53 protein-coding genes and 2 pseudogenes (2 of these 55 cut by a window edge) are annotated in these 55,495 nt (G+C 65.1%); 29 read left to right on the top strand and 26 right to left on the bottom strand.

Translation table 11 applies throughout. From position 1 onward, the window contains the following. On the top strand, window positions 1-151 hold the 3' portion of the coding sequence (locus tag CLV01_RS29320) for a 3'-5' exonuclease (protein WP_218968186.1). 356 nt of this gene lie to the left of the window's left edge; only the last 151 of its 507 coding nucleotides appear in the window; its start codon lies beyond the left edge, outside the window; its stop codon occupies window positions 149-151. Between the two features lie 696 nt (window positions 152-847). On the opposite strand, the gene CLV01_RS28860 is transcribed toward CLV01_RS29320, so the two are convergent. Both CLV01_RS28860 and CLV01_RS28855 read right to left on the bottom strand, forming a co-directional pair. Further along, window positions 848-1,195 carry a hypothetical protein gene (locus CLV01_RS28860; RefSeq protein WP_143290031.1) on the bottom strand — a complete coding sequence of 116 codons (348 nt, stop codon included), beginning with the start codon at window positions 1,193-1,195 and terminating at the stop codon, window positions 848-850. After that, window positions 1,192-1,884 (bottom strand): DUF2778 domain-containing protein, encoded by a 693-nt coding sequence (locus CLV01_RS28855; RefSeq protein WP_143290032.1) that lies wholly within the window; start codon window positions 1,882-1,884, stop codon window positions 1,192-1,194. The genes CLV01_RS28860 and CLV01_RS28855 overlap by 4 nt, the downstream gene beginning before the upstream one ends. Window positions 1,885-2,446: 562 nt before the next feature. On the opposite strand from CLV01_RS28855, the gene CLV01_RS29650 reads away from it, so the two are divergent. Further along, window positions 2,447-2,812, top strand: a complete 366-nt coding sequence (locus CLV01_RS29650; protein ID WP_257221359.1) for a hypothetical protein — start codon at window positions 2,447-2,449, stop codon at window positions 2,810-2,812. Between the two features lie 245 nt (window positions 2,813-3,057). On the opposite strand, the gene CLV01_RS17455 is transcribed toward CLV01_RS29650, so the two are convergent. Together CLV01_RS17455 and CLV01_RS17450 are read right to left on the bottom strand one after the other, a co-directional pair. Then, window positions 3,058-4,638 carry an esterase-like activity of phytase family protein gene (locus tag CLV01_RS17455; RefSeq protein ID WP_099733677.1) on the bottom strand — a complete coding sequence of 527 codons (1,581 nt, stop codon included), beginning with the start codon at window positions 4,636-4,638 and terminating at the stop codon, window positions 3,058-3,060. 114 nt (window positions 4,639-4,752) lie between these two features. Next, a complete protein-coding gene (locus tag CLV01_RS17450) occupies window positions 4,753-5,853 on the bottom strand; it encodes a porin (protein ID WP_099733678.1) in 1,101 nt (366 codons plus the stop codon). 132 nt (window positions 5,854-5,985) lie between these two features. On the opposite strand from CLV01_RS17450, the gene CLV01_RS28850 reads away from it, so the two are divergent. The 4 genes from CLV01_RS28850 (at window position 5,986) to CLV01_RS17435 (ending at window position 10,624) form a co-directional block, all read left to right on the top strand. Continuing rightward, window positions 5,986-6,216, top strand: coding sequence for a hypothetical protein (locus CLV01_RS28850; RefSeq protein WP_143344291.1), 231 nt, complete (start codon window positions 5,986-5,988; stop codon window positions 6,214-6,216). 236 nt (window positions 6,217-6,452) lie between these two features. After that, a complete protein-coding gene (locus tag CLV01_RS17445) occupies window positions 6,453-8,945 on the top strand; it encodes a hybrid sensor histidine kinase/response regulator (RefSeq protein ID WP_099733679.1) in 2,493 nt (830 codons plus the stop codon). Window positions 8,946-9,374: 429 nt separating this feature from the next. Continuing rightward, window positions 9,375-10,106, top strand: coding sequence for a hypothetical protein (locus tag CLV01_RS17440; RefSeq protein ID WP_099733680.1), 732 nt, complete (start codon window positions 9,375-9,377; stop codon window positions 10,104-10,106). Between the two features lie 185 nt (window positions 10,107-10,291). Beyond that, window positions 10,292-10,624 carry a hypothetical protein gene (locus tag CLV01_RS17435; RefSeq protein ID WP_099733681.1) on the top strand — a complete coding sequence of 111 codons (333 nt, stop codon included), beginning with the start codon at window positions 10,292-10,294 and terminating at the stop codon, window positions 10,622-10,624. On the opposite strand, the gene CLV01_RS17430 is transcribed toward CLV01_RS17435, so the two are convergent. The 5 genes from CLV01_RS17430 to CLV01_RS17410 form a co-directional block, all read right to left on the bottom strand. Then, on the bottom strand, window positions 10,605-11,558 hold the full coding sequence (locus CLV01_RS17430) for a LysR substrate-binding domain-containing protein (protein WP_099733682.1): 954 nt from the start codon (window positions 11,556-11,558) through the stop codon (window positions 10,605-10,607). The two genes, CLV01_RS17435 and CLV01_RS17430, sit on opposite strands and share 20 nt — an antisense overlap. A 167-nt stretch (window positions 11,559-11,725) precedes the next feature. Beyond that, window positions 11,726-12,889: an acyl-CoA dehydrogenase family protein gene (locus tag CLV01_RS17425; RefSeq protein ID WP_012205503.1), complete on the bottom strand. Its 1,164-nt coding sequence runs from the start codon at window positions 12,887-12,889 to the stop codon at window positions 11,726-11,728. 57 nt (window positions 12,890-12,946) lie between these two features. After that, the gene (locus CLV01_RS17420) at window positions 12,947-13,342 is read right to left on the bottom strand and encodes a cupin domain-containing protein (protein WP_012205502.1); all 396 of its coding nucleotides are present in this window, start codon (window positions 13,340-13,342) and stop codon (window positions 12,947-12,949) included. Then, window positions 13,327-14,565 carry a CaiB/BaiF CoA transferase family protein gene (locus tag CLV01_RS17415; RefSeq protein ID WP_257221590.1) on the bottom strand — a complete coding sequence of 413 codons (1,239 nt, stop codon included), beginning with the start codon at window positions 14,563-14,565 and terminating at the stop codon, window positions 13,327-13,329. Before CLV01_RS17415 ends, CLV01_RS17420 begins: the two co-directional genes overlap by 16 nt. A gap of 86 nt (window positions 14,566-14,651) precedes the next feature. Further along, window positions 14,652-15,635 carry a Bug family tripartite tricarboxylate transporter substrate binding protein gene (locus CLV01_RS17410; RefSeq protein ID WP_071955793.1) on the bottom strand — a complete coding sequence of 328 codons (984 nt, stop codon included), beginning with the start codon at window positions 15,633-15,635 and terminating at the stop codon, window positions 14,652-14,654. A gap of 234 nt (window positions 15,636-15,869) precedes the next feature. Here CLV01_RS17410 and CLV01_RS17405 point away from each other — a divergent pair, with 234 nt between their 5' ends. The 5 genes from CLV01_RS17405 (at window position 15,870) to CLV01_RS17385 (ending at window position 21,099) form a co-directional block, all read left to right on the top strand. Next, window positions 15,870-16,322 carry an SRPBCC family protein gene (locus CLV01_RS17405; RefSeq protein ID WP_012205499.1) on the top strand — a complete coding sequence of 151 codons (453 nt, stop codon included), beginning with the start codon at window positions 15,870-15,872 and terminating at the stop codon, window positions 16,320-16,322. Window positions 16,323-16,422: 100 nt separating this feature from the next. Next, the gene (locus tag CLV01_RS17400) at window positions 16,423-16,752 is read left to right on the top strand and encodes a cupin domain-containing protein (protein ID WP_013802496.1); all 330 of its coding nucleotides are present in this window, start codon (window positions 16,423-16,425) and stop codon (window positions 16,750-16,752) included. A 200-nt stretch (window positions 16,753-16,952) separates the two neighbouring features. Continuing rightward, on the top strand, window positions 16,953-17,483 hold the full coding sequence (locus CLV01_RS17395) for a sigma-70 family RNA polymerase sigma factor (RefSeq protein ID WP_099733684.1): 531 nt from the start codon (window positions 16,953-16,955) through the stop codon (window positions 17,481-17,483). After that, on the top strand, window positions 17,480-18,472 hold the full coding sequence (locus CLV01_RS17390) for a FecR domain-containing protein (RefSeq protein WP_099733685.1): 993 nt from the start codon (window positions 17,480-17,482) through the stop codon (window positions 18,470-18,472). The genes CLV01_RS17395 and CLV01_RS17390 overlap by 4 nt, the downstream gene beginning before the upstream one ends. A 191-nt stretch (window positions 18,473-18,663) precedes the next feature. Next, window positions 18,664-21,099, top strand: coding sequence for a TonB-dependent siderophore receptor (locus CLV01_RS17385; protein WP_257221357.1), 2,436 nt, complete (start codon window positions 18,664-18,666; stop codon window positions 21,097-21,099). Between the two features lie 9 nt (window positions 21,100-21,108). On the opposite strand, the gene CLV01_RS17380 is transcribed toward CLV01_RS17385, so the two are convergent. Both CLV01_RS17380 and CLV01_RS17375 read right to left on the bottom strand, forming a co-directional pair. Further along, complete coding sequence (locus CLV01_RS17380; RefSeq protein ID WP_373681058.1) at window positions 21,109-21,906, bottom strand: hypothetical protein; 798 nt, start codon at window positions 21,904-21,906, stop codon at window positions 21,109-21,111. A gap of 120 nt (window positions 21,907-22,026) precedes the next feature. Continuing rightward, window positions 22,027-23,555, bottom strand: a pseudogene (locus CLV01_RS17375) (aminotransferase-like domain-containing protein). A 141-nt stretch (window positions 23,556-23,696) separates the two neighbouring features. Here CLV01_RS17375 and CLV01_RS17370 point away from each other — a divergent pair. Then, window positions 23,697-24,317, top strand: coding sequence for a LysE family translocator (locus CLV01_RS17370; protein WP_257221356.1), 621 nt, complete (start codon window positions 23,697-23,699; stop codon window positions 24,315-24,317). 27 nt (window positions 24,318-24,344) lie between these two features. Here CLV01_RS17370 and mnmH read toward each other — a convergent pair whose 3' ends face one another. From mnmH to CLV01_RS17355, 3 genes are all read right to left on the bottom strand, one after another. Beyond that, on the bottom strand, window positions 24,345-25,409 hold the full coding sequence (gene mnmH / locus CLV01_RS17365; RefSeq protein ID WP_180288420.1) for a tRNA 2-selenouridine(34) synthase MnmH: 1,065 nt from the start codon (window positions 25,407-25,409) through the stop codon (window positions 24,345-24,347). Window positions 25,410-25,649: 240 nt separating this feature from the next. Then, window positions 25,650-26,762, bottom strand: a complete 1,113-nt coding sequence (locus CLV01_RS17360) for a serine hydrolase domain-containing protein (RefSeq protein ID WP_099733688.1) — start codon at window positions 26,760-26,762, stop codon at window positions 25,650-25,652. Window positions 26,763-26,813: 51 nt separating this feature from the next. Beyond that, a complete protein-coding gene (locus CLV01_RS17355) occupies window positions 26,814-27,410 on the bottom strand; it encodes a retropepsin-like aspartic protease family protein (RefSeq protein WP_257221355.1) in 597 nt (198 codons plus the stop codon). A 137-nt stretch (window positions 27,411-27,547) separates the two neighbouring features. On the opposite strand from CLV01_RS17355, the gene CLV01_RS17350 reads away from it, so the two are divergent. Next, a complete protein-coding gene (locus CLV01_RS17350) occupies window positions 27,548-28,315 on the top strand; it encodes a DsbA family protein (RefSeq protein ID WP_099733690.1) in 768 nt (255 codons plus the stop codon). Window positions 28,316-28,381: 66 nt separating this feature from the next. Here CLV01_RS17350 and icd read toward each other — a convergent pair whose 3' ends face one another. After that, window positions 28,382-29,644, bottom strand: a complete 1,263-nt coding sequence (gene icd, locus CLV01_RS17345; RefSeq protein ID WP_012205489.1) for an NADP-dependent isocitrate dehydrogenase — start codon at window positions 29,642-29,644, stop codon at window positions 28,382-28,384. Window positions 29,645-29,854: 210 nt separating this feature from the next. Between icd and CLV01_RS17340 the strand changes: the two genes are divergently transcribed. From CLV01_RS17340 to CLV01_RS17310, 7 genes are all read left to right on the top strand, one after another. Beyond that, window positions 29,855-30,076: a hypothetical protein gene (locus tag CLV01_RS17340; RefSeq protein WP_012205488.1), complete on the top strand. Its 222-nt coding sequence runs from the start codon at window positions 29,855-29,857 to the stop codon at window positions 30,074-30,076. A gap of 214 nt (window positions 30,077-30,290) precedes the next feature. Continuing rightward, window positions 30,291-30,743, top strand: coding sequence for a DUF192 domain-containing protein (locus CLV01_RS17335; RefSeq protein ID WP_099733691.1), 453 nt, complete (start codon window positions 30,291-30,293; stop codon window positions 30,741-30,743). A 9-nt stretch (window positions 30,744-30,752) separates the two neighbouring features. Then, a complete protein-coding gene (locus CLV01_RS17330; protein WP_034393346.1) occupies window positions 30,753-31,124 on the top strand; it encodes a DUF2946 family protein in 372 nt (123 codons plus the stop codon). Window positions 31,125-31,246: 122 nt separating this feature from the next. Beyond that, window positions 31,247-33,454, top strand: a complete 2,208-nt coding sequence (locus tag CLV01_RS17325) for a TonB-dependent receptor (protein WP_099733692.1) — start codon at window positions 31,247-31,249, stop codon at window positions 33,452-33,454. Between the two features lie 14 nt (window positions 33,455-33,468). Then, window positions 33,469-35,001 (top strand): PepSY domain-containing protein, encoded by a 1,533-nt coding sequence (locus CLV01_RS17320; protein WP_099733693.1) that lies wholly within the window; start codon window positions 33,469-33,471, stop codon window positions 34,999-35,001. 23 nt (window positions 35,002-35,024) lie between these two features. Next, a complete protein-coding gene (locus CLV01_RS17315; RefSeq protein ID WP_012205483.1) occupies window positions 35,025-35,516 on the top strand; it encodes a MarR family winged helix-turn-helix transcriptional regulator in 492 nt (163 codons plus the stop codon). Further along, a complete protein-coding gene (locus CLV01_RS17310; protein WP_099733694.1) occupies window positions 35,513-36,298 on the top strand; it encodes a DNA alkylation repair protein in 786 nt (261 codons plus the stop codon). Before CLV01_RS17315 ends, CLV01_RS17310 begins: the two co-directional genes overlap by 4 nt. Here the strand turns inward: CLV01_RS17310 and fur are convergent. The 6 genes from fur to CLV01_RS17280 all read right to left on the bottom strand — a co-directional run bounded on the left by fur (window position 36,285) and on the right by CLV01_RS17280 (window position 40,125). After that, window positions 36,285-36,734 carry a ferric iron uptake transcriptional regulator gene (fur, locus tag CLV01_RS17305; RefSeq protein WP_043821801.1) on the bottom strand — a complete coding sequence of 150 codons (450 nt, stop codon included), beginning with the start codon at window positions 36,732-36,734 and terminating at the stop codon, window positions 36,285-36,287. The two genes, CLV01_RS17310 and fur, sit on opposite strands and share 14 nt — an antisense overlap. Before the next feature lie 17 nt (window positions 36,735-36,751). After that, a complete protein-coding gene (locus tag CLV01_RS17300) occupies window positions 36,752-37,312 on the bottom strand; it encodes a gamma carbonic anhydrase family protein (protein WP_013802514.1) in 561 nt (186 codons plus the stop codon). Then, window positions 37,309-37,458, bottom strand: coding sequence for a type B 50S ribosomal protein L36 (gene ykgO, locus CLV01_RS17295; protein ID WP_013802515.1), 150 nt, complete (start codon window positions 37,456-37,458; stop codon window positions 37,309-37,311). Before ykgO ends, CLV01_RS17300 begins: the two co-directional genes overlap by 4 nt. Window positions 37,459-37,502: 44 nt before the next feature. Beyond that, window positions 37,503-38,393 (bottom strand): GTP cyclohydrolase FolE2, encoded by an 891-nt coding sequence (folE2, locus tag CLV01_RS17290; protein WP_099733695.1) that lies wholly within the window; start codon window positions 38,391-38,393, stop codon window positions 37,503-37,505. A gap of 46 nt (window positions 38,394-38,439) precedes the next feature. Then, the gene (gene zigA, locus CLV01_RS17285; protein WP_099733696.1) at window positions 38,440-39,660 is read right to left on the bottom strand and encodes a zinc metallochaperone GTPase ZigA; all 1,221 of its coding nucleotides are present in this window, start codon (window positions 39,658-39,660) and stop codon (window positions 38,440-38,442) included. Between the two features lie 66 nt (window positions 39,661-39,726). Further along, a complete protein-coding gene (locus tag CLV01_RS17280) occupies window positions 39,727-40,125 on the bottom strand; it encodes a Fur family transcriptional regulator (protein WP_013802518.1) in 399 nt (132 codons plus the stop codon). Window positions 40,126-40,477: 352 nt separating this feature from the next. Here CLV01_RS17280 and CLV01_RS17275 point away from each other — a divergent pair, with 352 nt between their 5' ends. After that, window positions 40,478-40,687 (top strand): hypothetical protein, encoded by a 210-nt coding sequence (locus tag CLV01_RS17275; RefSeq protein WP_012205475.1) that lies wholly within the window; start codon window positions 40,478-40,480, stop codon window positions 40,685-40,687. A gap of 121 nt (window positions 40,688-40,808) precedes the next feature. After that, window positions 40,809-41,156 (top strand): RNA recognition motif domain-containing protein, encoded by a 348-nt coding sequence (locus tag CLV01_RS17270; RefSeq protein ID WP_012205474.1) that lies wholly within the window; start codon window positions 40,809-40,811, stop codon window positions 41,154-41,156. 154 nt (window positions 41,157-41,310) lie between these two features. Here the strand turns inward: CLV01_RS17270 and CLV01_RS17265 are convergent, their stop codons facing one another. Continuing rightward, window positions 41,311-43,545: an NADP-dependent isocitrate dehydrogenase gene (locus tag CLV01_RS17265; protein WP_013802520.1), complete on the bottom strand. Its 2,235-nt coding sequence runs from the start codon at window positions 43,543-43,545 to the stop codon at window positions 41,311-41,313. Between the two features lie 338 nt (window positions 43,546-43,883). After that, window positions 43,884-44,828 carry a helix-turn-helix domain-containing protein gene (locus CLV01_RS17260; RefSeq protein WP_099735118.1) on the bottom strand — a complete coding sequence of 315 codons (945 nt, stop codon included), beginning with the start codon at window positions 44,826-44,828 and terminating at the stop codon, window positions 43,884-43,886. 291 nt (window positions 44,829-45,119) lie between these two features. On the opposite strand from CLV01_RS17260, the pseudogene CLV01_RS17255 reads away from it, so the two are divergent. The 7 genes and pseudogenes from CLV01_RS17255 to CLV01_RS17225 all read left to right on the top strand — a co-directional run bounded on the left by CLV01_RS17255 (window position 45,120) and on the right by CLV01_RS17225 (window position 53,893). After that, a pseudogene (locus CLV01_RS17255) lies at window positions 45,120-46,429 on the top strand (cytochrome P450). A 112-nt stretch (window positions 46,430-46,541) separates the two neighbouring features. Next, entirely contained in the window at window positions 46,542-47,951 is a 1,410-nt protein-coding gene (locus CLV01_RS17250; protein WP_099733697.1) for a GntP family permease, read from the top strand. Between the two features lie 304 nt (window positions 47,952-48,255). After that, complete coding sequence (locus CLV01_RS17245) at window positions 48,256-49,293, top strand: aliphatic amidase (RefSeq protein ID WP_012205469.1); 1,038 nt, start codon at window positions 48,256-48,258, stop codon at window positions 49,291-49,293. Window positions 49,294-49,365: 72 nt separating this feature from the next. Continuing rightward, the gene (locus tag CLV01_RS17240) at window positions 49,366-50,223 is read left to right on the top strand and encodes a CbbQ/NirQ/NorQ/GpvN family protein (RefSeq protein ID WP_099733698.1); all 858 of its coding nucleotides are present in this window, start codon (window positions 49,366-49,368) and stop codon (window positions 50,221-50,223) included. Between the two features lie 12 nt (window positions 50,224-50,235). After that, window positions 50,236-51,972, top strand: coding sequence for a nitric oxide reductase activation protein NorD (locus CLV01_RS17235; protein WP_099733699.1), 1,737 nt, complete (start codon window positions 50,236-50,238; stop codon window positions 51,970-51,972). A gap of 80 nt (window positions 51,973-52,052) precedes the next feature. Next, a complete protein-coding gene (locus tag CLV01_RS17230) occupies window positions 52,053-53,201 on the top strand; it encodes a transporter substrate-binding domain-containing protein (RefSeq protein WP_099733700.1) in 1,149 nt (382 codons plus the stop codon). 2 nt (window positions 53,202-53,203) lie between these two features. After that, window positions 53,204-53,893: an ANTAR domain-containing response regulator gene (locus CLV01_RS17225; RefSeq protein WP_088164841.1), complete on the top strand. Its 690-nt coding sequence runs from the start codon at window positions 53,204-53,206 to the stop codon at window positions 53,891-53,893. Window positions 53,894-54,662: 769 nt separating this feature from the next. Here CLV01_RS17225 and CLV01_RS29645 read toward each other — a convergent pair. The 3 genes in view from CLV01_RS29645 to CLV01_RS29635 are tightly spaced (at most 20 nt apart) and all read right to left on the bottom strand, a layout consistent with a single transcriptional unit that may run on beyond the window. Further along, complete coding sequence (locus CLV01_RS29645; protein ID WP_257221589.1) at window positions 54,663-55,004, bottom strand: HD-GYP domain-containing protein; 342 nt, start codon at window positions 55,002-55,004, stop codon at window positions 54,663-54,665. Continuing rightward, complete coding sequence (locus tag CLV01_RS29640) at window positions 54,989-55,165, bottom strand: hypothetical protein (protein ID WP_257221354.1); 177 nt, start codon at window positions 55,163-55,165, stop codon at window positions 54,989-54,991. The genes CLV01_RS29645 and CLV01_RS29640 overlap by 16 nt, the downstream gene beginning before the upstream one ends. 20 nt (window positions 55,166-55,185) lie before the next feature. Continuing rightward, a protein-coding gene (locus CLV01_RS29635; protein ID WP_257221353.1) for a response regulator crosses the window boundary here: on the bottom strand, window positions 55,186-55,495 show its 3' portion. It continues 326 nt past the right edge of the window; 310 of the gene's 636 nt are visible here — the last part of the coding sequence; its start codon lies off the right edge, out of view — the gene reads right to left on this strand; its stop codon occupies window positions 55,186-55,188.

Genomic DNA, 55,495 nt, shown 5'->3' with positions numbered 1-55,495 from the left:
CGACGGGATCGCAACATTTTTTGTGGCGCTATCTCGGGCCAAGCAGCGTGCCATCTTCCTGTTCTGCGAGCATCGTGGTTCGCGGAACAAAGTTTCAGAACTTTATGAAATACTGACGCGTGCCGGCGTAGAAGAGATTCTTGTTACTTAACTAGATCCACTAGGTCTAACCGACTCTTCGCATCTTCCTTAATGCACTCAAACTATATCGGTATTTATGTCTGCACCACGATTGAGCATGGGTCAGAACATACTCTACCTACGCCGCAGTCATGACTGCGAATTACCGGCGAGCGTGGTGTTGGCTACCAATCATTGCAGCAGGCACAGGCTTGCACCACAACGGTAGCGCTGCTTTGTGTAAATTCCGCAGGAAGCCGCGCTGGGGTCTCTTGGGATCGCCCTTATTAGCCAGAAAGTCACAGCTATGATCCCCGAGCTGCAATCGAAGGCGATTTGCTTATCTGATACCCGAAGCCGCTTACCCACTATGCTCCAGGATTCAGAAGATATTGCCCTGCTTCGGAGAAAAAACGCCAGGCTGCGAGCGCAGCTGGCGATTACCATGACCGAACAAGCTAGCGCCGTGCAAGGCACAGCTATCTCTGACAAGGCCCCATTCGACACGCAGGCGGCAGACAAAAAGATGCAGAGCACAGACTTCAGCAAGCTTCATCAAGTATCTGCATATAGGCCCGAGCTTGGCAGGCGATATAGAGGCTAGACGCAGCGATTTAATCCGCTGCCGACGACAGCATGAGTTCGCAGGAGCCGACCGCAGTGAGAGATGATGCAGCCTAAAGAGGTAGCCTATTTATTCTGCAAATAGGCAATCCTAAACTCCACCTCAATTCTTGGGCGTGATTGGCCCTGCAACGGGCACCAGAACATGCCACCCTTTTTTGTTGTGCGATGTCGATTTGCAGACGACTTGAACACTTTTTCTGGCTAGTCCTCCATCCAATGGAGCCCAATCTGATTTAAGTGAAGTAGCGCATTGCTCGACTATTATCTTTGGATTGACACGCACAGTAGTGAATTCCGTTTTTTGGCGTTTGTTTTCTTCTTTCAAAAACTCATCTGCTGATCTCTTTATTTCTTGCAAATCTTGAATTGGCGGCAAAGTATTTTCACCAGCAAACGTGATACAGGGAATCATCGATCCGATGAATATAAATATAAGTTTCATCATCATTTTTGCACCGTCAATTTACCCACATAGCGCCCATCTGGTGTCCGATGGCCAATCAAAGCTTTGTAGATCGCGTTCCACTTATTCAAATCCATGACCGTAACACAACCTTCGGATATGTTTCCAAGGTGGATGAATCTGCTGTTATCCCCAAACTCGATCGGAAACCATACCTGATCTGAGCGCAGACTGGGTTCGACCTGTGTTCTATAGAATTCGGTCATATTCTTGTCGTGTGGGTTTGGCGGCACAAGAATCTTGTAGATTCCAGGGGGAATTGGTGTGAAGCCGCCCTCAATCGTAACTGCGCCAAGATCCGTGTTCAGTGTCACTAAAGCGCTGATGCCGTCAACAATCAAGGTACCAATTTGCTGTTTGTATTTCTCACCTCTAGCTCTGGAATACACCTCATCAATGGCCCCATATTTAACTATGACCTGATCACCAGCTTGATTTGGCGCATTTGATCCGAGATATTCTTTCGCGTTATTTTCACCAAGGCTGGCTATTTTATTCTTCTGCCCTCCATCCAGAATCTGGAAATAAACGCGGTTATGAGAAATTTCTGTGATTTTAAGTTTTGTATATTCCAACAGTGGCACCCAGGCGCCAGATGATTTCAATGCAACTGATAGCCAACCAGATGCAGGTACCTTATTGACGTAGAAAAATTTCCCAATGGTAAAAGCCATACTTCCTCCCTCATGATTCGTTTTCGCAAAAATTCTGAGATTGCCTTGCTCATCGCAGCATTGACTCTTTTTTCTGTAGTCTAGTTTGCCGCAGTGACCGCGCCAAATAATGATTCAATTTTTTACATTTCCGCATGAATGATCAGCAGTTCGCTGATGCAGTGCCCTATGGAGTGATCTTGACTAGCATCCAAAGGGTCACCGACTCGGTTCCGAGTCACTTCATATCGAATCCCGTCATTCGACATGAATGATGCCAGTGGCCTGCTCGCTTTGAGTAGCTGCATTTGACTATTCAGATAGGCGCTACCGTCCATTGCTCGAAATGCTGTCTTCCATCTGCGTGCCCCAAGCTCTACCTGAAGCCAAGGCTTTGAACGACTGCTTGGAATTGCTTCCGCATTTGCTCCAAATCCTAGTGCTCCTACGCCTTGAGCGTGGACTCTTGGATGGTCGGAGCTGTGGCTGAACTTGGGTGCAGCCTTCAAGCGCCTCGCCATGCAATCGTCCGGCGACAGATCCCGTAGAAGTGTTGCTCCGTGCAAAGGACCGAGAGAGCAGCATGAGCACCTCTCGAAACCACCTCCCACGAACCAGGCTGACCAGCCACTCACAGCTATGGTCCCCAGACCAAAATCGCCGCCCCGCCAGCGGCGATCTGCCACCCTCGTCCACCCGAAGCCGCGCCCCATCCCCCATTACAAAAGAGTCTGAAGAGATTGCCCTGCTCCGGGAGGAAAACGCCAAGCTGCGGGCGCAGCTGGCGATTGCCGCGGCTGGCCATGCCAGCGCTGCGCAGGCCGCAAGCGCCAGCGATCAAGACCCTTTCTATGCGCAGGTCGCGGATCAGAAAACGCTGTTCTCGGATTTCATCGAGCATCTGCCGATAGGTCTGTGCCTGGTGAGCCGTAGTGTGGGCAGGTGCTGATATCCAATCCGGCCTAGCGCAATTTCCTGCCGGAAAGCCCTCCACCATCGCTTGTGGCGCCCGAGGAAAACCGGGGGTGCTGGCGCAGTTGGGACCAGGAAGGCAAGCCGATCCCCAGGGACCGGTTTGTGGGCGCCAGGGCTGCACGTGGCGAGCTGGTTCGGCGCGGCGACTATCCATCTGGACGAACCGCCCTGAAACACGGTGGCCCCGTTGTCTTGCCTATGCCATGCAGTCGCAGTCGCTCAGGGAGCGCCGTATTCGCTCAGCTTCTTGCTGAACCCAAAGGTCCACAGTCGCTGCGTGCGATCGTTGACGTCATTGGTGGTAAAGCGCAGGCTCGCCGCGCCTTTGGCGCATTGGCCGTCGTTCACGATCTTGCCTTCGGCGTCCACCATGCATTTGGTGACGTCCGAGCCTTCGATTTCCTTGCCGCTGGCGTCCAGCACTGCCAGCGAAACACCGAAGTCGGTGTCGTTGGTCAGCGCCAGCGTGTAGTCATCGACCAGTGCCAGGCCTTCGGCCTTCTCGGCCACCCAGCCGGTGGCGTTCAGGTTGAAGAGCCGGGTCTTCTTGAGCGTCACGACCTTGGAATAGTCCGAGCCATTGACCGGCTTGCCAGTCAGGCTGCTCTTTTCCAGGTCGGAGCCCAGCGCGGTGATGTCGGTGGCGTTGGCCGGAAACTCGATCAGAACCAGGTCGTTGAAGACTTTCTTGTCCTTGCCCGTGCCTTGCTCGATGGCGATGAATTTCCCCTTGCCCAGTGAGACCATATCACCCAGCTTGGCATTGCCGGTCTTGCCTTGGTTGTACCAGCGGCTGTCTACGGGCAAGGCAAACAGGCGGGTTTTCTCGGTGGTCGGGTCAAACTCCACCCAGCGCACAAAGCGAGCGTAGTCGCGCACGTTCTCCGACTTGCCTGTGGCGTCGGGAACGGCAGCGGTGGTGTAGTCGGCCTTGCCGTCGTCCAGAGGGCTTTGCAGGAAACCGTGCAGCTTGCCGCTGGCCGCATCGATGCTCAGCCCCTCCATTCCACGGTTGGCGCGGCGCTTGGCGAGAATGGCCGGCAGATCGGCCGCGCCAGTGCCGGGCCCGTATTTCTTCTGGATGATGCCGGTCGCCGGGTCGATCTTCACGATGAAGGGTCCGTATTCGTCGGACACCCACAGCACATTGCGTGCGGCATCCACCACCACGGATTCTGTGTCCAGGCCGAATTCGCTGTAGCCCTTGGCCTTGCCGGGATAGGTGAAGGAGTCGTCCAGGACTTGCTCGCCCGTGTTGCCTGTGATGCCCCGTGGCTGCACGCGGCCGTTGGCATTCTGTGTGGCGCTGAATCTGAGCGGCCGGGTAGAGACGAGCCTGGCTCCGTCTTTTCCGAGGGCGATCACGCCGATGGACGGAGTGAAGTTGGGCGAGGGAAACACCGTGGAACTGGCAAAGCCCGCGGGATTGGAGCCGTCGGTGATCTGCGTGACCGGGCCGGTGGTCGCGTTCGGGCCGCGATCGGTGATGGCGTAGAACTCCAGCGTGCCGTCGGCACGCCTGCCCTTCAAGGCCAGGCCTGAACCGTAGGCTGGCAGAAAGCCCTTGGGGAAATCGGCCTTGGTGGCGGGGTGTTGGCCTTCGTAGGGGAAATAGAACCTGTCGTCGAACTGGACGTCCTGGCGCGTGACGATGGCGCGAATGCTGCCGACGCCGGTGGTCTGCGTCACCGTCTCGAAGCCGGCGACTTGGAGCGGGCGGGTGTCGGCGCAGGCGCTCAGCAAGGCAGCCGCGGCGGCGATCACTGCCATCAGGCAGGAAGAAGAAGTGGGGGGTCGCATAGCGCGTAGGTCTTGAGAAGAAGAGGCAAGCCTGATAGGTAGATAGGCAGGCCCTGCGTGGCAAGGGCCTGCCCAGCCTTGAAGGCTTCGTTTCTGAAAAAGGCGCTGTGCCGCTCAGAACGAGTGGCTGATGCCCAGATCCACACCGGTCGAGCCGGCGTTGGCCACACCCGCAGGACCGCCGATCAGGCCGACGCTGGCGCCGTTCTTGTTGTTGACACGCGCCAGCCCTGCGTACAGAGAGGTGCGCTTGGAGAAGTCGTAGACATATCCGATCGAATACTTGTCGGCCTTGCCGCCGCTGCGCGTGAGGGCAGAGGCGTTGCCGCTGAACTTGGCGCTGGCGTACTTGACGCGCAAGCTGCCTGGCCCCATGGGGACGGTTGCGCCCAGGTAGAAACCGTCCACCTTCCCGGAGGTTGCGCCGTTGACGGGCTCCCACTTCAGGCTGTTGTATCCGCCATTGAGCAGGAAACTGCCGAAGTTGTACGAGGCGCCCAGCACCAGGTCTTCGAGATCGCTGGTTGCGGCGATGGCGCTGGGCGAAGCCACGGCTGCGGTGCCGTCGATCCTGCCGTAGCCGATACCCACGTTCAGCGGGCCCGAGCGATAGCCCAGGTTGCCGCCTATGTACCTGCGGGCCTTGCTTGCGCCAGAGCCGGAGGCGTTCTCGTCGCCAAAGGAAACCGAGAACTGGCCATAGACACCGCCCAAGTCGCTCGGCAGGAAGTAGCCCACGGCGTTGCTGATGCGCGTGCGGTCGACCACGCCGCTTTGGCTGGCGGCGTTATAGGCAGTCTGGCGGATCGTCTGGAACAGATTGGCCTGCACACCGGTGGTGGTGTCGGGGCCCGCGAAAGCGGTAAAGATGTTGTAGCTGGGGGTGTAGTCGCGACCCAGCCGGATTTCACCCCAGGAATTGTTGCTCAGCCCGATCGTGGAGCGGCGCTCGAAGCCAAGGGAGCCGCTGCTGCCGCCAGTGCCGACATCGGGGTTGAGGCCGCCTTCAAGCCAGAGCTGAGCTCTGTTGCCGCCGCCGAGGTCCTCCGTGCCACGCAAGCCAAGCAAGCTGGTCTTGCCTTGGCTGGAGTTCAGTGCATTGAGCCTGTTGCTGCCGGACTTGGCAATGGTGACACCGACGTCCACCACACCAAAAATGGTGACGGAGGATTGGGCCAAGGCCAAGCTGGAAGAAGAGGCGAAGAATGTGCCCATCGCGAGTCCCAGAATGCGCGAGCACGTTTTTTGATTTTTCATTGGCGAGATACGAACTGAACTTATTAATGAGAATGACGGTAGCCTCCTGCCACCGCTGCGGGAACTCTAGGCAACACATAAGTATTCTTCGTGACAGCTGTGCTGTGTGACATGAAAGTCACAGCAGCGGCGGTGGCTGCGGCACGTTTCCTGCTGGGAAGCCCTCTCGCCTCCACCCTTCAGCCATGGTCTGCACGACAGGGCAGATCATTCATTGCCGATTTATTTGATTCATATTCGAGAAATTGGCGAAAATATGCATCCTTTTGCCATTTTCCCAATAAGGTTCTCGACTTCCATATTTTCAATGGCACATTTTGAGCGTTCGTCGACCGATTCATCGGTCATTGGGGACCCAAATTCAGCCCATTGCACGGCCAGTTCAACCCCATAGTCCCTGGGAAGGCGAAGTCCCACAAGAATTGCCGCACCGAGGACTGCAGCCTCAACATCGGTCGCACCAGCAGTCACAGCTATGATCCCCAGGCAGCATCGCCGTCCCCGCCAGCGGCGAGCTGCCCCCTCTCCTCCACCCAACGCCCCGCCCCATCCCCCCCATGATCCAAGAGTCCGAAGAGATTGCCCTGCTTCGCGAGGAAAACGCCCGGCTGCGGGCGCAGCTGGCGATTGCCACGGCGGGCCATGCCAGCGCCGTACAGGGCGCGGGCGCCAGCGATCAGGACCCGTTCGATGCACAGGTGGCGGACCAAAAGACGCTGTTTTCGGATTTCATCGAGCATCTGCCGATAGGCCTGTGCCTGGTGGGCAAGGGTGGCAAGGTGCTGATGTCCAACCCGGCCTACCGCCATTTCCTGCCGGACACCCCCATCCCTTCGCTGCTGTCGGCCGAGGAAGACCGGGGGCGCTGGCGCAGTTGGGACAAGGACGGCAAGCCCGTCCCCCGCGACCAGTTTGTGGCCGCCCGCGCGTTCCGCGGGGAGCTGGTGGTGCCGGGTGTTGACTGCGTCTATGACACGCCCCAGGGGCTCGAGGTGTGGACGCGCGTGTTCGGGGTGCCGCTGCGCAATGCAGACAAGGAAGTCGTGGCCACGGCCATCGCCATTCTGGACATCGATGCGGAACGGCGGGCGCTGGACATGTTGCGCCAGAGCGAGGAACGGCTGGATGCGCTGGTGCGCTCCTCCTCGGAAGTGCGCTACTCCATCAGTGCGGACTGGAGCGAGCTGCACCAGCTGGCAGGCGGCGGGTTCATCCCTGACACGCAGGCGTCCAACACGAACTGGCTGGAAGACTACATCCCCCCGGAGGACCGCGACCTGGTGCGCGCGGAGATCGCGCGGGCCATCCGCACGAAGACCGACTATGTGATCGAGCACCGGGTGAACCGGGTCGATGGCAGCGTGGGCTGGGCGTTCTCGCGCGCCGTGCCGCTGTTCGATGCCGCAGGCGCCATCACCGGCTGGCTGGGAGCGGCCTCCGACATCACCGAGCGCAAGCAGGCCCAGGCCGCGCTGGAGCGCTTGAATGCCACGCTGGAGGAACAGGTGGCAGAGCGCACGGCCGACCGCAACGCGCTGTGGCAGCTGTCTTCCGACATCATGATGCGCTGCACGTTCGAGGGCATCATCACTGCGGTCAACCCTGCCTGGACCGAGGTATTGGGCTGGCGTGAAGACGAGCTGCTGGGCACGACGCTTTTTCATCTCATCCATCCGGAGGATCTGGCGCGCACCATCCAGGACACGCAGGAGCTGGCCACAGGCATGGCGCATGCCCGGTTTGACAACCGGTATCGCCATCGGGACGGGAGCTACCGCTGGATCTCCTGGTCCACCCGTTCGGCGGCAGGCCGCATCAACGCGGTGGGCCGCGACATCACCTCCGAAATGGCCAAGGCCGAAGCGCTGGCCAAGGTGCAGGAGCAACTGCGCCAGTCGCAGAAGATGGAGGCCGTGGGCCAGTTGACGGGCGGCCTTGCGCACGACTTCAACAACCTGCTGGCGGCCGTCATGGGCAATCTGGAGCTGCTGCAGCGGATGCTGGCACGCGGCCAGGTGGACAACCTCACGCGCTTCATCCATGGAGCGCAGGGGGCGGTGCGGCGCGCCGCCACGCTCACGCAGCGGCTGCTTGCGTTCTCGCGCCGGCAGATCCTGGACTCCAAGCCCACCGATATGGCCGCGCTCCTGGCCGATTGGGAGGACCTGCTGCGCAGGACGGTGGGCGCCAGCGTGGACATCGACATCGTGCCGGCAGCCCATCTGTGGCATGCGCAAATCGATGGAACGCAGCTGGAGAACGCCATCCTGAACCTGTGCATCAACGCCCGCGATGCCATGCCCGAAGGCGGCCGGCTGACCATCAGGACAGCCAATATCGAGCTTGAAGAGGCGGCAGCCCGGGAGTGGGATCTTCCGACGGGCGGCTATGTGTCGCTGTGCGTCACCGATACGGGCACCGGCATGTCGGAGCAGACCATTGCGCGCGCCTTCGAGCCGTTCTACACCACCAAGCCGGTGGGCCATGGAACCGGGTTGGGGCTGTCGATGATCTACGGCTTCGCGCGGCAATCGGGAGGAGCGGTCAGGATCTTCTCCCAGCCGGGCCAGGGCACCACGGTCTGCCTGTATCTGCCCAGGTGCGACGCCGCGCCCGTTGCAGAACGCGCGGTCGATGCGGCAAGGCAGGTGGTCGTTCCTGCCCAAAGGACCTTGCTGGTCGTGGATGACGAAGCCCCGATCCGCCATCTCATCGACGAGGCGCTTGTCGATCTGGGCTACACGGTGCTTGCCGTGGCCGATGCAGCCGCCGCGCTGCAGGTACTGCGCGCCGGAACCCGGGTGGACATGCTGATCACGGACATGAGGCTTCGCGGCGGAATGAACGGCAAGCAGCTGGCCGACGAGGCACGCCTGGCCCGGTCCAACCTGCCGGTGCTCTTCATCACCGGATTCACCGAGGCATCTCCGCTCAGCCAGGAAAACCTGCACCCCGGAACGCAGCTTCTGACCAAGCCGTTCACATTGGATGCGCTGGCGCTCAAGGTGGCGGAGATTCTGGGCAGTACAGACGCTGTGCCATCGGACTGAGTTGCGCGGCTGGCGCCGTGGTGACCCGCAGATTCCGGGCGCCTGTCTCGCAGCTCAAACCCTGCCATATCGCATCTCCCTCGGCCCTCGTAGTGGCCATGTGGGCAGACTCGATCGCCGACGACAGAGGGGCACTGCCAAAGCGGCAAGAGCACTCGGATGCACGGCACCAGGAACTTACGGATTCATCAAGCCTGCGAACCAGCAAAAGCCTTGCTCATCATGAATCCGAATGCATGTGTTTAGACCGCTGATCGTCAATTCACGTCAATTCACGTCAATTCCTAGGAAGTATCTTATTTTTCAGAACAAACAGAAAACGACAGCAGTCTCCACTTGATCTGAAAATTCGAAAGAACTTAGACTGATAGCGCCACTCACTGCCATGTGGCAGCAAAGGCCTATTAACATTTCAGCACAGAGGGAACTATGCTAAGTAAAATTCTCACCGGATCCATACTTGTTCTCGGTTCAATATCTGCAATGGCCCAAGATTTTTTGATAGGGAATGAGGAGATTGAAAAGAACGGCATGCCAATGGTCGCCAGAAGTATTTCTGGCAGCATGGCTGGAATGAATGGTACTGTGACCATAAATCTAGTCAAGCTATCAAATGGATCGTATCTCTACGAAACCACCAATCAAAATGATGAAGCAATTGAATTCAACAAGAGGTTGTGTGAAATGTACGGAGACAAAAATCCAGAATCTCCTGGAAAAATGGTAATTGGTAGCGATGAAAGGAATATACCCCTTCATTGTGAACCGGCTTCCCTTCAAAAGGAAATGTCATTTAAGCATCATTCCAACTACTATTACATGCCTGGTGGCCAATGGGACTACAGACCTGTTCCATCTCTAAGCTACGACCCTTACCCACGTGCTGGTTCATATACAAGAGTATCTGCAAGTGCAGGAGTTGACTTTTCTGTCGCGAGAGGTGGCGATCTTTCACTCGCCGTTGGAGTTCGAGGAATTCCAAATTGCTATAACAATGGTTTCACCATGGCTGGTAGCATTCCAGTAGCAAATTTGCAAGTCGCAGTTCTGTGCTACATGTACCCCCATTTGGCCGGCACAGGGGGAAAGGCCGTTTCTGCTCGAGCAGTTTCGGAAAGCAAATACTCGGCCAGTGAGAATGGGATAATGGAAATCTATTGAAGCAATAATAAACCAAGTGTATGACACCAGGAAGCCATGGTGCCTTCTTCAGCCTAAAACAGAAGAAAGTACCATGGCAACCCGTCTTTGATGATGGTGCCCGCACAACGCCGCACATCCGCGCATAACTCCAGCCAGTATCCGGCCATCAACGGCTTTGGCCAATTACTTCACAGGCCGCTGATATGAAAAAACCATGTCAAGATACAGTTTTTTTGCGCAGTTTGTTGGCTGGTTCAGCCTTGCTGATCACCGCATGCGGGGACGCAAAAAACGCAACCGCTTGCGAAAACCATGACCTTAATCTGGTTCGGACGAATGTACTGAAAAAACTGAAAGAGAAGTTTCCTCTGTACGCATTCGATATCACCAAGGTGACGTTTTCTCCGGGAGAAAAAGTGCCTTTTTGGCACGTGGAGGCCATCACCCAATCGAATGGTAAGGAGCTGGTGGTTTTCGCCATGCACTACTGCGAAGGGTCTGTAGAGGTGACAGCCCTCAACCCCTACCACCCTTGACGGCGGTGGATGCCATCGCCCTCACCCTCTCAATGAAAGCCTCCAGCACCGCCGCAGGCTGGTCCGCCCGCCAGGCCATGACAGCGGGCGTCATAGCCTGCTGCGGCCCGCGGGTGGGCACGAACACCACGCCGTTCATGCCCACGCGCTGCATGCAGCTGGGCACCAGGGCCACGCCCTGCTCCGCCGAGACCAGGGCCATGACGGTGAGCCACTGGCGCGCCGCGTGGCGTGTGTGGGGGTGGATGCCGGCCTGCTGCAGGCAGGCGATGACGTTGTCGTAATTGGCCGGAGCCACTTCGCGGGCAAACATGACGAAGGTGTCGCGGGCCAGTTCGCGCAGGTCGATGGCGGGCTGCTGCGCCAGCGCATGCGTGGCGGGCAGGCAGCAGACAAAGGGTTCCTCGCCAATCGACAGGGTCTGCAGGCCGTCTGGCGGGGTGGCTATGTTGAGAAAGCCGCAGTCGATCTGGCCGCTGGCAATGGCCTGCAGTTGCTCGCGCGTGGACATTTCATGCAGGCAGACTTCGACCAGGGGGCGCTCGGCGCGGAAGGCGCGGCAAAAGTCGGGCACCTGGCGGTAGACCATGGAGCCGGTGATGCCCACGTCCAGCCGGCCCTGCATGCCCTCGGCCACGCCACGCACCACGTCGGCCGCATGCTGCAGTTGGGCGAGCACCTTGCGTGCCTCGACCAGGAAGGCCTCGCCCGCAGGGGTGAGGCGCACGTTCTTGGCGTCGCGGTCCATGAGGCTGGCGCCCAGGTCCTGCTCCAGGGTCTTGAGCGCCATGCTCAGCGGCGGCTGGGTGATGCACAGGCGCTGGGCCGCGCGGCCGAAGTGGCGTTCCTCGGCCAGGGCGACGAAATAGCGCAGCAGGTGGGTCTTCATGAGAGGCGGCGGATGAGGAGCAAGCGAGATGGCATCTTGCACCATGGCTACCTCTGAAATACAGATTGATAAATCATGGGACTTCAGATGGTTCGCAGCCACAAAACCCGCGCACCTCAACTTTGAGACACCGAGGAAGGGCCGCCCCGCACCGAGGGTGTCGTCCCCCTCCGCGCAGCGAGAAGGGGGAAGGCGCGAAGCGACTCAGGGGGTCAATACGATTTAGGCAAGCCCAATACCTTTTCGGCGATGAAGCACATGATGAGCTGCGGGCTGACGGGCGCCAGGCGCGGGATCCAGGATTCGCGCATGTAGCGCTCCACGTGGTATTCCTTGGCGTAGCCCATGCCGCCGTGCGTGAAGATGGCGGTTTCGCAGGCCTTGGCGCAGGCTTCGGCCGCCAGGTACTTGGCGGCGTTGGCCTCGGCGCCGCAGGGCAGGCCCCTGTCGTAGAGGAAGGCGGCCTTTTGCACCATGAGGTGGGCCGCCTCAAGCCCCATCCAGGCCTGGGCGAGCGGGTGCTGTATGCCCTGGTTCTGGCCGATGGGGCGGTCGAAGACCACGCGCTCCTTGGCGTACTGGGTGGCGCGCGCCAGAGCGGCGCGGCCCAGGCCCACGGCCTCGGCGGCGATGAGGATGCGCTCGGGGTTGAGGCCGTGCAGGATGTACGAGAAGCCCTTGCCCTCTTCGCCGATGCGGTCCTCGGCGGGGATGCGCAGGCCGTCGATGAACAGCTGATTGGTGTCCACGCATTTGCGGCCCAGCTTGTCGATCTCGCGCACCTCGATGCGTTCGCGGTCCAGGTCGGTGTAGAACAGGCTCAGGCCTTCCGTGCCCTTGCACTCTTCCACGGGCTTGGTGCGCACCAGCAGCAGGATCTTGTTGGCAACCTGGGCGGTGGAGATGAAGACTTTCTGGCCATGGACCACGTAGACGTCGCCATCGCGCACGGCGCGGGTCTGCAGCTTGAGGGTGTTGAGGCCCGCATTGGGCTCGGTGACGCCGAAGCAGGCCTTGTCCGTGCCCGCGATCAGCGGGGGCAGCCAGCGGCGTTTTTGCTCGTCCGTGCCGAAGACGACGACGGGGTGCAGGCCGAAGATGTTCATGTGCACGGCCGAGGCGCCCGACAGGCCTGCGCCCGTGGCCGAGATGGTGTGCATCATCAGCGCCGCCTCGCTGATGCCCAGGCCCGCGCCGCCGAATTCTTCGGGCATGGCAATGCCCAGCCAGCCCGCGTCGGCCAGGGCCTTGTGGAAGTCGTGCGGGAAGCCGCCTTCGTGGTCCTTGCGCAGCCAGTAGTCGGCGTCAAAGGGGGCGCAGGCGCGCTCGACGGCGTCGCGTATCTGTTCCTGTTCTTCGTTCCACAGAAAGTCCATGGTGTGTTCTCCGTTGCTTGTTGCTGTTCGCTTGTCGTGTCTGTGGGGTGACGGCGCTCAGGCTGCCGGCCGGCGCACGCGCTCGGGGTTCTCGCCGTAGGGCGGGCTGTAGAAGACCAGCAGGCGCACGGGCTCGGCGCTGGTCACGCGGAAGATGTGCATGCAGTCCTCGGGGAAGAAGCAGGTGTCGCCGGGCTGCATGGCAAAGCGTTCCTTGCCGTCCGGGGTGTCGATTTCCACCTCGGCCGTTCCGGCCAGCAGGTAGCAGGCCTGCTCCATGCCGGGGTGGGCATGGGGCAGCGCGCCGCCGCCCTGCTCCAGCGTGCCCAGCACCAGCTCCATGTGGCGCGCGCCCACGTTGGCGGCGCTGACCAGGCGCCGGTTGACGGTGCCGTGGTGGTTGGCGGGGCTGTAGCCGGGCACGTCTTGTTCGCGGATCAGGTAGCGGGGCATGGGCGGTTTCCTTCGGTTTGTGCCTGTGCTTGTGTTTGTGGTGGGGCGTCTTGCAGCGCGGCAGCCTGGCTGCAGGCGCGGCTGGCCTGCAGGGCGGCCAGTTCGGCCTCGGTCAGGCCCGCGTCGCGCAGCACCTGCAGGGTGTGTTCGCCCAGGCGTGGCGCGGGGGCGGCGCGTTCTGCGGGCGGCGTGGCGCTCCAGCGCGTGGGGCTGGCCGTGGTGCGCAGCCGGCCTTCGCTGGGGTGGTCTATCTCATGCACGAAGCCGGTGGCCTGGTGCTGGGGGTCGGCGATCAGGTCCTCGGGCGAGGCCATGGGCATGTTGGGCACATCGGCCGCGTCAAGCAGCGTGCGCCATTCGGCGGTGGTGCGCCCGGCCATCAGCCGCGAGACTTCGGCATAGACGGCATCGATGTGCAGCGCGCGCTGGCTGTGGGTGGCGAAGATGGGCTCGGCCATGCGCTCGGGCTGGCCTATGGCGTTGAAGAAGCTGTGCCAGTGCTTGTCGTTGTAGATGAGAACGCACAGGTGGCCGTCGCTGGTGCGATAGGGCCTGCGGTGGGACGTGAGCAGGCGCGCATAGCCGGGGCCGCCCAGCTGCGGCTCGAACGACAGGCCCGCCATGTGGTCGCCCAGGATGAACTGGGTCATGGCCTCGAACATGGGCACGACCACGGCCTGGCCCCTGCCGGTCTTCTCGCGCGCATAGAGGGCGGCCGTGACGGCGTAGACCGCGTGCAGGCCGGTGACGCGGTCGCCCAGGGTCATGGGGGCATAGGCCGGCTCGCCGCCTCCGTATTGCTGCGCCAGCCAGGGCACGCCGGTGGCGCCCTGGATGAGGTCGTCATAGGCGGGCCGGGCCGCGTAGGGGCCGCGCTGGTCGAAGCCGCAGCAGCTCACGTGGATGATGCGCGGGTTGCGCGCCGCCACGTCCTCGTAGGCCAGGCCCAGGCGCGCCATGGCCTGGGGCCGCACGTTGCTGACCAGCACGTCGCAGCCTTCGGCCAGGCGCAGCAGGGCCTCGCGCGCGGCGCCCTGCTTGAGGTCCAGCACCACGGAGCGCTTGCCCTGGTTGGCCTGCAGGAAGATGTGGCCCATGGCGGGGTTGCGCATGGGGCCGACGTGGCGCATGTTGTCGCCCTCGGGCGATTCGACCTTGATCACCTCGGCCCCCAGGCCCGCAAGGATCTGGGTGGCAAAGGGGCCCATGACCACCGAGGTCATGTCCAGCACCTTCACCCCGGCAAGAGGGCCTTGCTGTCCCTGCTGCTCCTGCTGTCCCTGCTGCGCTTCTTGCATGCCGGTCTCCCTCACTGCGCCTCGATGCCGGCCTGCTTGACCAGTTGTCCCCAGCGGGCCATCTGGTCCTTCACATAGGTGGCGAACTCGGCAGGCGTGGCCGTGGGCCAGACCTCGAAGCCGACCTGGGCCAGCTGCTCCTGCACGGCCTTGTCCTTGAGGATGGCCTGCAGCTCGGTGTTCAGCCGCTCGGTGATCTCGGCCGGCATGCCGGCCGGGCCGAAGATGCCGTTCCACGAGGTGATGTCGAAGCCCGGCAGCGTCTTGCCGATGGCCGGCACATTGGGCAGCAGGGTGGAACCCTTGGCCGCCGTCACGGCCAGGGTGCGAACGCGGTCGGTCTTGATCGTGCCCCAGGCCGAGCCCAGGTCGGCCACATAGACCTGGATCTGGTTGCCCATGAGGTCGGTCAGCGCCTGCGGGCTGGACTTGTAGGGCACGGAGGTGATCTGGGCGTGCGTGACGTACTTGAAGGTTTCCGAGGCGACCAGCGAGGTGCTGTTGGGCGTGCCGTAGGACAGTCGGTCGGGATTGGCCTTGGCGTAGTCGATGAGTTCCTGCACGGTCTTGGCCGGAACGGAGGGGTGGACCAGCAGCGCGAACGGCAGCTCGCCCACGCGCGCCACGGGGGTGAAATCCTTGACGGGGTCGTACTTCAGGCCCTTGACCAGCCAGGGGTTGGCCGAGTGCGAGGTGTTGGTGGTCATGAACAGCGTGTAGCCGTCCGGCTTGGCCTTGGCCACATGGTTGGCGGCAATCTGGGCATTGGCGCCGGCCTTGTTGTCCACGATCACGGGCTGCTTGAGCCGCTCGCCCAGCCGGGTAGCCACCAGTCGCGCCACGGCATCGGTTCCACTGCCGGCCGCGAACGGCACGACCAGGGTGATGGGGTTGGAGGGATAGCTGCCCTGGGCCTGCGCAGCGGGCGCTGCAACGACGGCCATGGCACTGAGAGCGCCAAGGGCCAGGGCCCTGCGCAACGGGGAATGCTTCATTTGCTTGTCTCCTGTTTCCTATCCTGTTTTCCTATGGAAAGCGGCGCTGTGTGTCCAGCGCTCGCCGCCATGGTGCGGGCGTCAATGATTCAAGTCCAATTCTTTAAAACCAAGCAAGGATTCGATTTATGAATCATTGAATCCTGCGTCAGGCTCCATGTCCCGCCTCTTGCGCAAGGACTGCATCGGTGCGAGGCTGGCAGCCTTGCACGACACCATGCCAAGGAGTTCCGCATGTCACACACCGTCCACACCATCCGGCTGCACCGCGTCCTCAAGGCGCCGCCGCAGCGCGTGTACCAGGCCTTCACCACGGCCGCAGCCCTGGCCAAATGGCTGCCGCCCCACGGCTACATCTGCGAGGTGCCCGAGTTCGACGCCCGGGTCGGCGGACGCTACCGCATGGCCTTCGTCAATCTGTCCACGGGCGGGCGCAGCGGCTTCGGCGGGGAGTTCCTGGACCTGGAGCCTGGCCGGCTGGTACGCCATACCGACCGCTTCGACGACCCGCAACTGCCCGGCGAGATGATCACCACCATCACGCTGCGCGAGGTGTTCTGCGGCACTGAAATGGATGTGACCCAGGAAGGCGTGCCCGCCGTCATTCCCGCCGAGGCCTGTCACCTGGGCTGGCAGGAGTCGCTGCAGTTGCTGACCCTGCTGGTGGAGGCCAGCGTGCCGGGCTGAGACCCTGCACAAGCCCCTGCTGTCACACAGCTGCGGTTGATGGATTGCCGTGCTTCGGAGGACAATGGCAGTATTGCCCGCCAACGCCCGGAGGTCCGCCATGGCCACCCCCTTTGCACTGACCGCTCAAGCCATCGATGTCCTGCCGTTTGGTGCGCGGCTGGCGGGCGCCCGGACCTGCGCCCTGTTCAAGTCCCAGGACATGGAAGTCATCCGCGTGGTGCTGCGCGCCAGCCAGTCGCTGCCGCCGCACAAGGTGCCTGGCAGCGTCAGCCTGCACTGCCTGGAAGGCGAGCTGGAGGTGATGCTCGGCGAAAGCCGCCAGTCCCTGCAGGCCGGCCAGCTGATGCACCTGCCGGCCAACATGGCGCATGCGGTACGCGCCATCGAAGACACCTCTGCTCTGGTCACCATCGTTCTGTGCAGCTGAACGGCTGACGCGGATCATGCAGCCTCTCGCGCGGCCTGCCCGCGTGCGAATGGTTGTGCCCGCGCCTCATTTGCGATTCATTCTCATTAGCAAATCTATAATCACGCCTTTCTCGTTAGCTCACGCCATGGACGCAGCCGCCGCCAGCCCTTCGCAATGCATGACGAGCCCCGTGATTGCATTCGTTGAATGGACGCTCCATGGACGCGCAGATTTCCCAGTCCGCCAAGGCGACAACCAGCGTGGAAAGCCTGTACCACAGCCACCAGAACTGGCTGCAGGGCTGGTTGCGGCGCCGGTTGGACGACTCCTTCGACGCGGCCGACATGGCGCAGGACGTGTTCATGCGCCTGCTCACCCGCCAACCCGGCCCTGACGCAACCGGCCTGCGCCAGCCCCGCGCCTACCTGAGCACCATTGCCCATGGCCTGCTGGTGGACCACTGGCGCCGCCGCGAGCTGGAACGTGCCTGGCTGGAAACCCTGGCCCTCATGCCCGAGGCGCAGGCCCCCTCGCCGGAAAGCCGGCTGATCTTCCTGGAAACCCTGGTCGCCATAGACCGCATGCTGGATGCCTTGAACCCCCGCGTGCGCAGCGCCTTTCTGTGGGCGCAGCTGGAAGGACTCACCTGCCCGCAGATCGCCGAACGACTGGGCGTGTCCCTGGCCACGGCCGAGCGCTACATCGCCACGGCCCTGCGCCACTGCTACGCACTGCGCTTCGGGGCATGAGCAGCGATCTTTCGCCCGGCCTGATCGACGAAGCCATCCAGTGGTCCGTACGGCTGGACTTCAACACGCCCAGCCCCGCCACACGGCAGGCCTTCGAGCAATGGCTGCATGCGCAGCCCGCCCACGCCCTGGCCTGGGATCGGGTGCAATCACTGAGGACCGACTTTGACCGCATGCCGCAACGCCTGGCACTGGACACGCTGGATGCAGCGCAGCGCCTGCGCCAGTCCCGCAGCGTCTCGCGCCGCCGCGCCCTCAAGCTGCTGTCCTTGTCCGGAATCGCCACGGCAACGGGCTGGATGGCCTACAGCCACACGCCTTGGCAGCGCCTGCTGGCCAGCGCCAGCACCTCGGTGGGCGAGCAGCGCACCGTCAGGCTGGACGATGGCAGCACCATCGTGCTCAACACGGACACGGCCATCCGCACGGAGCTGGACCCGCAGCAGCGACTGGTGGTGCTCAGCAGTGGGGAAATCCTGGTGACCACGGGCGCCGACGAGACTGCACCCGGCCACCGGCCCTTCAGGGTGCGCACGCCGTTCGGCGATCTGCAGGCCCTGGGCACGCGCTTTGTGGTCAGGCTGCACAAGCATCGGGCCCTTGTCAGCGTGCAGGAAGGCGCCGTACGGCTGATGCCTGCAAAGGCCGCCGACAGCGCCGCACGGCAAACCGCGATGCCCGGCTCGCCGTGGTGGCTGTCGGCCGATGCCAGTACCCCGGCACCTCCCCCCGACTTTGGTGCGGACGACTGGGCAGATGGCGTGATGGCAGGCCGGGCCATCCGCCTGGGTGACCTTCTGGCGGAACTGGGGCGCTACCGCCATGGGCACATCAGTTGCGACGAGCGCGTGGCAGGCCTGCGCCTGTCGGGCACCTTCCATGTGCGCCAGACCGAGCAGGTGCTGCAGCTCATCGCGCAGACGCAGCCCGTGAGCATCAGCCGGCGCACGCGCTGGTGGGTTCATGTGGGGCCGGCATCCGGCCAGTGATTTCCACTTTTTTTCAGAAAAAGTGAGGGGATCCGGATTTTCGTACGGCCTGGGAATGAGTCCTTCAATCCTTTCCCGTATTGCATCCAGGAGAACCCAGCATGTCCCGTCATCACCCGCCCAGGCCCGGTAGCCAACCACAGTGGCGTCCCCGGCCGCTTGTCACCCTTGTGCAAGCCGCCGTCATCGGCATGGCGATGTCGACCCTCGTGCCTTCAGGCGCAGCATGGGCGCAGACGGCCACAGGCCAGGCCGGAGGGCTCACGCGCGATTTCAGCATTGCAGCAGGTCCGCTCGATGCGGCACTGGATCGCTTCTCCCGCGCAGCGGGCGTCAGCCTGTCCTATGACCCGGCACTGGTGGCGGGCCTGCGCACGGGCGGGCTGACCGGCAGCCACGGCGTGTCGGCCGGGTTGCAGCAACTGCTGGCGGGCAGCGGCGTGGCAGCCGTGCAGCAGCCTGGCGGAGGCTTTTCACTGAAGGCTGCCGCGCCCTTGCCTGCTGCGGCAGGCCCCACCCCACCGTCTTCCGCCAGCACGCTGCAGACCGTCAATGTGACGGCCGATGCGGAGCGCAGCAGCGCCACGGAAGGTACGGGCTCATACACCACGCCCAGCATGGCCAGCGCCACCGGGCTGAACCTGTCGCAGCGCCAGACGCCGCAGTCCGTGAGCGTGGTGACGCGCCAGCAAATGGATGACTTCCACCTGAGCACCCTGCAGGACATTGCCAAGGTCACGCCCGGGCTGTACGCCAAGAACCCGGCCGTGACCGATTCGGAGTCCACCTTCTACGCGCGCGGCTTTGCGCTGGAGCATGTGAATGTGGACGGCCTGCCGCTGGACGTGACGGGCTTCAATTCGCGCAATGTCTCGGCCGACCTGCTGATGTATGACCGCGTGGAGGTGGTGCGCGGCGCCACGGGCCTGATGGATGGCGTGGGCGCGCCTTCGGGTTCGGTCAACCTGGTGCGCAAGCGTCCCACGGCCCAGCCGCTGCTCAATGCCACGCTGGGCCTGGGCAGCTGGAACAACCGCCAGGCCTCGCTGGACGCAAGCCGTGCGCTCAATGCCAGCGGCAGCGTGCGCGCTCGCGTGGTGGGCGGCTGGCGTGACAGCGACAGCTTTGTCGATGTCACCAACACCCGCAATGCCAGCCTGTACGGCATCGTGGAAGCGGACCTCACGCCCGACACCACGCTGGGCCTGGGCGCCTACCGCCAGCGCACGCGCACCAAAGGCGTGTTCACGGGCCTACCCACCCTGCCCGATGGCGGCCATATGGACCTGCCGCGCTCCACTTTCCTCAACAACGCGGAGTCTTTCCAGAACCGCGACAACGATGGCGTGTTCGTTGATCTGGAGCAGCGCCTGCGCAACGGCTGGACGGTCAAGCTGGGCATCAACCATGTCGAGGCCGATTCCGACATCCGAAACACCACCAACAGCCGTGTCGCGGGATCGACCACACAGCTGGAGCAGTCCGAGACGGGCTGGCGCTACGGCACACGCCAGACCGTGGCCGACCTGCGCGCCCGGGGCCCGGTCGAGTGGTTCGGGCGCACGCACGAGATCGCCGTGGGCGCCAGCTACCGCAATGACAGCTCCCGTGCGGCCGAGACCTGGGGGTCGTCGGCCTCGCGCATCATCGACATTGCGAACTGGAATCCCTACTCCGCGCCCTGGACCGGCTCAGTGCCTGCCAATGGCGACCTGTGGGGCCGCAAGACGCGCGAAAAAGCCATCTACGCCAGCGGCAACTTCAGCCTGGCCGATCCGCTGCACCTGATTCTGGGCGGGCGTCTGGGCTGGTACGAGCAGGACACGACGGGCTGGTACACCGGCACGCCCAACTGGAAGCGCAGCCTGGACGAGAGCGCCAGGTTCGTTCCCTATGCGGGCCTGGTCTATGACGTTGATGACAGGCATTCGGTCTATGCCAGCCTGACACAGAGCTACCAGCCCCAAAGCTCGATGGACGTGCGGGGCAACACCCTGGACCCGATGACAGGCACCAACTACGAGCTGGGCGCCAAGGGCGAGTACTTTGCCGGGCGACTCCATGCCAGCGCCTCGGTGTTCCGCATCACGCAGCGCAACCGTGCCGTGCGTGACGATGCCAATTGCCCCACCAGCGGCGCCATCAGTTGCTTTCGCGCGGCCGGCGAGATCCAAAGCGATGGCCTGGAGTTGCAGCTGTCTGGACTGCTGCAGCCCGGCTGGCAGGTTTCGGCCGGCTACACCTACGTGCGGGCGCGCTACACCAAGGACCGGATTGCCACCAACATCGGCCAGCGCGTGAGCACCGACGAGCCCCAGCACCTCCTCAAGCTCTACACAAGCTATCGCCTGCCCGGCGAGTACGGGCGCTGGAGCCTGTACGGATCGCTGCATGCGCAAAGCAAGATGTTCCGCCGCGAAACCGGCTTCGAGACCACGCAGCGCAGCTACGCCCTGCTGGGCCTGGGCGTGGGCTACCAGGTCAATGCCAATGCCCATGTGCAGCTGAGCGTGGACAACCTGCTGGACCGTCGCTACTACCAGGATCTTGGCTATTCATGGTCGGGGGGCCTGGCGCGCTACGGGGCACCGCGCTCGGTGTCCGTGACGCTCAGCTACAGGCTCTGAGACCGCGCCTCAGCGCACGGGCAGGAACTGCATGAAGGGCCCCGCCACCAGTCCCTGCCCGTAGCCGATGAAGGAGCGCCTGTAGCGCTCGGTGGTGTAGTTGGCGATCAGGTCCAGCCGGCCGATGATCTTGCCCATCTCACGCTCGAAGCTCAGGTTGCGCGCGTCGTCGCCCAGGTGGTTGGACAGCAGCAGCGGCCCGCCTGCGGCATTGCGCCGTGAGTTGAGTATCCAGTTGGCCACTTCCACGTTGCGTGCGGCGTTGTAGATCAGCTGCGGGTCCAGCCCATGGACCAGGGTGAAGCTGGTGCGCCCGCCGTGGGCGGTGATGATGGTGTCGGCCAGCGCATGGACGAAGGCGGCCACGCGGTCGCCCTTGAAGTCGGGCTGCAGCGCCAGCGAGAGCGCGGCCACGTCCTGGGCGCCGCGCAGGTCGGCCCAGGGCTGGCGCTCGGTGATGGCGATGCGCACGTAGGCGGATGCGGCCTCGCGGCTTTCGGCGGTTTTCTTCCATTCGGCGGGGTTGCGCAGGTACAGCTTGTCCATGATGCGCATCAGGCTGTCCAGGTTCTCCTTCATGGCCAGCGTGGCCATGCGGTTGCTGTCGGACTGCACGATTTCGCTGGGCTCGAACGAGGCGCCCTCCACCTTGCCGCGCGGCGCGGGCGTGTCGGCACAGCCCGCTGTCAGCAGCAGCGCCAGCACCGGCGCCAGGCGGCGCGCCGCGCCGCCTCCCGGTCGGGGCTGGCTGTCGTTCACCCCGGCTCTGCGGCCGGCCTCCCCTGGCAAGACAAGCTCAATAGTCATCCCGGAACGATAGCAGCGCACTACCGGGGCGCCGAGGCCCGATGCCCTGTCTTACATACCCTGGCGCCGGCAGCGTCAACCTCCCGTCAGGCAGCGTTGCTGCACCATTCAGTCATCCACTCATCCACCACCGCCCCGGTGCTGCGCCAGCAGGTGGCCGAGGATCTTCCAGGTCTGGGGCTGCTCCACCATGGGCACGGGAATGCGCAGCATGCTGCCCGCGGCCTGCCTGGGCGAAAACAGCAGGCCCGGCGCCAGCAGCAGGCCCTGCGGCGCGGCATGGCGGGCCAGCACCTCCGAGTCCACGCCGCAGTCCACCCAGGCGAACATGCCGGCCTGCGGTTCGTGCGGGGCGCGGCAGTCCAGGGCTTCGAGCATGCGCAGGCAGCGGTTGCGCGCGCGGTCCACGCGCTCGCGCAGGCGGTCCACATGCTTGCGGTACTGGCCATCGGCCAGCACGCGGTGCACCACCTGCTCGCCCGGCAGCGCCGTGGTCAGCCCGCCCAGCAGCTTGAGGTCGGTCAGCCGCCGTATCAGGTCGGTGTGCGCCGCCACATAGCCCACGCGCAGGCTGCCGGCCAGGGTCTTGGAGTAGCCACCCACCAGGAGCACGCGCTGCAGCCGGTCCATGGCGGCCAGGCGCACGGGCACGCCGGGCAGGAAGTCGGAGTAGGTGTCGTCCTCGGCCAGGTAGAAGTCGTGGCGCTCGGCAATGCGCAGCACCTCGTGGGCCACGCCGGCCGACAGGGTCTGGCCCGTGGGGTTGTGCACGGCCGTGTTCAGGATGAAAAGCCGGGGCTGGTGCTGGCGCGCCAGCCGCTCCAGCGCCTCCACATCGGGGCCGCCGGGCAGGCGGGGCACGCCGACCACGTTCACGCCCAGGGCGTTGAGCCGGCCGAAGATGAGGAACCAGCCCGGGTCTTCCACCAGCACCGTATCGCCGGGCCGCACCAGGCTGCGCACGATGAGGTCCAGGCCCTGGGTGACACCGGCCACGGTCATCAGGTGGGCCTCGGGGTGGGCGGGCACGTCCTGGGCCTGCAGCACCGAGGCGATCTGCTGGCGCAGCGGCAGGTAGCCCTGGGGCACGCCGTAGGTCAGCAGGCTCGGACCCGTGCTGCGGCCCACGGCGCGCAGGGCCGAGGCCAGCATTTCCTGGTCCAGCCATTCCGGCGGCAGCATGCCCGCGCCCCCGAATGCTCCATGCCCTCGCGGAACATGCTGCGCAGCAAAAAGGCGGTATCGAAGGCGGCGCCCTGCTCCAGCGTAGGCAGGGCATCGCTGGCGCGGGGCGCCGCCTGGGCCGCGCGCCGGGCGCTGACGAAGACGCCCGAGCCGCGCCGCGAATGCACCAGGCCCTGGGCGGCCAGCCGGTCATAGGCCTGCACCACGGTGTCGCGGCTCACGGCCGCCTCTTGCGCCAGCGCACGCACGGAAGGCAGGCGCGATCCCGCGCGCAGGCCGTGGTGGCGGATCAGGCCGCCGTAGTGGTCCACCAGCTGGTCCACCAGCGAGAGGTCGGAAGACCGCAGCGGGCGCCAGGGCGCAGCGGCCTGGAAAGCCGTATCGGAGGATGCGCGCGGTGCCTGCGGTGTCTGCTGTGCCTGCGCTTGCTTCGGCGTGGCTGCGGGATCAAGTGTCAGGGTCATGTAGGCAGGCCAGTTGGCAAATTGTTCTGGCAAAGTGTACTGCTACTGTACCGAACACTGCCATTAGCATGGCCTGACGGCGCCGCGGCCTGCGGCATGCGCAGACAGGGCGCCGGATTCCCTGTCCTGCCTGTTGCCACCATGCCCTTCGATACCGCCCACACCTCGTTCCTGCTGCCGCTGGCCATGTTCTCCTTCGTCAGCTCCGTCACGCCCGGCCCCAACAATGTGATGCTGACGGCTTCGGGCGCCAGCTTCGGCTACCGCCGCACGGTGCCCCACATGCTGGGCATCACCCTGGGCGTGGTGGTCATGGTGCTGCTGGTGGGCGCGGGCCTGGGCGCGGTGTTCGAGCGGCTGCCGGTGATCTACACCGCGCTCAAGTATCTGGGCGCGGCCTACCTGGTCTGGCTGGCCTGGAAGATTGCGGGCAGCGGCGGCATTGACGGCGGCAACGCGGGAGCCCGGCCGTTCGGGTTCTGGCAGGCGGCGGCCTTCCAGTGGGTCAATCCCAAGGCCTGGATCATGGCCATCGGCGTGATTGCCACCTACACGCCGCGCGAGGATTTCTTCATCAACCTGGTGCTGGCCGCCCTGGTGCTGGGCATCGTGAACTATCCCAGCGTCAGCGTCTGGACGCTGTTCGGCAGCGCCGTGGGGCGCGCGCTGCGCTCGCCGCAGGCACTGCGCCGCTTCAACTGGGGCATGGCCGCCCTGCTGCTGCTGTCGCTGTACCCGGTGCTGGCAGATTCACACGCCTGATTCAAACGCCTGATCCACGCGGCTGCTTCATGCGGCCGATGCCCCATCCAGCGCCAGTATCTGGTGCGCCAGCGCGGCGATGCCGGCCTCGCTGAGGTCGTCGGCCTGCACCCCGCGGCGCGTGCGCCACTGCGTGAAATGCCGCTCCTGCGAGCGCTCGTAGTGCGGGTCGTAGTGCTGGGCCATGAGCTCGGAGAAAAGCGGCGAGAGGCTGCGCTCATGCGCCCAGGCCTGCCAGCGCGAGATGGTCTCCTTGCCCTGCAGCTCCTTGAGCCAGCCCAGCTTGTCGGCCAGCATCTGCGGATCGTCGCCCAGGTAGGCGTAGTCGCGCAGCAGGTAGGCCAGGCGCGCCTCGGGCGTGGCATCGAGCGCAATCACGGGCGACTGGCGCATGTGCTCGACCAGCACCAGCGGCAGGGACACGCGGCCGATCTTGGCGCTCTCGCCTTCCACGTACACGGTGCGCGACGGATCGAAACTCTCCAACTGCTGGGCCAGCAGCGTCTCGAAGTATTTCTGGCTGGGCTGCTCCACGCCGGGCAGGTTGCCCAGCAAGGAGCCCTTGTGGCTGGCATAGCCCTCCAGGTCCAGCACCTGCTCGCCGGCTTCGGCCAGGGCATGCAGCACCCGGGTCTTGGCGCTGCCGGTGGCGCCGCACAGCACCTGCAGGCGCAGCTGGGGCACCAGGCGGTCGATCAGCTCGATCACATGGCCGCGATAGGACTTGTAGCCGTTGGCCAGTTGCTGGGCATCCCAGCCGACCAGGCGCAGCCAGGTGACCATGGAGCCGCTGCGCAGGCCGCCGCGCCAGCAGTAGACCAGCGGCTTCCAGTTGGCGGGCTTGTCGGCGAAGGTTTCCTGCAGATGGCGCGCCAGATTGGCCGAGACCATGGCCGCGCCCAGGCGCTTGGCCTCGAAGGGGCTGACCTGCTTGTAGATGGTGCCGATCCGGGCGCGCTCCTCGTTGTCGAGCACGGGGCAGTTGATGGCGCCGGGAATGTGGTCATGCGCGAATTCGGCAGGCGAACGGACGTCGATCAGGGTGTCGAACTGGTGGCGGTCGGCGATGCGGATGGGCTGGCGGTGGGACACGGGCAAACGGTGATCTGGCGATCATGCGGGAGGCAGAAACAACCGGCGCCATGGCCTCAGGGGCTCATGGGCCGGCACCGGAACCAGGAAAGTGGATCGAGCCTCGACACGCACCGGCCCGCCCCGCTTCGCGCCCTGCTTGCGCGAGCCGGGCATGCAGCCGACCTTGGAAGCCGGGATTCTCGCACGCCCGACGTGCCCGCGCTCGGCTGTCAGGGCAAGGCTGTCAACGCTAGGCAGTCAACGCAAGGCAGCGGCGATCAGGCCCTGCACGGCAGCCACGCGCTGCACCTGCTGGGGGCTGTCGTAGTTGCCCATGAAGACGGCATACACCAGCGAATGCTGGGGCACCACCACCAGCCGCTGGCCGCCCAGGCCGATGGCCATGTAGTACGCCAGGCCGGCGCGGGTCTGCCCCACGTACCAGTGGTGGCCGTAGCGCAAGCCGGGCCAGGCGTCCACGCGCGGCTGAATGGATTGCACAATCCAATGCCGTGGTACCAGTGCCCGCTCTTGCCACTCCCCCTGCTGCAGCACCAGTTGGCCGATGCGGGCCAAGTCCCGCGCCCGCAGGCGCAGGCCGGAGGCGGCGGCCGCCTCGCCGTTGGTGCCAGGCGTCCACTCGGCCTTGTCGATGCCCAGCGGAGCAAACAGCTTGTGCCGCGCATAGTCCAGCAGCGGCATGCCACTGCCCTGCGCGATCAGATGGCCCAGCAGGGCCGTGGCCCCGCCGCTGTAGCACCAGCGTTCGCCAGGCGGGGCGACGATGGGCTGCTCCAGCACGTAGCGGTAGCGGTCGCTGCTGCGCTCCATGGCGATTTCGCTGTTGCGCGGGTCGGAGTACGGAAGGTCCTCGTCCCATTGCAGGCCCATGGTCATGCCCAGGGCATGGGAGACCAGGATGGCGCGCCGGCCCTCATCGGCCGCCAGATCGCTGTAGGCGGGAAAGGCCTGGACCAGGGGCGTGTCCAGCGCGGGCACCTTGCCCTCGGCCAGGGCCATGCCGTACAGCAGGCCGACGACGCTCTTGCTGACCGAGCGCACATCGTGCAGGGAGTCGGCGTTGAAGGCCACCTTGCCCAGCGGCTCGCCCCAGCGTTCGTCCTCGCCCTCGAAATAGCGCTCCAGCGCCAGCCGGCCGTGGCGCATCACGACGACGGCGTGCAGGTTCGCCAGTTCTCCGCTCTGCACGCCCTGGTCCAGGCGTTCGCCCAGGTCCTCGGCCAGGCCGGTGCCGGAGGAAGAGGCACCGCCCTGCCCCACGCTGGCACAGGCCGTGCAGCCCAGCGCCGCCAGGGCTGCGCCCGTCTGCAGCCATCTGCGCCTGTCGGTGCGAAAGGCGTTGTTTGTCATGTCCCTCTCCCTTGCTTAGCTAGTTAGTTAGTTACTTAGTTGCTTACGTACCTACCGCTTGGGCGAAGACCCGCTGCCGCGCGGATGGATCAGCATGCGGTCGCCGCGTATTTCCACATCGAACTGGCGCAGGAAGTTCTGGCCCAGCAGCGCATCCCTGTCCGTGCTGCCGGTATAGCCCGTGCCCACGCGCAGGCCGCTGACCACCAGGGAGGCCACGCGCACCTGCTCGGCCACCACCATGCGGCCGTCGCGCTCGCCATTGGCGGTGCGAAAGCGAACCGGCTCGCCGCCGTCCAGGCCTGCGCGCTCGGCCAGCGGCTCGGTCACGCCGACCATGCTGGCTCCCGTGTCCACCAGGAACATGACGGACTGCCCGTTGACAGCCCCTTCCACACGGAAATGCCCGTCGCGGTCACGCGCAATGGCCACCGTGCCATCGGCCTGGACCTTGACGCCGGCCGGCTTCAGGTACATCTGCATGGCCCAGTACAGCACGCCCATGACCAGCAGCCAGAACAGCAGAAAACCCAGCATGCCGCGCCGGGCGACGGACTGGACACTGGGCTCGGCGGCCGGTGCAGAGGAAGCGGACGGGTCGGACGGATCGGACGGATCGGACGGAGGCGGAGTGGACTTGAGGCGCATGGCAATGCAGACGGGATCGACGATGGCAGCACGGTGGCTGCACGGCGGCAGTCGCCCATTCTGCCTGCGGCCCTGCCCCGTCACGGGCAAGCCAATAGCCGCTACAGTGGGCGCCTTCATCACAGCCCGCTCCTGCCATGACCACGACCGCGCAGCCGCCCTTTGTCCTCCACTACATCTTCGACCCGCTGTGCGGCTGGTGCTATGCCGCCGCGCCCCTGGTCAAGGCCGCGCGCAGCGTGCCCGGCGTCACCCTGCAGTGGCATGGCGGCGGCATGCTCACGGGCGCCCACACCCGCACCATCACGGCCGACTGGCGCGGCCACGTGATGCCGCACGACCAGCGCATTGCCGAGATGACGGGCCAGCCCTTCGGCACGGCCTACTTCGACGGCCTGCTCAACGACCTGGGCGCCGTGCTGGACTCCGAACCGCCCACCACGGCGCTGCTGGCCGCCGAGGAACTGGCGGGCCGGGGCCTGGACATGCTGGCGCGCCAGCAGCAGGCCCACTACGTGGAAGGCCGCCGCATCAGCGATCCGGCCGTGCTGCTGGAACTGGCCCGGGACCTGGGCCTGGACGTGGCGGCCTTCACCGACGCCTTCCAGCGCCTTTCGGGCGCCGCAACCCAGGCCCATATCGCCCAGTCGCGCGAATGGCTGGAACTGGCACAGGGCCAGGGTTTCCCGACCTTCGCGCTGGAGTTCGACCACCCCGAGGCAGAGCAGCCCGGCCAGCGCGCCATACAGCGCATCGACATCGGTCCCTGGCTGGGAGATGCACAGGGCTGGGCGCAGCAACTGGGCGAATGGGTGCAGCAGGTGGCGGCCATCACCGCCGGCGAGCAGACCGCGCCCCAAGGCGAGGATTGCGGGCCCGATGGCTGTGCGCTGCCCAAGAGCTGATCCCTCAACGACCAGCAAAGAAAAACCGCGCCCTGGCGCGGTTTTTTCATGGAGCGCGGACGCCCGTCAATCCATCTTGGAGATCATCACCTCGCCAAAGCCGGAGCACGACACCTGGGTGGCGCCGTCCATCAGGCGGGCGAAGTCATAGGTCACCTGCTTGCTCTGGATGGCCTTTTCCAGCGCGCTGATGACCAGGTCGGCCGCCTCGCGCCAGCCCATGTGGCGCAGCATCATCTCGGCCGAGAGGATTTCGGAGCCCGGGTTCACATAGTCCTTGCCCGCGTACTTGGGGGCCGTGCCGTGCGTGGCCTCGAAGCAGGCCACGGAGTCGGACATGTTGGCGCCGGGCGCAATGCCGATGCCGCCGACCTGGGCCGCCAGCGCGTCCGAGATGTAGTCGCCGTTGAGGTTGAGCGTGGCCACCACCGAGTACTCTGCCGGGCGCAGCAGGATCTGCTGCAGGAAGGCGTCAGCAATGGAGTCCTTGATGACGATGTCGCGGCCCGTGCGCGGGTTCTTGAACTTGAGCCAGGGTCCGCCGTCGATGGGCTGGGCGCCGAACTCGCGCGCGGCCAGCGCGTAGCCCCAGTCGCGGAAGCCCCCTTCCGTGAACTTCATGATGTTGCCCTTGTGGACCAGGGTCACGCTGGGCTTGTCATTGTCGATGGCGTACTGGATGGCCTTGCGCACCAGGCGCTCCGTGCCCTCGATGGACACGGGCTTGACGCCGATGCCCGAGGTCTCGGGGAAGCGGATCTTCTTGACGCCCATTTCCTTGACCAGGAAGTCGATGAGCTTCTTGGCGTTGTCGCTGCGCGCCTCGTACTCGATGCCCGCGTAGATGTCCTCGGAGTTCTCGCGGAAGATGACCATGTTGGTCTTCTCGGGCTCCTTCAGCGGCGAAGGCACGCCCTTGAAATACTGCACGGGGCGCAGGCAGACGTAGAGATCCAGCTCCTGGCGCAGCGCCACGTTCAGCGAGCGGATGCCGCCGCCCACGGGCGTGGTCAGCGGGCCCTTGATGGAGACCACGTACTCGCGCAGGGCCTGCATGGTTTCCTCGGGCAGCCAGACATCGGGGCCGTAGATGCGCGTGGATTTCTCGCCCGCGAAGACCTCCATCCACTGGATCTTGCGCTTGCCGCCATAGGCCCTGGCCACGGCGGCATCCACCACCTTGATCATCACGGGCGTGATGTCCACGCCGGTGCCGTCGCCTTCAATGAAAGGAATGATGGGCTGGTCTGGCACGTTCAACGACATGTCGGCGTTGACAGTGATCTTCTGGCCCTCGGCCGGCACCTGGATGTGCTGGAAGCGGTTCATGGGGACGGGTCTCCGTTGGCTGGTGCACGAGGCAAGAGTGAATGCCCGGATCGGGGCACGAATTTGGTGCAGAAAATTCTAACGACAATCGGGCCGCCCTCCTGTCAACGGCGATACAGTAAACGCGTTGAGCATGTGCGGTGCATCAAGAATTTCGCACCGTTGTCTGATTCAACTTGGCTTCTACCGCTTTTCTAGGAAATGGCATATATGAAAAAACTCCTCGCTGTCCTGATCGCCGGTTCGTTTGCCGCAGGCGCCTTCGCACAGGCCGCCGCAGCACCCGAAGCGCCGATGTCGGCTCCCACGGCCGCTTCCGCAGCTGCTCCCGCTCACACAGCCAAGAAGGCCAAGGTCGCCAAGAGCGGCAAGCACTCCGGCAAGAAGCACGCCAAGCGCTCCACGAAGAAGGCACACAAGGCCGTGGCCTGATCCATGCCGCGGGATGCCAGCCGGCATCCCCTCGAAAAAGCCCGCAAGTCAGCAATGCACTGCGGGCTTTTTGCCGCCCGCCCGGCCATGATGGCCCGGCCAGGCCGATTTTTGCGTCCGGCCACGCGCCCCCTGCGACAGAATGTGCAAGATGACGAAGCCTTCGACACCCCTCCACACATCCCTTTCCCGCCGCGCGCTGCAGCGGTTGCTCATGGCCGCCTGCCTGGCTGGCGCCGCCGTATCGGCAGGCGCACAGCCCCAGGGCAGCCCCCAGATGAATCTGCGCCGCGTGGAGTTGACGGCCGGAATCCACCGCATCGATGCCCAGGTGGCCGCCTCGGACCGCGAGCGCGCCATCGGCCTGATGTTCCGCCAGGACATGCCCGCGCAGGAGGGCATGATCTTCGTCTTCGAGGTGCCCGCCGTGCAGTGCTTCTGGATGCGCAACACCCTGCTGCCGCTGACCGCAGCCTTCGTGGCCGATGACGGCACCATCGTGAACCTGGCCGACATGAAGCCCATGACCGAGGACTCGCACTGCTCGGCCAAGCCTGTGCGCTATGTGCTGGAGATGAACCAGGGCTGGTTCGCCAAGCGCGGCCTGAAGGCTGGCGTCAAGCTGGGCGGCAGTCTGTTCACACCGACACCAGCCCCCAAGCCATAATCACGCCCCATGCAAGCGCTTCGCTCCTCGTTCTGGCTCACCCGGCTGATATTGGCCTGGTTTGCCGTGACGCTGGGCGTTGCCGTGGCCTCGCCCCTGGTCCATCCCCAGGGATTCGAGCTGGTCTGCACGGCCAGCGGCGACGTCAAGCTGGTGGCGCTGGGCGAAAGCGCAGCCCCGGGCATGGGCCACCACCAGCTTGACTGCCCCATGTGCCTGCCCGCTGGCGCACCGCCGCCGGCCCTGCCGCAGATGGCCGTGCCCCACCAGCAGCCGCTGGCCCACGCGCTGCTGCCACTGGTGGCGGCGCACATTGCCTCCGTCACACGCGCGCCGCTGCCGGCGCGCGGCCCTCCCCCGCTGACTGCCGTGTTCTCTTGAATCGCCGCCGGGCCTGCTGATGCGCGCCCGGCCCGCCTGTGCCGCGCCTGTGGCCCAGGACTGCGCCGCATGCGCGGTGCAAGACCCGGAGTCAGTTCGTGAATTCTTCCCCTTTCCCCGCGATGGCGGCGCCGGTGCGCGCATCCACGCACGCCTTTCGTCTCCATCCCCTGGCCACGGCGCTGTGCTGCGCGCTGGGCGCCGCATGGGCACCTGCCGCGCACGCGCAGGCCCTGGCCGAGGCGGCTCTGCCCGCCGTCGAAGTCTCCGACCAGGCCACGGCCGACGCCAACGGATTGCTGCCGCTGAACAAGACCGTGGGCACGGCCAGCCGCCTGGGCCTGACGGCGCGGGAAACACCGGCCTCGGTGCACATCGTGGACCGCGCCGCCATCGAGGCGCGCGGCGCCCAGGACACGCAGGAGATCCTGCGCTCCATTCCGGGCGTCACGGCCTACAGCCCGCCCGGCAACATCGGCATCAGCTACCGGGGCTTCGGCACGGGGTCGGTCAGCCAGCTGTTCAACGGCATCAACCTGCAGTACTCCATTGCGGCCCGGCCCGTGGACAGCTGGATCTACGACCGGGTGGAGGCCATTGGCGGCGCCTCCGGCTTTCTCTACGGCGCAGGCGGCGTGGGCGGCACGCTGAACTACATCACCAAGCTGGCCCAGCGCGACAGCTTCACCGAAGGCCAGCTGCGCCTGGGCAGCTACGGGCTGAAAGAAGCCTCCGTCGGGCTGAACCGCCGCCTGGGCGATGCCACCGACAGCCAGGGCACGACCCATTACCTGCGCCTGGACCTCAACCACCGCGATGCCGGCAGCTGGGTGGGCGGCACGCAGTCGCGCTCCACGCAGCTGGCGGCCTCGCTGCTGTCCGACCTCGGTGGCGGCCTGACGCACACCCTGGCCTACGAAGCCCAGCATGAGCGCGTGGACCGCCCGTACTGGGGAACGCCGCTGCTCAACCCGCTGCGCGGCCAGGCGCGCATTGACGAGGCCACCCTCGGCAAGAACTACAACAGCGCCGACGGCCTGTACGCCCAGCGCGTGCAGTGGCTGCGCTCCATCACCGAATGGCGGGCCAGCGACCGGCTCAAGCTGAGCAACACCTTCTACGCCTATGACGCGCTGCGCGACTACCGCAACGTGGAGACCTACCGCTTCACGCCCGACAACAGCGCGGTGGTGCGCTCGGCCGCGCTGCTGCAGCGACATGACCAGCGCATGGTGGGCGACCGCATCGAAGGCAGCTACCTGGGCGAGCTGGCCGGCCAGCGTAGCGAATGGGCCTTTGGGCTGGATGTGAGCGTGAACCGGCAGACACGCTTTCCGAACAGCCTGTCGGGCACGGTGAGCACGGTCAATCCCTACGATTTCACCACTGAGAACTTCTACGACATCCCCGGCATGGCGCCCGGCTTCAGGCCCGACCGCGACAACAAGGTCACCACCACCGCCCTGTACCTGGAAAACCGCACGGCCCTCACCCCGGCCCTGCACCTGCTGACCGCCCTGCGCCATGAACGCATCGATGTGGACCTGACCAACCGGCGCGATGTGACGCCCGCGCTGCCCGCCAGCTACAGCCGCAGCTACAGCCCGACGACCGGGCGCGTGGGCCTGGTCTGGGATGCCACGCCCGAGGCCAATCTCTACGCGCAGTTCTCCACGGCGGCCGATCCGCCGTCGGGCATGCTGATGGGCGCCTCGTTTGCCGACGCCATCAACAACACCGGACTGACCACGGGCCGCCAGGTGGAGGCGGGCAGCAAGCTGTCGTTCTGGCAGGGCAAGGGCACGGCGGCGCTGGCGGTCTATCACATCACGCGCCGCAACATCTCCACCCAGGACCCGCAGGACAGCACGCGCACGGTGCTGGTGGGCCAGCAGTCCTCGCGCGGGGTGGAGCTGTCCATGGGCCTGGCGCCCACGCCGCGCTGGTCGGTCCAGGGCAACTGGAGCCATGTGGACGCGCGCTATGACAACTACCAGCAAGGCGGCGTGTCCCTGGCGGGCAAGCGGCCCACGAATACGCCCGCCAGCGTGCTCAACCTCTGGACCAGCTACCGCATCACGCCGGCGCTGGAGGTCAACGCCGGGCTGCGCCGCGTGGGAGGCATCTATGCCGATGCGGCCAACACCCTGTCCTGGCCTGCCTACACGCTGCTGGACCTGGGCCTGAGCTACCGCATCGACCCGCGCATGACCGTGGTTGCACGGCTGCGCAATGCCACGGACCGCGTCTACGCCGCCAGCCTGACCAGCACCATGGCCTACCTGGGGGCGCCGCGCACGGCCGATATCACGCTGCGCGTGGCGTTCTGAGCGAGGGCCGCGCCATGCGCCTTCACCTCAAACGCTGGCTGTTCCTGCTGCACCGCTGGCTGGGCATTGCCGTGTGCCTGTTCTTTGCGCTGTGGTTTGTCTCGGGCATGGTGATGATGTATGTGGGCTACCCCAAGCTCACCGAAGCCGAACGGCTGCGCCACCTGCCCCCGCTCGATGGCAACGCCGCCCTGCTCGCGCCCGCCGAGGCGCTGCGCGCGGCCGGCATCGACGGCCCGCTCAAGGACCTGCGCCTGCATGCCGGCAGCGCCGGCCGTGCCAGCTACCTGGTCACGCCCGAGGGGCGGCGCCAGCCCGTGGCCATTGATGCGGCCAGCGGCCAGGTGCTGCCCGCCACCAGCGAGGCGCAGGCCCTGGCCAGTGCCCGCGCCTTCGCGGGGGACGGCACCGGCCTGCACTACCTGGGCACGGTGGATGAGGATGCCTTCAGCCACTCGCGCGCGCTGGACATCCACCGCCCCCTGCACCGCGTGCAGATGGACGATGCCCAGGGCACGCTGCTCTACATCTCCGGCCGCACGGCCGAGGTGGTGCGCGATGCCACGCGCACCGAGCGCGGCTGGAACTACCTGGGCGCCTGGCTGCACTGGCTGTACATGTTCCGGGGCAATGCCTTTGACGGCGCCTGGGCCGACATCGTCAACGTGCTGTCGCTGGTCGGCATTGCCGTGGCCATCACCGGCACCGTGGTCGGGGTGATGCGCTGGCGGTTCAGGCAGCCCTACCGCAGCGGCCGGCGCACGCCCTACCCGGGCCTCGCCATGCGCTGGCACCATGTGGCGGGCCTGCTGTTTGCGCTGACCACGCTGGCCTGGATCTTCAGCGGCCTGATGTCCATGAACCCCTGGCGCCTGTTCGACACGGGCACGCCGCCACTGCACATGGCCCGGTGGCAGCAGGGCCCACTGCGCCTGACCGGGGACGACGCCACGCCGCAGTCGCTGATTGCCGCAGCGGGCGGCCCCGTGCGCGAACTGCGTTGGCTGCGCACCGCAGGCCGCACCGAGGTGCTGGCCCAGCCCGCAGCCGGTACGCCCCTGGTGCTGGACAGCGCAAGCGCCGCGCCCGCATCCCATTCGCACGAGGCCCTGCTGGACCGCGCGGCCGTGCTGATCGACGCCCCCGTGCTGCGCAGCGAATGGCTGACCGCGCACGACCTGTACTGGTACGAGCGCGCCGAGCACACCATGATGGGCGGCCATGACAAGCCTCTGCCCGTGCTGCGCGTGGTCTTTGGCGATGCTGCGGCCAGCTGGGTGCACATCGACCCGCACACGGGCCAGGTGCTGGGCCGGCTGGACGGCACCCAGCGCCTCAAGCGCTGGCTGTTCGCCATGCTGCACAGCTGGGACTGGCTGCCGCTGCTGCAGCGCCGGCCGCTGTGGGATGCGCTACTGCTGGCCTTCAGCCTGGGCGGCCTGCTGATGAGCGCCACGGGCGTGCTCATAGGCGTGCGCAGGCTGCGCCGCAGGCGCAGTCATCGCGCACAGGCATCTGCTTGCCTGGAGGCGCAGCCACATGGTTAGCCACCATACTGTATGCTTGCCGCATGCAACTCGAACAGAAATACCAGGCCCTGCTGGCCGAGGCCGAACGCCGCAAGCTGGACGACGTGGACAGCATGCGGCTGTGCTTCCAGACCCTGTCCCTGGCTGCGCGCATCGACCGTGACTGCGCCGCGCTGCTGGCGCCCCATGGCCTGTCCGAAGGGCGCTTCGTGCTGCTGTTCCTGCTGGAATCCGCCAGCGAAGGGCTGGCGCCCAACCACCTGGCAGAGCAGGCCGGCATCACCCGCGCCACCGTGACCGGCCTGCTGGACGGCCTGGAACGCGAGGCCCTGGCCGAGCGCCTGCCCGACCCGGCCGACCGCCGCGCGCTGCGCGTGCAGCTCACCGCCAAGGGCCGCCAGCTGGCGCGCAAGCTGTTTGCCCGGCACAGCCAATGGATCGCCGGCCTGTTTTCCAACCTGTCGCCCGCCGAACGCGGCCAGTTGGGAAAGCTGCTGGCCAAGGCCGCCGCAGGCGTGGAGGCCAGCGCATGACGGCGCCGCCCCCCCGGCGCAAGGGCGCCAACCGCAAGGTCGATATCACTCCCGAACTGCTGCAGGCCCTGTCCCTGGGCGAGATCGAGACCGCCACGCTGACCGAAAGCCTGGCCGTGGACCAGGCCCGGCTGCTGCAGGCCGTCTTTCCCGACGCGTGGCCGCAACTGGAGGACACGGCGCAGGCGCTGGGCCAGCTTGGCATTCTCAAGCGCATGGAGTGCATTGGCGGCCTGCTGTGGCAGGCGCTGGGCCAGGCCGGCTGGCAGCGTTGCCTCACGCACCGCTCTGACACGGTGCGCGGCTGGGCCTGCTTCATGGCCGGTGCGCAGCCGGGCCTGACCCTGAGCCAGCGCCTGGAGCTGGTGCAGCCGCTGGCCGATGACTCGCATTTCGGCGTGCGCGAATGGTCGTGGATGGGCGTGCGCCCGCATCTGGCCAGCGATCTGCCGCAGGCTGTGGCCGAGTTGTCCCGGTGGACAAGGCGGCCCTCCGACCGCCTGCGCCGCTTCGCCAGCGAGGCCCTGCGGCCGCGCGGCGTCTGGTGCAGCCATATCGCGGCGCTCAAGCAGCAGCCGGAGATCGCCCTGCCCCTTTTGCAGCGGCTGCGCGCCGATGCCTCGCCCTATGTGCAGGACTCGGTGGCCAACTGGCTCAACGACGCGGCCAAGAGCCGGCCCGACTGGGTGCGCGCCCTGTGCGCGCAATGGCTCCAGGAATCGCCCGTGCCCGCCACGCGGCGCATCTGCGAGCGTGCGCAGCGCAGCCTCAAGGAGAGCTAGCCTCCGGCCGGCCCGCCAGCCGCTCGCAGTCGGGCTTGATGCAGCGCCCGTAGAGGATGTGCGAGTGCTCCACGATGGCAAAGCCATGCGAGCGCGCCAGCAGCTTCTGACGCTGCTCGATCACCGCATCGTGGAACTCCTGCACCAGGCCGCAGCGCGTGCAGATCAGGTGGTCATGGTGCTCGCCGTCGTCGAGTTCATAGACCGCCTTGCCCGCCGCAAAGCGCTGCTGGCGCAGCATGCCGGCCTGCTCCAGCTGCGCCAGCACGCGGTAGACCGTGGCCAGGCTGGTGCCCCGGCCCTGGTCATGCAGCTGGCGGTAGACCTCCTCCGCCGCCAGATGCCGCTGGTCCCCGTGGCGAAAGATGTCCAGTACCCACAGTCGCGCCAGCGTGGCCTTCAGCCCCAGGTTCTTGAGGTCAGCGGAATCGGACATGCAGCCCTCCCGGCCGGTCAGAACTCATTGTGGATGGCCTTGTAGCCGCGCACCAATTCGTTGTTGGTGCGGACCACGTCCTCGGAGAAATCGCTGGCGTCGGCGGGCACCTGGGCCAGCGTGGACAGGTCGGTCTCCGGGCCTATGCGCGCAGTGGATGGCACGTAGAAGCCCGGCGGCAGGTGGCATCCATCGACCACGGCGTTGTAGCGCACCACGCAGCCGTCATCGACCACGCAGTTGAACAACACGCTGTTGAAGCCGATGAACACGCCATTGCCCACGGTGCAGGGCCCGTGGACGATGGCGCGATGGGCGATCGAGGTGTGCTGCCCCACGCTGACGCGCGCGCCGGACTTGGAGTGGATCACCACCCCGTCCTGGATGTTGGAGTGCGCACCGATCACGATGGGGTCGATGTGGCCGTCCGCATCCATCTCGTCGGCACGGATCACCGCATAGGGGCCGATGAAGACGTTCTCCTCCACGACCACCAGTCCGCACAGGATGGCCGTGGGGTCCACGAAGGCGCTGGCATGGATGCGCGGCAGGTCGCCGCGCGGGTTCTTGCGGATCATCCCTTGCGCCTGTTCTTTGCGCCGCCCTGGCGGGCCTTGAAGCGCGGGTTGCTCTTGCAGATGACGTAGATGCGGCCGCGCCGGCGCACCACCTGGCAGTCTCGATGGCGCAGCTTGGCTTCCTTGAGGGACGAGAGAACTTGCATGGAAAACTCCTTGGGTTGAAGAGAAACGGGTGCCGGCTCGCCGGTCATGCCCAGGCCACGGCATCGTGCGGATGCAGGCTCTCCATGTGGCGCACATGCACGCGCGGCCGGGCGTAGATGCCTTCCAGCGCGGCCTGTATGCGGCGCGCCGCATCCTCGACAAACATCAGGTTGCGGCCGTTGAGCGCGGCAAAGGCCTGCTCGTCGGCGCGCTTGACCGCGGTCTGCACGGGCGTGCCCAGCGCCTGCTCCACGCGGGCGATCAGGGGCAGGATGCCGAGGTCCGGCCCATCACAGGCCAGGTCCACGCTGACCTGGGCCTCGCTGCGCTGGCTGTGTGCCGTGGCCAGCGTGCCATGCCGGCGCAGCCAGGAGGCCACCTGGTCCGGCTCCACCAGTGGCTCGCCCGCAAAGGCCTGCAAAAAGCCATGCTCCAGCAACTGGCGCGACAGTGCCGCCGAGCAGGGGCAGGTCGAGGAATAGCCCACGCTCACCTGCAGCCGCAGCTGGAACACGCCCTGCGCCAGCGTGGCGTCCAGGCGCACGGGATAGGACTTCCAGCCCGACAGATCGTGGGTGACCAGGGCGGGCCGCTGGGCCAGCAGGTCCAGCGACAGGCGCATCCGGGCGCTGCGGCTTTGGCAGTCGAGGTGGCTGTCGATCATGGCCTGCAGCGCATGGCGCAGCGCCAGGGCAGACAGTGCGGATTCCTCGGCCAGGCTGTCCAGTTGCCGGTACAGCCGGGACATGTGTATGCCCTTGACATGGGCCGCAGGAAGATCGACCTGCACATCGGCACGCGCATGCAGCTCGCGCCAGTAGCCGGGCTCGGCCACGGTCACGGGCAGGTCTATGCCCTGCATGCCCACCCATTGCAGCGGGCTGAGGCTGGGCGCGGGATCGGTCAGGGAAACATCGGGAAGAGTTGCAGGCATTCGGGGCTCCAGTGGCCGCGCCGACCCAGGCCGGCGCGGTATTCGTTCAATTCCAGTCGGGAAACGGGTTGTCCCATTGCGCCCAGGCCTGCGGGCCCAGGGCCATTTCTGCATCGGTCAGCAGGCACTCGTCCAGGCGGGCGCGCAGCGCGTCCTCGTCCATGCCCATGCCGATCAGCACCAGTTCCTGGCGCGCGTCGCCCACGCCATCGACCCATTTGTCCAGGATGCGCTCCACGCTTTCGGGGTCGCGCGGCCAGCGCTCGGCCTCCACGGCGGCCCACCAGTGGCCGGCCGGCCCATGGCGGGCCACGGCGCCGGCCTGCGACCAGGAGCCGGCCAGCGCCGGATGGCTGGCCAGCCAGAAAAATCCCTTGGAGCGCACCACTCCGGGCCATTCGCTTTGCACCAGGCCGAAGAAGCGCCGGGGATGAAAGGGGCGGCGGGCGCGGTAGACAAAGCTGGCAACGCCATAGGCCTCGGTCTCCGGCTGGTGCGTGCCACGCAACTGCTGCAGCCAGCCCGGCGCCCTGGAGGCCTCCTCGAAATCGAACAGCCCGGTATCGAGCACGCGATCCAGCGGCAGCTGGCCGAAGGAGGCGATCTCAAGCCTGGCACGCGGGTTGAGCCCGCTCAGGATGGCCATCAGCCGCGTGCAGTCCTCCTCGGTGACCAGGTCAATCTTGTTGAGCACGATCACATCGCAGAACTCCACCTGCTCGATCAGCAGATCGACCACGGTGCGGCGGTCCTCCTCGCCCAGTGATTCACCGCGCGAGCGCAGGCTGTCGCGCGAGCCATAGTCGTGCAGGAAGTTGAAGGCATCGACCACGGTCACCATGGTGTCCAGCCGCGCCACATCGCCCAGGCTGCGTCCGTCCTCGCCCGCGAAGGTGAAGGTCTCGGCCACCGGCAGCGGCTCGGAGATGCCCGTGGACTCGATGACCAGCTGGTCGAAGCGGCCCTCGCCCGCCAGCCGCGCCACCTCCAGCAGCAGGTCCTCGCGCAGCGTGCAGCAGATGCAGCCATTGCTCATCTCCACCAGCTTTTCGTCGGTGCGCGACAGGCCGGCGCCGCCATCGCGCACCAGGGCCGCGTCGATGTTGACCTCGGACATGTCATTGACGATGACGGCCACGCGCCGCCCTTCGCGGTTGTGCAGGATGTGGTTGAGCAAGGTGGTCTTGCCCGCGCCCAGAAAACCCGACAGCACGGTCACAGGCAATCGGGCATGCGGCGGCTGAACCGGCGCTACGGTATGCATCATGGAATCTCTCGAACAGGGACAGGGATCGCGCGGCGGGCACTGCGGCCGCATGCGCAGGAAGGGGTCTCAGGCGGGGAGCGCGGTGCAGGCGGAGCACTTGCCATGCAGCTCGATGTTCGAATGGGCCAGCGCAAACGCATGGCCATGCGCCCAGCTGCCCAGGCAGCGGTTGAGCGCGTCGTCCACGAACTCATCGACCTGGCCGCAGCTGTCGCAGATCGCAAAGGCCGAGAAATCATGGCTGCCCTCGTCCGGATGCGAGCAGCAGACATAGGCATTCAGCGACTCCAGGCGATGGACCACGCCCTGCTCGGCCAGCTTGTCCAGCGCGCGGTAGACCTGGGTGGGGGCCGTCAAACCGTGGTCCCGCAACTGGTCGAGCAGCGCATAGGCCGTCAGCGGCGCGCCGGCCTGGCGCAGGGTGTCGAGCACGCGTTGTTGCTTGGTGGTCAGGGAGTGGGACATGGTGGTTTCCTGGTCAAAAGGGCGGGCAGCGACCTTGCCCTGCATCAAAACAGTTACGTTATAACATAACAAAATCGGCGTCCACGCACTGTTTTACAATTAAAAAGAATATTAAGTTGCGCTTAAATACACAACAGGTTATAGTCAGCTCCGTTGTTGAGGCCAAGCGCTTAAGCCGCCCACTTCCCCTCCCTGCACAACGGCTGTCCGCCGCTCCCCGCAGGATGTCTCTTGCGACCTTTGTCGCACAGTTGGTCTGTAGAGCTGCAGCCAACCGAGTTCCCAGATGCTCACGCAGGCCTGTTCAAGGCTGCGAACCTGACTGAACCACATTTCAAACACCGGCATTCCCATGGGCAAGTACGTCGTCTCGCCCTCGACACACCCGACCGACTGCGGCCGCTTCCGCGCCTCCTTCGCGGTCCATCGCTCCCAAGGCAACGGCAGCTACTGCCGCGTATTCCGTTTCGACAAGGCGTTCGCCTCCCGCGAAGCAGCACGGCTGTTTGCCGTCACCCAGGGCTGGCTTCAGACCTGCATGCAGCACCCGCCTGCGTGCTGACGGCCTGCCTGCCCGGCTGCCTGTCGCCCTCCCACCCATTCACCGCCGCGGATTGCACAGTCCGCCGCATGCATGCCAACGGTGCGCCCTTTTGCGCACATCCAATCGAAGAGGTTTTCCTATGACCACCAAAATCTACGTGGGCAATCTGCCCTACTCCGTGACCGACTCCAGCCTGGAAAGCAACTTTGCCGAGTTCGGCAACGTGGCCTCCGCCAAGGTCATGATGGACCGCGAAACCGGCCGCTCCAAGGGCTTCGGCTTTGTGGAAATGGCTTCTGCCGAAGTCGCCCAGGCCGCCATCACCGGCCTGCACGGCATGTCCGTGGACGGACGCTCGATCGTCGTGAACCTGGCCCGTCCCCGTGAAGAAGGCCGCAGCTCCGGTGGCTACAGCCCGCAGGGTTACGCCGGCAAGCGTTCGGACGTCGGCTACGGCAATGGCGGCCACGGCGGCGGTCGCTACTGATCACGGCGCAGCTTCCAAAAACCGGCTCTCTGGGCCGGTTTTTTTTCGCCTGCGGTTTTCTTTCCTGCCGTTGCAGGCATGAAAAAACCGGCCGCCCTTGCGGGTCGGCCGGTCATGGCTGAAGCCTGCCGGGGCCAGGCCCCGGCACAGCGGCTTACAGCAGCGCGTCGATGGCTGCGTTGAACGTGGCGCTGGGGCGCATCACGGCATCCATCTTGGCCACGTCGGGCATGTAGTAGCCACCGATGTCCACGGCCTTGCCCTGCACGGCGCGCAGCTCTTCGATGATCTTGGACTCGTTGTCGGCCAGTTGCTTGGCCAGCGAAGCGAACTTGGAGGCCAGTTCGGCATCTTCCGTCTGCGCCGCCAGGGCCTGTGCCCAGTACAGGGCGATGTAGAACTGGCTGCCACGGTTGTCCAGCTCGCCGGTGCGGCGCGAAGGCGACTTGTCTTCGTCCAGCAGCTTGCCCGTGGCTTCATCCAGGGTCTTGGCCAGCAGCTTGGCGCGGGCGTTGTCGTTCTTGATGCCCAGGTCTTCCAGCGACACGGCCAGCGCCAGGAACTCGCCCAGCGAATCCCAGCGCAGGTGGTTTTCCTCCACCAGCTGCTGCACGTGCTTGGGAGCCGAGCCGCCAGCACCCGTTTCGTACATGCCGCCGCCGGCCATCAGGGGCACGATGGACAGCATCTTGGCCGAGGTGCCCAGTTCCATGATGGGGAACAGGTCGGTCAGGTAGTCGCGCAGGATGTTGCCGGTCACCGAGATGGTGTCCAGGCCGCGGGCCACGCGCTCCAGCGTGTAGCGCATGGCGCGGACCTGGGACAGGATGTGGATTTCCAGGCCCGTGGTGTCGTAGTCCTTCAGGTAGGTGTTGACCTTCTTGATCAGCTCGGCCTCGTGCGGACGATAGGGGTCCAGCCAGAACACGGCAGGCATGCCGGAGTTGCGGGCACGCGTGACGGCCAGCTTGACCCAGTCGCGGATGGGAGCGTCCTTGACCTGGCACATGCGCCAGATGTCGCCCTGCTCCACGTTCTGGCTCATCAGCACTTCGCCGGTGGCCAGATCGACGATGTTGGCAACGCCGTCTTCCTCGATCTCGAAGGTCTTGTCGTGCGAGCCGTACTCTTCGGCCTTTTGCGCCATCAGGCCCACGTTGGGCACGGTGCCCATGGTCTTGGGGTCGAAGTTGCCGTGCCACTTGCAGAAGTTGATCATCTCCTGGTAGATACGGGCAAAGGTGGACTCAGGCATCACGGCCTTGCAGTCGTAGGGCTTGCCGTCGGCGCCCCACATCTTGCCGCCCTGGCGGATCATGGCGGGCATGGACGCGTCAACGATCACGTCGTTGGGCGAGTGGAAGTTGGTGATGCCCTTGGCCGAGTCCACCATGGCCAGCGCGGGACGGTGTTCCTGGCAGGCGTGCAGGTCACGGATGATCTCTTCGCGCAGCGAGGCGGGCAGCGTCTCGATCTTCTCGTACAGCGTGGACATGCCGTTGTTGACGTTCACGCCCAGCTCATCGAACAGCTTGCCGTGCTTCTCGAAGGCTTCCTTGTAGTAGATCCTCACGCAGTGGCCGAACACGATGGGGTGCGAGACCTTCATCATCGTGGCCTTGACGTGCAGCGAGAACAGGATGCCGGCGTCGCGGCAGTCGTCCAGTTCCTTTTCATAGAAGTCGCACAGCGCCTTCTTGCTCATGAACATGGAGTCGATGATCTCGCCGGCCTTCAGGGCCACCTTGGACTTGAGCACCACGGTCTTGCCGCTCTTGGTGGTCAGCTCCATCTTGACGTCGCGTGCGGCGTCCAGCGTGATCGACTTTTCGCCGTGGTAGAAGTCGCCGTGCTCCATGTGCGAGACATGGGTTTGCGACCACTGCTTCCACTCGCCCATGGAGTGGGGGTGCTTCTTGGCGTAGTTCTTGACGGCGGCAGGAGCGCGGCGGTCGGAGTTGCCCTCGCGCAGCACGGGGTTCACGGCCGAGCCCAGGCACTTGCCGTAGCGTGCCTTGATGTCCTTTTCCTGATCGTTGGTCGGATTCTCGGGGTAGTCGGGCAGTGCGTAGCCCTTGCCCTGCAGCTCCTTGATGGCAGCCGTCAGCTGGGCCACGGAGGCGCTGATGTTGGGCAGCTTGATGATGTTGACATCGGGCTCCAGCGTCTTCTTGCCGAGCTCGGACAAGGTGTGGGCCACGCGCTGGTCTTCGGCCAGGAATTCGGAGAACTCACCCAGGATGCGGTGGGCCACGGAGATGTCGGCGGTCTCGACATTCACGCCGACGGGTGCGGCAAAGGCGCGCACCACAGGCAGGAAGGCACTGGTGGCAAGGCGCGGAGCCTCATCGGTCAGGGTGTAGATGATGGTGGGTTGCTGCGTGCTCATCTCTTGTCTCAGGTAGTGAAAAGGTAGGGGTCGCGCCGCAGGCCGTCGAACCGGGCATCCGCTAGGGGAAACGGGGCCGGTGCAGCCTGAGGCAGTAGGACCGTCACGCAATGCCCCGTCGCGCCAGCATGCTGCCCCGGCGTTTTCTGCAATGCGATCCCACAATACAAAATTCTAAGCGGAACCCGCCACATTTTTTAAGTCTTGTAGAAGACTTAGGGTTTTACAGCGGCATTCGGGACCTGTTTTCACAGGGAAACGGCTTGCAGCCCCCGCGTTTTCTACCATGCAAAAAATGCTGTAGCGTGACGGACACGCAAGCGGAGCAGACCCCCGGGTCAAACCCAGAGCCGATACATCCAGAACGATTCATCGTGCTCGAAGCGCCGCGCAAACTCCCCCGGCGAAAACCCCGTGATCTGGCGCACGGCGCGGCACATATGGGCCTGGTCGGAGAAGCCCTCATCCAGCGCCAGCGCGGCCCAGTCCAGCGCCTGTCCCTGTTCATGGTGGCGCCGCGCCGCATGGAACAGGCTTTCCGTGCGCACCATGCCCTGCCACTGCCTCAGGGAGCGTCCGCTGAACTGCTTGATGCGCCGCTCCACCTGGCGCGCCCCCAGCGTTCTTTGCCATTGCAGCGCCTGCATCCCCAGCCAGGCCACCCAGTGGCGCCCATGCTCGCGCAATGAGGGCAGCACCTGCAGGGCGCTCCCCCGGACCTCGCGCCAGCGCGGCGCCAGGTGGCGCTGCAACGCGTCCAGGGTGCCGGCATCGTCCTGCGCATGCAGCAGGGCCTGGCACAGCGCGGACCAGGACGGCCCCAGCACCCCGGATGCCGCGACAAAGCCATCCTGCGCCTGCAGCACGCCGGGGCCGAACAGCTGCAGCGCGGCATCCAGGTGCAGGCAGACCATGCCGCCACGGCCCGGCCCGCTGGCCCAGCTGGCCGTGGGCGCGGTCTGGCTGCCCGAGAGCATGACGGATGCCTCAAAGGGCTCGTAGCCCTGCACGCCCACCAGGCCTGCGGCCATGTCCTGGTACCAGGACAGGCAGACCATGGGGGTGGCGGGAAAATGCGACAGCCGCTGCGCATCGTCCAGGACCACGCCCCGCGTATCGCGGCAGACGACGGCCACCACCGCACCATGCAGCCCCGCTGGCGCGGGATACAGCATGGAGTGCGGCTGCCGCCCCTGGCCTGCCCAGCGCGCGGCCCTGGCATGCAGGGGCGGACAGGCAGCAAAGGCACTGGGCGTACGGGCTTCGATTGCGGCTTCGGGCATCACGACGGCATCCATGGAGGCGCAGTGTAGGCCTTGCCGCCCGCCGATCCGGTGACGCTTTCGTTCAAGACCACGGGCGGCGTGACCAGCGAGCATGGGAACATGAACCGCCCGAATTCCACGCAAGATACCTGCACACCGGCGCCGTCGAACGCGGCCTCCTGCCCCTTTGCCACGCAAGCGCCGCAACCCGCGCAACCGGCGCAACCCGAGCAATCCGAGCAGACGGCCTCCACGGCCTGGCCACCCGGCCCGGCACCGGGGCTCATGGGCTGGGGCCTGCTGCGCCGCATGTCGCGCGACCTGCTGGGTACGCTGGCGCAATGGCGCAGCGAGCACGGCGATGCCATCCATCTGCGCATCTGGCCAGAGCACCAGGTCGTCGTCACGGATCCCGAACTGGTGCGCGAACTGCTGGTGGGCCAGCACGATGCGCTGGTGCGCTGGGAGCACGGCATCTCGGTCTTTGCCCAACTGCACGGCCACAGCGTGCTGGTCAGCGAAGGCCAGCCCTGGCGCAGCAAGCGGCAGGCCCTGTTGCCTGCCTTCTCCCCCAAGGCCGTGCAGGCCCAGATACCGGCCCTGGCCGCAGCCGCGCAGGCCGCGCTCCAGGCCTGGCCGCAGCAGTCCGAGGACTTTCCCATGGAACAGGCGCTGACCGCCCTGGCCATGGATGTGATCATGCGGCTGATGTTCTCCGGCGCCATCGGCGAGGATGCGCGCTCCGCGGAGCAGGCCATCCGCGAAGTCAGCCATGCCGCCAACAGCGAGTTCTACTGGCCCCTGCGCTGGCCCGATGCCATGCCATGGAAGCGCCGCAAGCGCCGGGCGCTTGCCTGGCTGCGCAGCTTCATCGACCGGCAGGTCCGGCTCCGGCTGGCGCAGGCCGATGCAGACTGGCCCGAGGATCTGCTCAGCCGCCTGCTGCGTCTGCACCGGGGCGACGCCCAGGCCTGGACACTGCAGGCCGTGCGCGATGAGTGCATGACGGCCTTTCTGGCAGGTCACGAAACCGTGGCCAGCAGCCTGACCTGGTGGTCCTGGTGCATGGCCACCCATCCCGAGGCGCAGCAGCAGGTGGCCGACGAGATCCAGGAACAGCTGCAGGGCCGCACGCCCACGGCGCAGGACCTGCCGGCGCTGCGCCAGTTGGGCTGGAGCCTTCAGGAAGCCATGCGCCTGTACCCGGCCGCGCCCGTGCTCATCAGCCGGCGTTGCACGCGGCCTGTGCAGCTGGGCCCGTGGCGCCTGCCCGCGCGAACCCTGTTCATGATTGCGCCCGGCCTCATGCAACGCGATGCGCGCTGGTTCCCGCAACCCGATGCCTTTCAGCCACAGCGTTTCGCCGATGCCGACAAGGACGGAGCCCCTGCCGCGCCGCGCGGCAGCTGGATGCCCTTTGGCACCGGCCCGCGCGTATGCCTGGGCCAGCACCTGGCCAGCACGGAGATGACGGTGGTGGCAGCCATGGTGCTGCAGCGCCTTCGGCTGAGCGTGCCCGAAGGTGCCGGCGCCCCCCCCCTGTGCTGCAGGTCACGCTGCGGCCATCCACGCCCTTGAGACTGCGGCTGCAGTCGCGCAGCGGCGCACAGGCCGGGTAAACGTGGCGATATATTGCGCCAAATCATCTACAAAGCACGCCAATTACGCCAAATTGTCACCCATCCGCATTTATTCTGTCTTTTTGACTAGAACCACTGGACTGGAGACGATTTGAGTACCCTGGCAATCGTGATTTCACTGGCGGGACTGATGTTCCTGGCCTACCGAGGCATCTCCGTGCTGCTGCTGGCCCCCCTGATGGCCGCCGTGGCCGTGCTGCTGTCCGGCGACTTGGGCCACATGCTGCCGCTGTACACCAGCACCTTCATGGGCGCCCTGGGCAACTACATGCTGCAGTTCTTCCCCGTGTTCCTGCTGGGCGCGCTGTTCGGCCAGTTGATGGCGGACTCGGGCGCGGCCACCGCGATATCGCACTGGATCATGCGCGTGCTGGGCGAGAAGCACGCCATCCTCACCGTGGTGCTGGCCTGCGCCGTGCTCACCTATGGCGGCGTGTCGCTGTTCGTGGTGGCCTTTGCCATCTATCCGATTGCCAAGTCGCTGTTCCGCGCGGCCCATGTGCCCAAGCGGCTGATACCGCCCACCATCGCGCTGGGCTCGTTCACCTTCACCATGACGGCGCTGCCGGGCACGCCGTCCATCCAGAACGCCATTCCCATTCCCTACTACGGCACCAATGTGTTCGCGGCGCCGGGCCTGGGCATCATCGGCGGCATGACCATGCTGGCCCTGGGCCTGTGGTGGCTGCAGTCACGCGCGGCCAAGGCGCGCGTGGCCGGCGAAGGCTACGGCAACCATGACGATGCTGTCGAGCAGGGCCTGCATGAAGAAAGCGATCCCGCCCTGCACAGCCGCCGGGACCTGCCGCTGATGCTGGCCCTGCTGCCGCTGGTGCTGGTGATCGCGGTCAATGCGCTGCTCACCTACGGCGTGTTCCCGCAGATGGATTTCGGCTTTCTGAAGGAGCGCTTTCCTGCCGTGGACCCTGCCAAGCAGACGGGCCTGTGGGCGCTGATCATGGCCCTGGCCGTGGCCTGCGCCGCACTGGTGCTGCTGGGCCTGGGCCGCTGGCGCAATCTCAAGGAGTCGGTGAACAAGGGCGTGCTGGGCTCCATGCTGCCCATCTTCAACACGGCCTCGGAGGTGGGCTACGGCGCGGTCATCGCGGGGCTGGCGGGCTTTGCCATCATCCGCGAGGCCGTGCTCAACGTGGCGCCACACAACCCGCTGATCTCCGAGGCCGTGGCCATGAACGTGCTGGCCGGCATCACGGGGTCGTCGTCGGGCGGCCTGTCGATTGCCCTGTCCACACTGGGCAAGGACTACCTGGCCATGGCCGCCCAGCTGGGCATCAGCCCGGAGCTGCTGCACCGCGTGGCGGTGATGGCGGCCGGCTGCTTCGACACCCTGCCGCACAGCGGCGCCATCATCACGCTGCTGTCCATCTGCGGCCTCACGCACCGCCAGTCATACGGCAACATCGCCATCATGACCATTGGCGCGCCACTGCTGGCCCTAGTGCTGGTGATCACGCTCGGCACCATGTTCGGGTCCTTCTGAGGGACCAGGGCGCAGAGCGCGCGCGGGAAATACCACGGCATCGCGCCCGCCACAACCGGCATATGACGTATATGCGCGGCGCGAGTGCATGGCAACAATGCATGCACGGCGATAAGGCATCGCCCCGATTCATTCCCGCATTACCGACAAGACGACATCCGCTGCCAAAGCTGCCAGCGCCGATGTCGGGCAACAAGGCCCGAACCGCTCCCTGAACCGGAGCGGTTCGGGCCTTTTTTTGTTGGACGGGAATCGAGGGGGCGATGCGGCAAGCCGCCCCATCAACCCCTTCAGGAGCAGCAGCATGAGACACGGAGATATTTCCAGCAGCAACGATTGCGTCGGCGTGGCGGTGGTCAACTACAAGATGCCACGCCTGCACACCAAGGCCGAGGTGCTGGACAACTGCCGCAAGATCGCCGACATGCTGGTGGGCATGAAGCGCGGCCTGCCGGGCATGGACCTGGTGATCTTCCCCGAGTACTCCACGCACGGCATCATGTACGACGCCAAGGAGATGTACGACACGGCCAGCGCCATCCCGGGCGAAGAGACCGAAATCTTCGCCGACGCCTGCCGCAGGGCCAACGTCTGGGGCGTGTTCTCTCTGACGGGCGAGCGCCATGAGGAGCACCCCAACAAGGCGCCCTACAACACCCTCATCCTCATGAACAACCAGGGCGAGATCGTGCAGAAGTACCGCAAGATCATGCCCTGGGTGCCCATCGAGGGCTGGTACCCGGGCGACTGCACCTATGTGAGCGAAGGCCCCAAGGGCCTGAAGATCAGCCTCATCATCTGCGACGACGGCAACTACCCCGAGATCTGGCGCGACTGCGCCATGCGCGGCGCCGAGCTCGTCGTGCGCTGCCAGGGCTACATGTACCCGGCCAAGGAGCAGCAGATCATGGTCTCCAAGGCCATGGCCTTCATGAACAACTGCTATGTGGCCGTGGCCAATGCGGCGGGCTTCGACGGCGTGTACTCGTACTTCGGGCACTCGGCCATCATCGGCTTCGACGGCCGCACCCTGGGAGAGACCGGCGAGGAGGAAATGGGCATCCAGTACGCCGAACTGTCCAAGCACCTGATCCGCGATGCGCGCAAGAACGGCCAGTCGCAGAACCATCTGTTCAAGCTGGTGCACCGGGGCTACACCGGCACCATCAACTCGGGCGACGGGGACAAGGGCGTGGCCGCCTGCCCCTACAACTTCTACAGCCAGTGGGTCAACGATCCCGAGGGCACGCGCGAGATGGTGGAGTCCTTCACACGCACTACCGTAGGCACGCCCGAATGCCCCATCGAAGGCATTCCGCACGAGGCGCCCAAGCACCGCTGACAGCGCCCTGCCTCCGAGCCTGCAGGCCTGGGGGCAGGCCCGCCCATGAACACGCAAAGGTGAAGAGTGAAGATGAGCACGACAACAACCACAGGCCCGCTGCACCCTCCTGCCAACCAGGCCGCCGACCCGCTGGCGGCCTACCGCATCGAGGAAGAACCCTTCTACCGCCCCTCGGGCCGCGAAGTACAGCTGTACCGCCAGGCCTACCAGCACCGAATGCCGCTCATCCTCAAGGGCCCCACGGGCTGCGGCAAGACGCGCTTTGTGGAGTACATGGCGTGGGCGCTCAAGCGCCCCCTGGTCACGTTGGCCTGCAACGAGGACATGACGGCCTCCGACCTGGTGGGCCGCTACCTGCTGGATGCCGACGGCACTGCCTGGCACGACGGCCCGCTGACCCTGGCCGTGCGCCACGGCGGCATCTGCTACCTGGACGAAGTGGTGGAGGCCCGCCAGGACACCACCGTCGTCATCCACCCGCTGACCGATGCGCGCCGCGCCCTGCCGCTGGACAAGAAGGGCGAGGTGGTCCACGCGCACCCCGACTTCCAACTGGTGGTTTCCTACAACCCCGGCTACCAGAGCAGCGCCAAGGACATGAAGCCATCGACGCGCCAGCGCTTCGCGGCGCTGGACTTCGACTACCCGGCGCCCGAGATCGAGGCGGACATCGTGGCCCACGAGACCGGCATTGCCCCGGCCACCGCTCGCAGCCTGGTCAGCCTGGCGCGCAGCACGCGCGAACTGCGCCACCGGGGCCTGGACGAAGGCGCATCCACCCGCATGCTGATCTATGCAGGCCTGCTGATGCGCGACGGCATGCCGGTGCATGACAGCTGCGACATGACCATCACCAGCGCCCTGACCGACGACCCCGACACCGCCGCCGCGCTGCGCCAGCTGGTCGAAGCAGAGTTCGGCGCCTGAGGGCCGCGCGCCATGGCCATCGTCTCCGTTGCCTTGCCCGACGAGTCCCGCCTGCTGCACACGCTGGGCCTGCTGGCCAGCGGCCTGGCGCGCCAGCCTGTCGCCGTGCAGGCGCTGGCCAGGACGCCGGCCAGTGCCCCGGCGCCGGGCCAGGCCCACGCCCTGCCGCCGCGCGCCGTGCTGATCGGCCAGCCTGCCCGGCTGCTGGTCCCCGCCAACTTGCCCACGCAGGCACACCTGCACGCAGCAACGATGGCCCATGCCGCAGCCCATCTGCGCTTTTCGCCCGCCCGCCAGGACAGCAGCGCCCTCAAGCCCATGGGCCAGGCCGTGGTGGGCGCACTGGAAGATGCGCGCGTGGAGCGGCTGCTGTGCCTGCAGCACCCCGGCGTGCGCCGCTGGTTCGAGGCCTGCATCGCCCCCGATCCCGACCCATCCGACCTGGGCTTTGCCGCCTTCATGGCCCGGCTGGACCGCATGCTGCTATGGCCAGAGCGCATGGACGGCAACCACTGGATCCACAAGGCCCGTGACCTGTTCGAGAACACCGCCACGCGCCATGGGCTGGAGGACTACGCCGCGTTCCGGGCCATTGCCTCCATCCTGGCCAACGACCTGGGCCAGATGCGCGTGCGCATGGACCCCCAGCACCATGCCGTGCCCAGCATCTACCGTGATGACAACAGCTATCTCTGGCAGCATCCGGAGTCGCCCCAGGGCGAGGAAGACACACTCGCGCTGCAGCAGACCGCTGCGCGCGCGGCCCCTCCTCCATCGGCCGGCGCAGGACAGCAGTCCGATGCACAGGAAGGCCCGTCGCTGGATCTGGACCTAGGCCTGGAACTGTCGCGCCACAGCTATCCCGAATGGGACCGCAGGTCGGAGCGCCTGAAGACGGACTGGTGCACCGTCATCGACACCCTGCCCGCATGGCAGGCCGATGCTTTGGCCGGCAAAAGCTCCCAAGCCGGCAGACAGACAATGCCGCCCCTGCCGCTGGCGCCGGCACGCCAACTGGACCGGCGCCAGCGCCTGCGCCGCCAGTGGGAAGGCGATGACCTGGACTTCAATGCCGCCATCGAGGTCCAGGTGGACCGCCGCCTGAACCTGCGACCGGAACCTCGCCTTTTCATCCGCGCCGGCAAAGGCCCGCGCCCCACCAGCCTGCTGGTGCTGATGGACGCTTCCGAATCGGTCAACACGCCCGGCCCCCACGGCGCCAGATTGCTGGAGCTGGAGAAACAGGCGGCCCTCATGCTGGCCGAATCGCGCGCAGGCCACAGGACCGGCGTGGACCGCCTGGCCATCCACGCCTTCTCGTCCAACACGCGCGCCGAAGTCCGCTACCTGCGCCTGCTGGACTTCGGCCAACCCTTTGCCGCAGCAGCGGCCACCCGGTTGCAGGCACTGCAGGGCCGCCATTCCACCCGCCTGGGCGCAGCCCTGCGCCACGCCAGCAACCTGCTGGCTGCCGAGCCTGCTGGCCAGCGCCATCTGCTGGTGATCACCGACGGCGCACCCGCCGACATCGACGTGCATGACGAGCGCTATCTGATCGAAGACGCGCGCCACGCCGTGCAGCAGGCCCGCGCCGCAGGCATACGCATCAGTTGCCTGGCCGTGGACAGCCAGGCAGACGGCTATGTGCGCCATATCTTTGGCGGGCGCAACTACGGCATTGCCGACGACGCACGGCATCTGCCAAGGCGGCTGTCCCAGATGGGCGCAAGGCTCGCAGCCGGCCGCTGACCACGGCAAGCGCCACGGAAATCTCGATTAACCTGAAGCCTGCAAAGAACGCACGCCAGCACCTGGCACAGAAGGAACCCATGAACGACCCCGTCAGAGTCGGCATTCTTTACTCGGCCACCGGCACCACATCGACCATCGGCCAGTCCCAGCTGCAGGGCGCGCAGCTGGCCATCGACGAAATCAACGAGGCGGGCGGCCTGCTGGGGCGTGAACTGGTGGCAGTGCGCTACGACCCGGCCTCCACGCCGGCCCGCTATGCGGCCCTGGCCGAGCAACTCATCGTGCGCGACGGCATCAACGTCATCTTCGGCTGCTACATGTCCAGCAGCCGCAAGGCCGTCATCCCCATCGTCGAGAAATGGAACAAGCTGCTGTTCTATCCCACGCTCTACGAAGGCTTCGAGTTCTCGGGCAATGTCATCTACACGGGCGCCGCGCCCAACCAGAACAGCGTGCAACTGGCCGACTACATGACCAGCAGCTTCGGCGCGCGGGTCTACCTCATCGGCTCGGACTACATCTACCCCTACGAGTCCAACCGCATCATGGGCGAGCTGGTCATGCAGCACCCGGGCAGCGACAAGCTCGGTGAACACTACCTGCCGCTGGACGCCACCGAGCGCGACTATGCGGCCATCATGCAGGACATCCGCGCCAGGCAGCCGGACTTCATCTTCTCCACCGTGGTCGGCGACTCCACCGCCAGCCTCTACCGCGCCTATGCCGATGCGGGCTTCAACCCGCAGACCATGCCGATTGCCAGCCTCACCACCTCCGAGGCCGAGATCGCCCAGATGGGCGCCGATGTGGCTGCCGGCCACTTCACGGCCGCGCCCTACTTCCAGTCCATCGATTCGCCGGCCAACGCGCGCTGCCTGGCCCGGCTGCGCCAGCGCCTGGGCAACGACTGCCGGCCCAACCTGTGCTGGGAGGCCGCCTACTTTCAGATGCACCTGTTCGCCAACGCCTTCCGCCAGGCCGGCAGTGACCGCATAGGCGAGCTGCTGCCCCATCTGCTGGGCAGCGAATTCGACGCGCCCCAGGGCCGCATCCGGCTGGATCCCGACAACCACCACACCTGGCTGCACCCGCGCGTGGGCCGCGCCAATGCACAGGGCGGCTTCACCATCGTGCGCCAGGCCACCCGGGCCGTCTCGCCCGACCCCTACCTGGTCACACACTCCCTGGGCGACTGGACCGCCAGCCTCGGTGCCCTGGAGAACTGAGCGTGGATGCCGCCCCGAACAAGGACGCAGGCAGCGCTGCCACAGGCCGGCCACTGCTGGAAAGAAAGCCGCTGCTGCGTGCCACCTCGCCCCAACTGAAGGAACTGCGCCAGCTGCGCATTGCCGTCGTCCACCCCGACGACGCGGACGGCCGCCTGCTGGCCCAGCAGCTGCAGCGCATAGGCTGCCAGGTCCAGGCCATCTGGCCGCCCCAGCCCAGCCTGCCCGAGGGCACGGACGTGGTCTTCCTGGCCGTGCGCCCCGATCACCTGCAGTTGAACTACGCCTGGACCCAAGGCGAGGGTGAGAGCCCGCCCACCGCCATCGCCGTGGTCAACTACGAGAACCCCACCATCGTCTCCGCCGTGCTGGAGCTGCAGGTGCAAGCCATCCTGCCCTCGCCCATCCGCTCCTTCGGCCTGCTGTCCACATTGGTGCTGGCGCGCAGAAACCACAAGGAATCACGCCAGCAGCAGCAGCGCATCGCCAAGCTCCAGGCCAAGCTGCTGGGCCAGCGCCGCGTGGCCGAAGCCAAGGCCATCCTCATGCAGACCCACCAGATCAACGAAGACCAGGCCTACGAAATGATCCGCGCCCAGGCCATGAGCCGGCGAAGCTCGGTGGAGGAGATTGCCCAGGCCATCGTCCATGCGAGCGAAATACTGTCGCTGGGCAAGGGCGTGGGCGGGTAAATCACGCAGGACTCCTGCCGCCAGCAGCCATGGCTTGACCCCGGGGAACCAGGGTCCTCTTTTTTTGAACGCATGCAGCGTGTGAAGAAAAATAGCTCCCGATGCGGAGCACGCAGGGCTTGTGAATACTTTGATCAAAAGTTACCCACCAAACCGCCCACATATGTGAATGTCACTCTCGTTCGATGAGAATCTGATAATGGATTATCAAAATCAATTACTTTGTCAAATTTTGCATCGATTGCAAAATCGCACGACTCTCAGATTAGCATTTCATACTTAAGCATTGACGTGTTGGGCGTCAACAATAAACCATAGTATCGCGAGGCATAAAATGATAGAAGGCGGATGGTGGAAAGCCTATACCAAAAATGGCCGGTATATAGGACTGATTGAAGGAGATGAATTCATAGTCGGAGACAAGAGAATTTTATACAGAATAAGCAACAGCAAACTATATTCCACAGAAGTACCACCTTCACATATAGCTGACATATCAGAAAAACAAGCGATTACATCCAACGGTGAAATTCTGCTGAAATTCTTCAAGACGAGCAGAGAGCGAAAACCATTAACAACTTGATCAAATCCATACCAAAACAATTACAAAATCTCAAAAATCATCAAACAGCCGAGGCCATGGCACGAATCGGCAATTTCCTGCCAAGATCAACACGCAACTGCATCCTGCGTATCAAGTCCGTCGTCAAAACTCGTCCTGCCGTAAGCAATACCAACCCTTCCCTCGATACGAAGTCTTGAGCCAAAATCATTCCTGGCCGGAGCTCCGAACAGGGAACATAAAGGGGGCTGGGTCGGCAACGGGGGTTGCCTGTATCAAAATCTGCAAGAAAGCATCGACAACCTCTGGATCAAATTGTGTTCCTCTGCCATGCGAAATGAGGGTTCTTGCCTCTGCACAATTTAGGGGCTTGCTGCTTAAATGCCCTATCATCAGATCATCGTAAAAATCAGCAACCGCGATTATACTAGCTCCTATTGGAATATCCTTCCCTTTCAGGCCATCAGGGAAGCCTGCCCCGTCGAATCGCTCATGGTGGGACCTGACGAGAGTAGCGACCGGGTGCGCATCGTCTATCGGCAGAAGCAACTGTTCTCCCAAGCTGCTGTGATTCCTATATTTTCCAGCTCTTCATGACTCAAGCTTGGGACGGGCTTGTTCAACATCCCATCGGCAAGAGTAATATGGGCAATATCATGAATGAGCGCAGCAACAAAAGAATTCTGCTGATCTTCTTCGCTTAGCTGCATGATATTTGCGGTTCGGCGGGTCAGATCCGCAACGCGTCTAGAGTGCCCTGCAAGCAGCCCACCCCGCCACTCAAGAAGATTGGAAAACATCCGAATAGCTGCGACGAAATTCTTTTAAGCTTCCTATGCGCCTCCAACAATTCGTCGTCATGCTCATGGGCAGTAAGCTCAACAGTTGCATTTAATTCTGCCAGCTCCTTCGTCAGCGCTTTATTTTTTTGATCCAGACGAATATTCTCATGGCGTGTAATTTTCTGATCGTTTAATTGATCAATAGCATCCAAAAATTGCTCACTATTCCAAGGTTTTACTATGTAACGGTACAAACCC

The sequence above is a fragment of the Delftia sp. 60 genome (genome assembly GCF_002754395.1).
Classification (GTDB): domain Bacteria; phylum Pseudomonadota; class Gammaproteobacteria; order Burkholderiales; family Burkholderiaceae_C; genus Comamonas; species Comamonas acidovorans.
Note: the sequence above shows the minus strand (reverse complement) of the source record. Positions and strands in the feature narration are given on the sequence as shown.

Coding starts and splice junctions, on each gene's coding strand:
- CLV01_RS17325 (WP_099733692.1), top strand. CDS start 31,247: ATGGCGGCGCCGGTGCGCGCATCCACGCACGCCTTTCGTCTCCATCCC.
- CLV01_RS17380 (WP_373681058.1), bottom strand. CDS start 21,906: ATGACTATTGAGCTTGTCTTGCCAGGGGAGGCCGGCCGCAGAGCCGGG.
- CLV01_RS17315 (WP_012205483.1), top strand. CDS start 35,025: ATGCAACTCGAACAGAAATACCAGGCCCTGCTGGCCGAGGCCGAACGC.
- CLV01_RS17245 (WP_012205469.1), top strand. CDS start 48,256: ATGAGACACGGAGATATTTCCAGCAGCAACGATTGCGTCGGCGTGGCG.
- folE2 (WP_099733695.1), bottom strand. CDS start 38,393: ATGCCTGCAACTCTTCCCGATGTTTCCCTGACCGATCCCGCGCCCAGC.
- CLV01_RS17425 (WP_012205503.1), bottom strand. CDS start 12,889: ATGGACTTTCTGTGGAACGAAGAACAGGAACAGATACGCGACGCCGTC.
- CLV01_RS17420 (WP_012205502.1), bottom strand. CDS start 13,342: ATGCCCCGCTACCTGATCCGCGAACAAGACGTGCCCGGCTACAGCCCC.
- CLV01_RS17340 (WP_012205488.1), top strand. CDS start 29,855: ATGAAAAAACTCCTCGCTGTCCTGATCGCCGGTTCGTTTGCCGCAGGC.
- CLV01_RS17265 (WP_013802520.1), bottom strand. CDS start 43,545: ATGAGCACGCAGCAACCCACCATCATCTACACCCTGACCGATGAGGCT.
- CLV01_RS17270 (WP_012205474.1), top strand. CDS start 40,809: ATGACCACCAAAATCTACGTGGGCAATCTGCCCTACTCCGTGACCGAC.
- CLV01_RS29650 (WP_257221359.1), top strand. CDS start 2,447: ATGAGCACCTCTCGAAACCACCTCCCACGAACCAGGCTGACCAGCCAC.
- CLV01_RS29640 (WP_257221354.1), bottom strand. CDS start 55,165: ATGCAGCTAAGCGAAGAAGATCAGCAGAATTCTTTTGTTGCTGCGCTC.
- CLV01_RS17435 (WP_099733681.1), top strand. CDS start 10,292: ATGAAAAAACCATGTCAAGATACAGTTTTTTTGCGCAGTTTGTTGGCT.
- CLV01_RS17300 (WP_013802514.1), bottom strand. CDS start 37,312: ATGATCCGCAAGAACCCGCGCGGCGACCTGCCGCGCATCCATGCCAGC.
- ykgO (WP_013802515.1), bottom strand. CDS start 37,458: ATGCAAGTTCTCTCGTCCCTCAAGGAAGCCAAGCTGCGCCATCGAGAC.
- CLV01_RS17275 (WP_012205475.1), top strand. CDS start 40,478: ATGGGCAAGTACGTCGTCTCGCCCTCGACACACCCGACCGACTGCGGC.
- CLV01_RS17370 (WP_257221356.1), top strand. CDS start 23,697: ATGCCCTTCGATACCGCCCACACCTCGTTCCTGCTGCCGCTGGCCATG.
- fur (WP_043821801.1), bottom strand. CDS start 36,734: ATGTCCGATTCCGCTGACCTCAAGAACCTGGGGCTGAAGGCCACGCTG.
- CLV01_RS17335 (WP_099733691.1), top strand. CDS start 30,291: ATGGCCGCCTGCCTGGCTGGCGCCGCCGTATCGGCAGGCGCACAGCCC.
- CLV01_RS17450 (WP_099733678.1), bottom strand. CDS start 5,853: ATGGGCACATTCTTCGCCTCTTCTTCCAGCTTGGCCTTGGCCCAATCC.
- CLV01_RS17395 (WP_099733684.1), top strand. CDS start 16,953: ATGGACGCGCAGATTTCCCAGTCCGCCAAGGCGACAACCAGCGTGGAA.
- CLV01_RS17400 (WP_013802496.1), top strand. CDS start 16,423: ATGGCCACCCCCTTTGCACTGACCGCTCAAGCCATCGATGTCCTGCCG.
- CLV01_RS17405 (WP_012205499.1), top strand. CDS start 15,870: ATGTCACACACCGTCCACACCATCCGGCTGCACCGCGTCCTCAAGGCG.
- CLV01_RS17385 (WP_257221357.1), top strand. CDS start 18,664: ATGGCGATGTCGACCCTCGTGCCTTCAGGCGCAGCATGGGCGCAGACG.
- CLV01_RS17310 (WP_099733694.1), top strand. CDS start 35,513: ATGACGGCGCCGCCCCCCCGGCGCAAGGGCGCCAACCGCAAGGTCGAT.
- icd (WP_012205489.1), bottom strand. CDS start 29,644: ATGAACCGCTTCCAGCACATCCAGGTGCCGGCCGAGGGCCAGAAGATC.
- CLV01_RS17430 (WP_099733682.1), bottom strand. CDS start 11,558: ATGGTGCAAGATGCCATCTCGCTTGCTCCTCATCCGCCGCCTCTCATG.
- CLV01_RS17240 (WP_099733698.1), top strand. CDS start 49,366: ATGAGCACGACAACAACCACAGGCCCGCTGCACCCTCCTGCCAACCAG.
- CLV01_RS17235 (WP_099733699.1), top strand. CDS start 50,236: ATGGCCATCGTCTCCGTTGCCTTGCCCGACGAGTCCCGCCTGCTGCAC.
- CLV01_RS17260 (WP_099735118.1), bottom strand. CDS start 44,828: ATGCCCGAAGCCGCAATCGAAGCCCGTACGCCCAGTGCCTTTGCTGCC.
- CLV01_RS17330 (WP_034393346.1), top strand. CDS start 30,753: ATGCAAGCGCTTCGCTCCTCGTTCTGGCTCACCCGGCTGATATTGGCC.
- CLV01_RS17440 (WP_099733680.1), top strand. CDS start 9,375: ATGCTAAGTAAAATTCTCACCGGATCCATACTTGTTCTCGGTTCAATA.
- CLV01_RS17230 (WP_099733700.1), top strand. CDS start 52,053: ATGAACGACCCCGTCAGAGTCGGCATTCTTTACTCGGCCACCGGCACC.
- CLV01_RS17320 (WP_099733693.1), top strand. CDS start 33,469: ATGCGCCTTCACCTCAAACGCTGGCTGTTCCTGCTGCACCGCTGGCTG.
- CLV01_RS17355 (WP_257221355.1), bottom strand. CDS start 27,410: ATGCGCCTCAAGTCCACTCCGCCTCCGTCCGATCCGTCCGATCCGTCC.
- CLV01_RS17455 (WP_099733677.1), bottom strand. CDS start 4,638: ATGCGACCCCCCACTTCTTCTTCCTGCCTGATGGCAGTGATCGCCGCC.
- CLV01_RS17410 (WP_071955793.1), bottom strand. CDS start 15,635: ATGAAGCATTCCCCGTTGCGCAGGGCCCTGGCCCTTGGCGCTCTCAGT.
- zigA (WP_099733696.1), bottom strand. CDS start 39,660: ATGATGCATACCGTAGCGCCGGTTCAGCCGCCGCATGCCCGATTGCCT.
- CLV01_RS17350 (WP_099733690.1), top strand. CDS start 27,548: ATGACCACGACCGCGCAGCCGCCCTTTGTCCTCCACTACATCTTCGAC.
- CLV01_RS17360 (WP_099733688.1), bottom strand. CDS start 26,762: ATGACAAACAACGCCTTTCGCACCGACAGGCGCAGATGGCTGCAGACG.
- CLV01_RS17415 (WP_257221590.1), bottom strand. CDS start 14,565: ATGACCTCGGTGGTCATGGGCCCCTTTGCCACCCAGATCCTTGCGGGC.
- CLV01_RS28860 (WP_143290031.1), bottom strand. CDS start 1,195: ATGATGATGAAACTTATATTTATATTCATCGGATCGATGATTCCCTGT.
- CLV01_RS28855 (WP_143290032.1), bottom strand. CDS start 1,884: ATGGCTTTTACCATTGGGAAATTTTTCTACGTCAATAAGGTACCTGCA.
- CLV01_RS17445 (WP_099733679.1), top strand. CDS start 6,453: ATGATCCAAGAGTCCGAAGAGATTGCCCTGCTTCGCGAGGAAAACGCC.
- CLV01_RS17390 (WP_099733685.1), top strand. CDS start 17,480: ATGAGCAGCGATCTTTCGCCCGGCCTGATCGACGAAGCCATCCAGTGG.
- CLV01_RS17280 (WP_013802518.1), bottom strand. CDS start 40,125: ATGTCCCACTCCCTGACCACCAAGCAACAACGCGTGCTCGACACCCTG.